The organism is Providencia rustigianii DSM 4541 (genome assembly GCF_000156395.1).
GTDB lineage: Bacteria > Pseudomonadota > Gammaproteobacteria > Enterobacterales > Enterobacteriaceae > Providencia > Providencia rustigianii.
In genome coordinates this window covers 291218-348888 of the sequence record NZ_GG703819.1, presented here as the reverse complement: position 1 = coordinate 348888, position 57671 = coordinate 291218, and the positions used below count along the sequence as shown (strand labels likewise).

The following is a 57671-nucleotide window of genomic DNA, read 5'->3' as shown; positions in this document are numbered from 1 at the left end:
GTATTAAAAATCCAGTGGGTCTATCGGGTGTTCGGATGCAAGCTAAAGTGCATTTAATTACTTGCCATAATGATATGGCGAAGAACATTGTGAAGGCTGTAGAGCGTTGTGGGTTAAAAGTTGATCAGCTTATTTTTGCTGGTCTCGCCGCAAGTTACAGCGTACTTACTGAAGATGAACGTGAATTAGGTGTGTGTGTCGTTGATATCGGTGGCGGCACGATGGATATGGCAGTCTATACTGGTGGTGCATTACGACATACTAAAGTTATCCCTTATGCGGGTAATGTGGTCACGAGTGATATCGCGTATGCCTTTGGTACACCACCAACAGATGCAGAAGCGATTAAAATACGCCATGGTTGTGCGGTCGGCTCTATTGTTAGTAAAGATGAGACGGTTGAAGTGCCAAGTGTAGGGGGGCGTCCGCCAAGAAGTTTGCAACGCCAAACCTTAGCAGAAGTCATTGAGCCGCGGTATACTGAGCTGTTAAATTTAGTAAATGAAGAAATTTTAAATTTACAGGAACAGTTACGCTTACAAGGTGTCAAACACCACTTAGCCGCAGGTATTGTCCTGACTGGTGGTGCGGCTCAAATTGATGGCCTCGTCGAATGTGCTCAAAAAGTGTTCCATACGCAGGTAAGAATTGGTACACCACTTAATATAACAGGATTAACGGATTATGCTCAGGAGCCGTACTACTCCACTGCTGTAGGGCTCCTGCATTACGGTAAAGAAAGCCATCTTGGCGATGATACCGAAACGGAAAAACGTGCTTCAGTTAGCGGGTGGTTTAGTAAGCTAACCAGCTGGTTGAGAAAAGAATTTTAATTTTTATTTAGAAGCATATTATTAGCTTCGATTTAAGCACAAAACGGAGAGACATTATGTTTGAACCAATGGAGCTAACCAATGATGCGGTGATTAAGGTCATCGGCGTTGGCGGCGGCGGCGGAAATGCCGTTGAACACATGGTACGCGAGCGAATTGAAGGCGTTGAATTCTTTGCTGTGAATACAGACGCACAAGCTCTGCGTAAAACCGCAGTAGGACAAACTATCCAAATCGGGACCGGTATTACTAAAGGTCTGGGTGCGGGTGCAAACCCAGAAGTGGGTCGCAATGCTGCTGAAGAAGACCGTGAAGCATTACGCAATGCTCTTGATGGAGCAGACATGGTCTTTATCGCCGCTGGTATGGGCGGTGGTACAGGTACCGGAGCAGCGCCAGTTGTTGCTGAAGTTGCTAAAGAATTAGGTATCCTGACAGTTGCTGTCGTGACTAAGCCATTCAATTTTGAAGGCAAAAAACGCATGGCATTCGCTGAAGCGGGTATCACTGAGTTATCTAAGCATGTTGACTCATTGATTACTATTCCGAATGACAAATTATTAAAAGTTCTTGGTCGAGGTATCTCTTTACTGGATGCTTTTGGTGCGGCAAATGACGTATTAAAAGGTGCAGTTCAGGGTATCGCAGAGCTGATTACTCGCCCAGGTTTAATGAACGTGGACTTTGCTGACGTGCGTACTGTGATGTCAGAAATGGGTTACGCGATGATGGGCTCCGGTGTTGCACGTGGAGAAGATCGAGCTGAAGAAGCGGCAGAAATGGCAATTTCTAGTCCACTTCTGGAAGATATCGACTTGTCTGGCGCGCGTGGTGTGCTGGTTAACATCACGGCTGGTTTTGACCTGCGTCTGGATGAATTCGAAACTGTGGGTAATACCATCCGTGCATTTGCATCTGATAATGCAACGGTCGTAATTGGTACTTCTTTAGACCCAGAAATGCATGAAGAGCTGCGTGTAACAGTTGTTGCTACCGGTATTGGTATGGATAAACGTCCAGAAATCACATTGGTCAGTAATAAAATGTCTCAGCAAGCTTCAATGGAGCAGCGCTATCAGCAAATGCAAAATAGCATGTCTTCATTAAATGAAGAAAAACCAGCTGCAAAAGCAGTTAATGACCAAAATACGCAGACAAACAAAGAACCGGATTATTTAGATATTCCAGCGTTCTTGCGTAAACAGGCTGATTAATTTTTTAATTTAATTGGTTTTTCCGCTTTTTGTGCTAAAATTTTCTACTGACTATCCCTTATGATAGTCAGTAGGACTTATAACATTGCGAGAAAATACGATGATCAAACAACGGACACTAAAACGTATTATTAAAGCGACTGGTGTTGGTTTACATACCGGCAAAAAAGTTACGCTTACTTTACGTCCAGCGCCGGCAAACACCGGGGTCATCTACCGTCGTACTGACCTTAATCCACCGGTTGATTTTCCGGCAGATGCGAAATCAGTTCGCGATACCATGTTATGTACTTGCTTAGTCAATGAAGATAACGTGCGTATTTCTACTGTTGAGCATTTGAATGCTGCATTAGCAGGATTAGGTATCGATAACATTGTTATTGAAGTCAACGCGCCTGAAATCCCTATTATGGATGGCAGTGCTGCACCTTTTGTTTTCTTACTGCTAGATGGCGGTATTGAAGAATTAAATTGTGCGAAGAAATTCTTACGCATTAAAGAAACAGTACGTGTTGAAGATGGTGATAAGTGGGCAGAGATGTCACCTTATAATGGCTTTAGCTTAGATTTCACTATCGACTTCCAACACCCTGCGATTGATACTAGTACTCAGCGTTATGCAATGGATTTCTCTGCGGAATCTTTTGTGAACCAAATCAGTCGTGCGCGTACATTTGGTTTTATGCGTGATATTGAATATCTGCAATCGAAAGGTTTATGCTTAGGCGGTAGTTTTGACTGTGCTATCGTGGTTGATGACTACAAAGTTCTCAACGAAGATGGTTTACGCTTTGAAGATGAATTCGTTCGTCACAAAATGCTTGATGCAATTGGTGACTTATTCATGTGTGGACACAATATTATTGGTGCATTCACTGCATTCAAATCGGGTCACGCACTGAATAACAAACTTCTACAAGCTGTTCTGGCTAAAGAATCTGCTTGGGATTTGGTTACCTATGAAGATGAAGCTGAACTACCTCTGGCATTCAAAGCGCCTTCGGCTGTATTCGCATAATAGTTTCTATTATGCTGCTATTTCTGAATTGTAATACTCAGGTTTAGCCTTTTCTGTTGGTTGCATTAGTACCCTCTCCGGCTAATGCAGCCAGCCGCTCGAATCTCTCCTTTAATCCTTTTGGGCTTCTTTCAGCCAATTTCAATAGTTGTTCTGCTGTCTGTACACTTATCTGTCTTTGATTACGATTTGTCTTAGTTAAAACTGATTGCTTATTCAGTGAGCTATTTTGCTTAGTTTTTCGTATAAGATCGGGATTGATTCTGATGTCGATAGACGATAAAGATGGTAGAATGGAAGTTCTTAATGCGGAAAGAAGATTTAATTTTTCATAATTAAGACGGGTCATCCAACTGGCGTTAGCCACTTCGAGAACCATAATATTATTGCGATAGTTTGCCACACGGCACATAGGCTTTATTTCTGCTGGTAGCAAATTTTTTACAACTTGGTTCAGTTTGAGAATCGCTTTTGCATTCCGCTGAATAGTTTGCAATGTATTGGATGTTTTTGACAACGACTCTTCGAGTACATTAAAAAGCGGTTGTGGATGACTATCTCTCATTGTGAACTCTCATTTTTCGCTATAGCCAAAGGTGTGGGAACATAACTGAGAAGCAATAATACTTCAATATACAGATTATATAAGAGTTTGATGGGTATTTTAAATTTTTGGCGACATTTAGGTAGAAGATACTTTTGGTCCCACCTATTATTAGGTGTTGTGGCTACGGGTGTCGGCTTGCCTACAATTCTAAATGCCTTGTCCCAATCCCAACAAACTCAAATTAACTCTACACCAGTTAATCGCCAAAGCCAGGCTGTAAATGCTTTCGATAACTTGTTTGCCCAACAGAGTTCTCAACGTTCTTCATCTTCATCTTCCTATTCGGTTAACTATTGGCAGCAGCATGCTGTTCGTAATGTTATCCGGCAACTGACTTTTGCATTTTCAACCAATGAAGATGAGGATACCGGTAAAAGAGTGCTGCCAAAAGAGCAGCATTTTGCACCACAGTTAATGATTGATACGTTGTACGCCATGCTGGCACAACGTTCACTTCAACGAGATGTGGCAAGCCTACAGAGTAGCCATCATATCTATCCAACCTTTACGGTCTATCAACCTGCAATTTGGGTTGCTCAGGTTCATGGGATTAGAGCCGGTCCTCTCTGCGCTTAAGCCTATTTAACGATTGTATCTCCATACTTTATGGTGGGATGCTATTGTTTTTTATCACGAATTTATTCTAATAATTAACTGATTTACCTGAGAAAAAATATGTTAACTAAATTATTAACCAAAGTATTTGGTAGCCGTAATGAGCGTACACTGCGTCGTTTACGCAAAGAAGTAGAAAAAATTAACCGTCTAGAGCCTGAGTTTGAAAAACTATCTGACGAAGAACTAAAAGCAAAAACAACAGAATTTCGTGAGCGTATTAAGCAAGGTGAAAGCATTGAAAATATTATTCCTGAAGCATTTGCTACTGTGCGTGAAGCCAGTAAACGTGTATTCGGGATGCGCCATTTCGACGTCCAATTAATTGGTGGTATGGTGCTTAATGAGCGTTGTATCGCAGAGATGCGTACAGGTGAAGGTAAAACATTAACGGCTACATTACCGGCATATGTGAATGCGTTATCTGGTAAGGGCGTTCACGTTGTTACCGTGAACGATTATTTGGCAAAACGTGATGCTGAAAATAACCGTCCACTATTTGAATTCTTAGGCTTAACAGTTGGTATCAATTTATCCGGTATGGCTGCGCCAGCGAAACGTCAAGCATATGCGGCAGATATTACTTATGGTACTAACAACGAATTTGGTTTCGACTATTTACGTGACAACATGGCATTCAGCCCTGAAGAGCGAGTTCAACGCAAATTGCACTATGCGTTAGTGGATGAGGTGGATTCAATTTTAATTGATGAGGCTCGTACACCACTCATTATTTCTGGTCCTGCGGAAGATAGTTCGGATCTGTATACTCAAGTTGATAAATTAATTCCAAAATTAATTCGTCAAGAGAAGGAAGATTCAGATACTTTCCAAGGTGAAGGTCACTTCTCCGTAGATGAAAAATCTCGTCAAGTTACTATCACTGAGCGTGGTTTAGTCTTGGTTGAAGAGTTACTAGTGAATGCCGGTCTTATGGATGAAGGCGAATCTTTGTATTCACCATCGAATATCATGCTTATGCACCATGTCATGGCAGGTTTACGTGCCCATGCATTATTCACCCGTGATGTTGACTACATTGTTAAAGACAATCAAGTCATTATTGTTGATGAGCATACTGGTCGTACAATGGACGGTCGCCGTTGGTCCGATGGTTTACACCAAGCAGTTGAAGCGAAAGAAGGTGTTGAGATCCACAATGAGAACCAAACTCTTGCCTCAATAACATTCCAGAATTATTTCCGCTTATATGAAAAATTAGCTGGTATGACGGGTACTGCGGATACTGAGGCATTTGAATTTAGCTCTATTTATAAGCTTGATACCATTGTTATCCCAACTAACCGTCCAATGGTGCGTAAAGATTTACCTGATTTAGTCTATATGACAGAAGCAGATAAATTTGAAGCCATTATTGAAGATATCCGTGAAAGAACAGCGAAAGGTCAACCGGTGCTGGTTGGTACTATCTCAATTGAAAAATCTGAGATGATTTCTAATGCGCTGAATAAAGCAAAAATTGCTCATAATGTCTTGAATGCTAAATTCCACTCAATGGAAGCAGATATCATTGCTAATGCGGGGCAATCTGGTGCAGTAACTATCGCAACTAACATGGCTGGTCGTGGTACTGATATTGTATTAGGTGGCAGCTGGCAGTCAGAAGTTGCGGCATTAGAAGAGCCAACTCAAGAACAAATTGATGAAATCAAGGCTAATTGGAAAATTCGTCATGATGAAGTTTTAGCTGCGGGCGGTTTACATATTATTGGTACTGAGCGCCATGAATCTCGCCGTATTGATAACCAGTTACGTGGTCGTGCGGGTCGTCAAGGGGATGCGGGTTCTTCACGTTTCTATTTATCCATGGAAGATGCATTAATGCGTATCTTTGCTTCTGATCGTGTCACTGGCATGATGAAAAAGCTGGGTATGAAACCGGGTGAAGCTATTGAGCATCCTTGGGTAACTAAAGCTATCGCAAACGCACAACGTAAAGTTGAAAGTCGTAACTTTGATATTCGTAAACAGTTACTTGAATATGATGATGTTGCAAGTGACCAACGCCGTGCTATTTATTCTCAGCGTAATGAATTGTTGGATGGCGGTGATATCAAAGAAACAGTTGATAGCATTCGTGAAGATGTATTGTCGACGACAATGGATGCTTATATTCCACCTCAATCACTTGAAGAAATGTGGGATATTGATGGTCTACATAAACGCTTAGTGAGTGATTTCGACCTCGATCTACCAATCAAAGAGTGGTTAGATAAAGAGCCTGAGTTACATGAAGAAACTCTGCGTGAACGTATTATGGAAAAAGCGATTGAAATTTATCAACGTAAAGAGGAAATCGTTGGTGAAGAAGCTATGCGTAACTTTGAAAAAGGGGTTATGTTACAAACTCTGGACACATTGTGGAAAGAGCATTTGGCCTCTATGGACTATTTACGCCAAGGTATCCATTTACGTGGTTATGCACAAAAAGATCCAAAACAAGAGTACAAACGTGAATCTTTCAGTATGTTTGCAAGTATGTTGGAAGCGCTGAAGTATGAAGTGATCAGTACCTTGTCTAAAGTGCAAGTTCGCTTACCTGAAGAAGTTGAAGCATTAGAACAACAGCGCCGTGAAGAAGCAGAACGTCTAGCTAAGAAACAGCATTTAAGTCATGCGACTGAAACTGAGTCATTAATGACAGAAGCTGAAGCAAAAATTGCAACTCAAGGGAATAAGATTGGTCGTAATGACCCATGTCCTTGTGGTTCAGGTAAAAAATACAAACAGTGTCATGGACGTTTGAATTAATAGAGATTCATTGATTATTAAATAAAGGCGGGAATTCCCGCCTTTTTAACGAAGAAATTATGGAAAAAAAACATTTACATATTGCAGCGGGAATTATTCGAACTGCTCAGCAACATATTTTTATAACCCAACGTCCTGAAGGTACTCATATGGCAGGCTTTTGGGAGTTTCCTGGTGGGAAGCTAGAACAAGGCGAGCTACCGGAAGATGCTTTGATTCGGGAGTTAGAAGAGGAAGTTGGGATCATAGTAACTGATTGTAGTTTGTTTCATCGAGTTGACCATGAATTTGACGATAGGTTTATTACACTCTATTTCTTTATGGTTTCTGATTGGCGGAATGAACCTTATGGAAGAGAGGGACAAAAATTTCGCTGGATTGATCAGGAAGACTTAATTGCTGATGAATTCCCACCAGCGAATCGAGTTATTGTTGATATGCTGACAAAAGCAGTCTAATTACTCAGGATCAATGTTTAACTTGTGGAAAATAGACACGGAAGACTATTTTCCACGGTTGATAGCCTATTTAACCATTAATGATCAGGTTGCTCACTCCAGTTATCGCTATCGGAAATATCCCCTTGGCTTCCAATTCGTTTCTCTTCAGCGGCCCATTCACCTAAGTCAATTAATTGACAGCGTTTACAACAAAATGGGCGATAAGGGCTATTTTCATTCCAAATCACTACTTTTTGGCAAGTTGGACAATTTACTTCAATCACTTCGCTCATACTTCTATTCCCAAAACTAACAGCAGGCTAGCTGAAAATTAATCACTTCGGGGAGTATACCATTCTCACTATCAATGTGCAGGAAACGTAGTGCAAAACGATTTTTGTGCCCAGAAATTTGTGGATAGAGCAAATCGTCGGGGCTGAGCTTAATACGTAGTAATTCTTTACCTTCCACATTACCTTGGTAAAAACCATTATGAGATTGCCTATCTTCAAAGTGACCATTCTGGCGAATAAGTGAGAGAACAGTCTGTAGTGCTTCATGTAAAGGGTCGATACTTGTTAGCCATATTTTGATTTCATCACTCCGCTCTGTTTGAGGGATATGCAACCATAACTGCAGGGTAGGAAGATCGAAATTACAGCAGCCACCAGGAATGCTAAGACGTTGACGAACCATACTGATAATTTTATCTGTTCTGAGCAAGTGACCGAATCGTGGTGCTAAAGTCAGAATAGATAGCTTATTGGATAAGTCATCGGTTAAGGATGTGAGTAGTTGCTTATCCACATTGGGGGATTCAGCCCAATTCAATAACTTTGTTTTATATTTCTCTAATTCTTTTATTAGGTCAGTACGGACTTCGCCTCTATCTAAAATTTCGATGAGCTCGGAAACTGAGCGAAAAAAGGCAATCCCAGATGCATAGGAAGTAATATTACTCTGCTCATAAATTTGTAATAGCAGGGTTTCAAGGCGTAACCAAGAACGAATTTTTTCATTCATTGGGTATTCATAAGTGACCAAGTTTGTATCTGTTTGTTCGCCCATGTGTATTCCTATTCTTGTCTTTCTGCGAGTGCTAAATATTTTTTATGCAGCTCTATAACTCTATCAGTGATGTTTGTATCATTTGTATGGTTCGAAATAATATCATCAGCATAAGACAATCTTTTTTCTCGACTGACTTGAGCATCTAATATCTTGATAGCTTGCTCTTGACTGATGTTATCTCGCTTTACTGTTCTCTCAATTTGCTCTTCTTTGGTGACATCAACAACTAAAACTCGATTAGCTAAATGAGAGATATTATTTTCGATCAATAAAGGTACAACCCATAAGACATATGGAAATTTAGATTGCTGTAGCTGTTTCTTGGTTTCTTGCTGTATCAATGGATGAAGTAATGCATTCAACCATTTTTTTTCTTTAGGTTGAGAGAAGATGATCTCTCTTAGGCGAGCTCTATTCAGCATACCATCAGAGTTCAAGATATCTTGTCCAAAATGTTGCGTAATGTAGCCTAATGCCGGAGTATTAGGCTCGACAATTTGCCGAGCAATAACATCCGCATCAACAATAGGGACTCCAAGTTTAGAAAACTGGTTGGCAACCGTTGTTTTACCACTACCAATACCACCAGTGAGAGCAACTATATAAGGCATAAATTGATTCATTAACTAATTAGAAATAAAACAGGTTACACCGAAACTTTAAGTTTGTCTGTATACAATTCAATCTGAATTATAGGATTAATATATATATGTGACATCGCGCTATTTTTTATCATCTAAAATTTATAATCTCAATTAAGTAATAACTTAAACACCAGAAATGGCATTTCCTAAGTTAAATATTGGTAAGTACATAGCTAGCATAATTAAGCAGATAAAGCTCGAAATCAGAATAAGTAAGATTGGCTCTATACTTTTTAAGCGTTGCTCGGTAATAGATATATATTGCTCCATGTAATAATTAAATAAATATAATGTAAAATGTTCAAGTTTTCCAGATTCTTCTGCAATTGAAATAAGTTGAATAGCTAAGCTAGGGAATAAACTTGTTTTTTTCATCGACTCTGATAATGACTCACCTTTAATGATGGATTGGTAAATAAACTGGCAATCATTATTGTATCTTTTATTGGTGATAGTCTTAATTGAGCATTTTAAACATTCAGAGAGTGGTAGCCCAGAGCTCAATGTGGAGGATACGGTTAAAAAATATAAATTTAAATTATTCAATCTTATTATGCAATTAATATATGGAATTCTACTTATTATAGCTACTATGCATTCTGATAACTTCATTCTGAAATGGGCTGCTAGCAATCCAACGGTGAAAAATATGATAGATAATAATTCTATTTTTGTACTAATAAAATGAGAGATAGAAATTAAAATAAGAGTGATCGATGGTAATTGATGTTGAAAGCTAGTATAAATTTCTGCAAATTGAGGAATGACGAAAATTAGCATAATGACTAAAACTAGGCTTGAGAAAATAAGTAAAGTTATAGGGTAACGTAATGCTTTTTTGATTATCAAAGCTGTTTCTTTTTTGTGTTCAAGCATACCTTTAATGATGAGGAAACTCTCCTCATATTTTCCAGTATTTTCCGCAAGTAATATTAGGCTAATAATTGTGCTATCAAATATCTTTGGATGTTCACTTAAATTTTTAGTCAGCATTTCTCCATTTTCAAGGTTCCTAATAATTTCCCGAATAATATTTTTCCATAAAGGAAGTTGACAATTAGTTTGTAGAAGATGAAAACATTGAAGTAGACTGATTCCTGACGAACTTAATATGCTTAATTGATGAAAGAAATGGATTCTAAAATCTAAATTAACTTTATCTAAGATGAAAATAGATTTTAATTTTATTATAATTGGTGTTTCTCCTTGTTCCAATAGATATAAAAAAGCTTGTTTTTTATTTTTAGCAATGAGCGTGCTATGGGTATAATGATTATTATTATTTATAGATTGATAATTATAAACGAACATTAGTAATTAGCCTCCGTACCTATTACCGAGTAAAGTTCTTGTAAAGTTGTTTCCCCTGAGTCAATAAGTTCTAATCCGGATTGAAATAAACATTTGAAATTACTTAGAGGTTTATTTGATTTTAGAAATAACTGTTCTAATTGCTGCTGACTAAGATATTCATAAATAGCTGTACGCCCCATAAATCCAGAAAAGCAGCGCTCACATCCTTTTGCTTGCTGTTCATTAACAGAGTGAACGTCATCAATTTGAATTTTTATACTATTTGACTGTTTACAATGAGGACATAATTTTCGTATTAGTCGTTGGGCAATAACCATTTTTAAACAAGCTTGAAGTTGTGTTTTATCAATACCCAGTTGCTCCATTCGAGTAATTGCACTGATAGTGCAATTAGTGTGTAACGTGGATAATACTAGATGACCAGTTTGTGCTGCTCTAGTGGCTATTTGTGCAGTCTCTTCATCTCTGATTTCACCAATCATAATGACATCAGGATCTTGACGTAGAAGTGCTCGTAAAATATAGGCAAAAGTCAGATCATATTTTTCATGAACTTGAGTTTGGTTTATTCCTGAAAGAGGGATCTCTATTGGATCTTCTATCGTTGAAATATTTCTGTAAGACTGATTAAGATATTCTAGGGCGCTGTATAAGGTAACTGTTTTCCCACTTCCGGTAGGACCAGTAACGAGTATTAATCCTTGAGGCCTTTGCAAGTTACTTTTTAGTAATGGTAATAGAGATGAGCACATACCTAAGTTTTCAATAGAATATTTAAGTTGTGTATTAAGTAACCTAAGCACCAACTTTTCTCCGTAGATTGTTGGCATGCTCGATAGCCGGATACTGAAATTTTGTCCTTCAAAAAACCAACTCATTTGGCCATCTTGAGGAACTCTCTTTTCTGCAATATTCATTTTTGCCAGTATTTTTATACGAGCAATTATTTCATTATTAATTTCATGTGGTGGAGATGGTACAACATATAATTTACCATCAACGCGTAAGCGAATTTTAACTGTTAGTTTTGTTGGTTCAATATGAATATCAGATGAGCGCTTACGTACTGCCATTTTTAGCAAGTCCTCTACAAAACCAACCGCTGGAGACGTTGCATTGACAGGCTCATTATTGACTTGATATTCTTTTTCTTCTTCATTAATCTCTATAACTTGGCGATTAAAGTAATGGTCAATTTTTTGTTTTTGCCATATTTCATAGCAGACAGGTACGCTTGCAATAAATCTTAATGTGGAAAGTAAGTTATCACTAGGCTTTTCTAAGGTAGCAATAGAAAGTCTTTTTTCATTGTAATCAATAATAACTATATAATTCTTATCACATAATATTTTTAACTCTTTAAAAATATATTGATTGTCTTTTGCAGAGTTCATATTAATCCCTTAATTAAAAACTGAGTGTTTTTTCACATAATGCTTTTAGATCCGCATCATTATCAGACTTACACTCAGTAGACCATTGAAATTGAGTGTTATTTGTTGAATCTAAAGGAGTTAATGTCCCAGAAAGCTTTGTTAATGTTTTATCCCCTGAAAAATGAATAACACCAGATTTGACGTCAATATTTTTTAAATACTTTCCTTTAATTCCACTAGGAATATTGTTTTTCCCTCCATTACATCCAAGGAAGCTCCCTTGATTAAAACTACATAATTCCACACTATTTTTATAAGATAGGAGCGTTTGTAGCACATCTGTCATTGCTGCTTTTTGCATATAACCTTGATATCCTGGAATTGCGATCGCGCTTAATATTGAAATTATTGCTATCACAATCATTATTTCGATAAGTGAAAATCCTTTTTGATTCATGAATAACGCCTCCTTAGTTAATTGAGGCTCTATAATAATCTACTTATTTAGTAAATTTATTTATTGAAAATTAAGATTACGAGTAGCTTGGTAAGTTTATTTTGTAATTTGTTATCGGTGACATTTTTTTTCGAAGCGGTTCGCAAATTTAGATTAAGAAATTTTTTTGATACTAACTTAGGTATTAAATATTGCTATAAATAAAAGAATGGTGAAGGGATTGGCTAATCAACCATTATGATTATTAGCCAATAAAGTAGGATGGAAATTTAATTTTATAGGGCACTTTTATATTGTTTCCAATCAAAGTAAGGACCTGGGTCAGTTTTACGGCTGGGAGCAATATTACTATGACCTGTAATATTGTGTTTAATTTGTGGGTACTGTGAAATTAACAGCTTAGTTAGTTTAGTTAGTGCTATATATTGATATTCTGTAAAAGCTTCAAAATCAGTACCTTCTAACTCAATGCCGATAGAAAAGTCATTACATTTTTCTCTGCCTTGATAGCTAGATTGACCCGCATGCCACGCACGTTTATTAAAAGGAACATATTGAATAATTTCACCGTTACGGCGAATCAAACAATGGGCTGAAACTTTTAAATGTTGGATCTCTTGAAAGAAGGGGTGTTCATTAGGATCTAAGGTACCCATAAATAGCTGATTAATATATGGGCCACCAAATTGACCTGGTGGAAGACTGATATTGTGAATAACTAAAAGTGATGGATGTTCATCCGTAGGACGCGAATCGCAGTGTGGGGAAGGGATATGAGTCACATTATTTAGCCATCCTTCATGTATTTTCATATCAGTATCCATAGTATGCTCTTTTCTTTTTCTGTAAGTACCCGTAGTTGTTATTGAGAAGATTAGCATAGATGAAATGTTGCGGGGATATATTTTGGAGCTAGTAATGAGTATACGACGTTATGATGAACAAGAACGACGCAAGATATTGATAGAACGATTAATTGTAGATATTCCTTTTATGGTCACGGTTGCTCTAAAGGAAGATTTGGGGCAATTTGTTGACTATAAAAAAGATATTACAGGGCAATTACTGAATGAAAAAACACAGGCTACTGCAAGGATTATCACGCGAGAAGAAGGGATTTTTTGTGGTCAGAAATGGTTAGAGGAAGTTTTCTACCAATTGGGTAATCAAGTTCAAATTGATTGGAAAGTTCAAGATGGGGATAAGGTTTCACCAAACCAAGTACTATGCGAAATGCAAGGACCATCACAAATCTTATTAACGGGTGAAAGAACCGCATTAAATTTTATACAGACACTCTCCTCGGTATCGACGGTGACCGCAAAATATGTCATGCAACTTGAAGGTACAAGAACTAAATTATTAGATACCCGTAAAACTATTCCAGGATTACGAAGTGCATTGAAATATGCTGTTTTAATGGGGGGAGGATATAACCACCGTTTAGGTTTATCTGATGCTTATCTCATTAAAGAAAATCACATTATTTCTGCGGGATCAGTAAAACAAGCAATTTCTTTTGCTCGAGAATCTCACCCTGAAGTACCCATTGAGGTTGAAGTTGAAAATTTAGATGAGTTACTTCAAGCCATTAAAGCTAATGCCGATATTATTATGCTTGATAATTTCACAACAGATATGATGAAAGATGCAGTGGTTCTTGCTGATGGTAAAGCGGCTCTTGAAGTTTCGGGAAATGTCACATTAACAACTATTAGAGAGTACGCAGAAACTGGAGTTGATTTTATTTCAGTCGGGGCACTAACAAAGCACATTCATGCGATGGACCTCTCTATGCGCTTTGTAGAACTAAAGCATTAGCCGCTTAATTTTAAAAAGTATGGCTCAAGGTAGCAGGGGTAATAAGATTATAAATCACATTTTGATATTCCCTGCTTCTTTAAACTGAGTGATGCAGTAGCTTGGCCCATATTTAGTTATGAATTCAATGATGATGGTTTCTACTAGAGTGTTTATTAACTCAATAGTTATTGTAAAAATGACATGCTGAGAATAAGAACATTTTTTCATCAATGAACTTAACAAGCTAGCAACATTAATTAATGTGCTTTTTGTCTAAATATAAGACAACAATAATGAGTGAATTATTATTCAAATAATTAAGATAAAAAATCAAACCATGGTTGGCTGTAACGCTTCAGTTTTTATTTTTGAAGCATAAAAAATTAAATTGATGTTAAAACTGCGTACAGCTTGGTCAGAGTTTGGTTATTAATTAATGCTTTTTTTTAAAATTTTTCGTTAAAACTTGCAGGATTTTATGATTTAGCGCAAGGTCTTTATGGACAGATAGTGAATACTTTGTTACTTTATTAAGCCATAAATAAATTGGTATTACCAATTAACACTGGGTACTAGATAATCAATAATTACTCACTCATTGAAATGGCAGATTATGACTTACGGTAAAATTCGCCAACCAAAGTTATCTGATGTAATAGAGCAACGACTCGAACATCTTATTTTCGAGGGGACTTTACGCCCTGGCGAAAAGCTGCCCCCTGAACGTGAACTAGCAAAACAATTCGATGTCTCAAGACCGTCAGTGCGTGAAGCAATTCAAACATTAGAAGCTAAAGGGCTCTTATCTCGCCGGCAAGGTGGAGGTACATTTGTTCAAAAACAGATGTGGCAAAGTTTTAGTGACCCATTGGCAGAGTTACTTACTGGTAATCCTGAATCTCAATTAGACCTCCTTGAAACTCGTCATGCACTGGAAGGTATTGCAGCTTATTACGCTGCTTTACGCGGTACAGAAGAGGATATAGAGCGTATTCGTCAAAGCTATGAACTTATTAAAACAGCGCAGCAAAGTGGTGATCTTAATGCTGAGTCAGATGCAGTATTACAGTATCAACTGATTGTAACGGAAGCAGCTCATAATGTAGTACTGCTGCATTTGTTGCGTTGTATGGTACCAATGTTAGAACAAAATATTCGTCAAAATTTTGAATTCTTATATACCCGCAAAGAGATGTATAACGCGGTGAGTGAACATAGGGAACAAATTTTCTCGGCTATCGTTGCTAGAGAGCCAGAAAAAGCGCGTGAGGCATCACACCGCCATCTCGCATTTATTGAAGACCTACTGTTGGATATTGGTCGAGAGCAAACTCGTCGTGAGCGTTCTTTACGCCGATTACAGCAACATCCTGATTTAAATTAGTAATGTAGATCCTGACTGCTGCGTCTACATTACTCTGAATGCTCTTCTGAGAGTTAAAGCGGCAACTACATCAGGGCCTATCTTCCAGCTGTTTTTACAGCAAAATAGCTGGAAGATAGGCTCCATATTAAACATATAAAATAGATAACAGATAAGGAATACACCATGTCAGATATGTTAAAAAATGACGTGGATCCGATTGAAACTCGCGACTGGCTACAGGCGATTGAATCGGTCATCCGTGAAGAAGGTGTTGATCGTGCTCAGTTTATTATCGAACAGGTATTAAGCGAAGCGCGTAAAGGCGGTGTTAGCATTGCCGCTGGTGCATCGAGTAGTTCTGATTATATCAACACTATTTCTGTTGAAGATGAACCCGCATACCCAGGTAACATGGATTTAGAACGCCGTATTCGTTCTGCAATTCGTTGGAACGCAGTAATGACTGTTCTGCGTGCCTCTAAAAAAGATTTGGAACTGGGTGGCCACATGGCATCATTCCAGTCCGCAGCAACGCTATATGAAGTTTGCTTTAACCACTTCTTCCGTGCTCACAACAATAATGACGGTGGAGACTTAGTCTTCTTCCAAGGTCATATCTCTCCGGGGATCTACGCACGTGCATTCTTAGAAGGTCGTTTAACTGAAGAGCAGATGAATAATTTCCGTCAAGAAATTGGTGGTAAAGGCCTGTCTTCTTATCCTCACCCTAAATTAATGCCTGATTTCTGGCAATTCCCAACTGTATCTATGGGGTTAGGTCCTCTAAATGCGATTTATCAAGCGAAATTCTTGAAATATCTGGATAACCGTGGTCTGAAAGATACTTCAGCACAGCGCGTATATGCGTTCTTAGGTGATGGTGAGATGGATGAGCCTGAATCTAAAGGTGCAATTACGATTGCTACTCGCGATAAATTAGATAATTTGGTATTCGTGATTAACTGTAACTTGCAGCGTCTGGATGGTCCAGTAACAGGTAACGGTAAAATTGTTAACGAATTAGAAGGTATCTTCAGCGGTGCTGGCTGGCAAGTTATCAAAGTTATGTGGGGCGACCGTTGGGATGAGCTGCTACGTAAAGATACCAGCGGTAAACTGGTTCAATTGATGAACGAAACACTTGATGGTGATTACCAGACATTTAAGTCACGCGATGGTGCTTATGTTCGTGAACACTTCTTCAACCGCTACCCAGAAACTGCCGCATTAGTTAAAGACATGACTGATGATGAAATTTGGGCACTGAACCGCGGTGGTCACGATCCGAAGAAAGTGTATGCAGCATTCAAGAAAGCACAAGAAACCAAAGGCAAACCAACTGTTATTTTAGCTCAAACCATCAAAGGTTATGGTATGGGTGAAACTGCAGAAGGTAAAAACATTGCTCACCAAGTTAAGAAAATGAACATGGATGGCGTACGTCACTTCCGTGATCAATTCAATGTGCCAGTTGCTGATGATCAAATCGAAAAACTGCCATTTATCACGTTCGAAAAAGATTCTGAAGAATACAAATATCTGCATGAGCGTCGTCAAGCATTGGGTGGATATTTACCAGCTCGTCGCGCTAAATTTGAAGAGAAACTGGATATTCCAGCTCTGTCTGATTTCAGCCAACTGCTTGAAGAACAATCAAAAGAAATTTCAACAACGATCGCATTTGTTCGTGTTCTGAATGTGATGTTGAAAAACAATTCGATCAAAGAGCGTTTAGTACCAATTATTGCCGATGAGGCTCGTACCTTTGGTATGGAAGGCCTATTCCGTCAAATTGGTATCTACAGTCCTAAAGGTCAGCAATATACTCCACAAGATCGTGAACAAGTTGCTTACTATAAAGAAGACTCTAAAGGTCAAATTCTACAGGAAGGTATCAACGAGTTAGGTGCTGGTTCTTCATGGTTAGCAGCTGCGACTTCATACAGTACTAACAACCTGCCAATGATCCCATTCTATATCTACTACTCAATGTTTGGTTTCCAACGTATTGGCGACTTAATGTGGGCAGCAGGTGACCAACAAGCTCGCGGCTTCCTGATTGGTGGTACTTCAGGACGTACAACACTGAACGGTGAAGGCTTACAGCACGAAGATGGTCATAGTCATATTCAATCACTGACAATTCCTAACTGTATCTCTTATGATCCAGCTTATGCCTATGAAGTTGCTGTTATCATGCAACACGGTTTAGAGCGTATGTATGGTGAGAAACAAGAGAACGTGTATTACTACATCACAACTCTGAACGAAAACTACCATATGCATGCAATGCCGGAAGGTGTGGAAGATGGTATCCGTAAAGGTATCTATAAACTGGCTTCTGTAGAAGGCAGCAAAGGTAAAGTTCAGTTGTTAGGTTCTGGTTCAATGATGCGTCATGTTCGTGAAGCTGCAGATATTCTTGCTGCCGAATATGGCATCGGTTCTGACGTATATAGCGTAACTTCATTCACTGAATTGGCTCGTGATGGTCAAGATTGTGAGCGTTGGAATATGCTGCATCCATCAGCAACTCCACGTGTACCGTATGTTGCTCAAGTTATGAATGATGCACCAGCTGTTGCATCTACTGACTATATGAAACTGTTCGCTGAGCAAATTCGTACCTACGTTCCTGCAACGGAGTACCGTGTACTAGGTACTGATGGTTTCGGTCGTTCTGACAGCCGTGAAAATCTGCGTCACCACTTCGAAGTGGATACAACCTATGTCATCGTTGCAGCGTTAGGTGAATTGGCTAAACGTGGTGAGATTGATGTTAAAGTCGTTGAAGAAGCGATTAAAAAATACAACATCAACCCAGATAAAGTTAACCCACGTTTGGCATAAGAGGTAATAATCAATGTCTATTGAAATTCAAGTGCCAGATATCGGTGCTGATGAAGTTGAAGTCACCGAAGTGATGGTTAAAGTTGGTGATAAAGTAGAGGCTGAGCAATCGCTGATCACTGTTGAGGGTGATAAAGCTTCTATGGAAGTCCCATCTCCACAAGCGGGTGTGGTTAAAGAAATTAAAATTGCAGTAGGTGACAAAGTCACTACTGGCAAACTAATCATGATTTTTGATTCTGCAGAGGGCGCATCTGTGCCAGCTGTAGAGGCAGCAGCCCCTGCGGTAGCACCAGCAGCACCAACTGCGGCAGCACTGAAAGAAGTCGCTGTACCTGATATTGGTGGTGATGAAGTTGAAGTTACTGAAATCATGGTTAAAGTTGGTGATGCAATCACGGCTGAACAATCTCTGATTACCGTTGAAGGCGATAAAGCGTCAATGGAAGTACCTGCACCATTTGCTGGTACGGTTAAAGAGATCAAGATTGCGACTGGCGATAAAGTCAAAACTGGCTCGTTGATCATGGTATTTGAAGTTGCTGGCGCTGCACCTGCGGCAGCGGTTTCCGCACCAGCACCTGCAGCGGCACCAACAGCATCTGCAATCAAAGATGTTAATGTACCTGATATCGGTGGCGATGAAGTTGAAGTCACTGAAGTGATGGTAAAAGTTGGCGATACCGTAACGGCTGAACAATCTTTAATCACTGTTGAAGGCGATAAGGCTTCAATGGAGGTACCAGCACCATTCGCAGGTACAGTTAAAGAAATCAAGATTGCGACTGGCGATAAAGTCAAAACTGGCTCATTAATCATGACCTTTGAGGTAGCGGGTGCAGCACCTGCACCTACGGCGCCTCCTGCTTCTGCACCAGTTGCAGCTCCAGCAGCAGCGCAGGTAGCCTCTGCCCCAGCTAAAGCCGCTGATAGCAAAAATGAATTTGTTGAGAACGATGCATATATTCATGCAACACCAGTTATTCGCCGTTTAGCGCGTGAATTTGGCGTTAACTTGGCGAAAGTTAAAGGTACAGGTCGTAAAGGTCGTATCTTACGTGAAGACGTTCAAGCTTACGTTAAAGATGCTATCAAGCGTGCTGAAGCTCCAGCAGCAGCGGGTGGCGGTTTACCGGGTATGTTGCCATGGCCGAAAATTGATTACAGCAAATTTGGTGAAGTTGAAGAAGTTGAACTGGGTCGTATCCAGAAGATTTCTGGCGCTAACCTGAGCCGTAACTGGGTCATGATCCCTCACGTAACGCTGATGGAAGAAGTGGATACTACTGAAGTTGAAGAGTTCCGTAAGCAGCAGAACAAAGAAGCTGAGAAGAAAAAACTGGATGTGAAAATCACTCCACTGGTCTTCGTGATGAAAGCGGTTGCTCGTGCTCTGGAAGAAATGCCACGCTTCAACAGCTCTATTTCAGAAGATGCACAGCGTCTGTTCCTGAAAAAATATATCAACATCGGTATCGCTGTAGATACACCAAATGGCTTAGTGGTTCCTGTTTTCAAAGACGTGAACAAAAAAGGTATTATGGAGTTATCTCGTGAGCTGGGTGAAGTGTCTAAGAAAGCGCGTGCAGGTAAACTGACTGCGGCTGATATGCAAGGCGGTTGCTTCACTATCTCTAGCTTAGGTGGTATCGGAACTACCGGTTTTGCACCAATTGTGAATGCGCCAGAAGTGGCAATTATGGGTCTGTCTCGCTCTTCTATCAAACCAGTTTGGAATGGTAGTGAGTTTGTTCCACGCCTGATCCTGCCAATGTCTCTGTCATTTGACCACCGTGTGATTGATGGCGCTGATGGTGCGCGTTTCATCACGTTAGTTGGACAACTGATGAGCGATATTCGCCGTCTGGTAATGTAACTAATAAGACCGGTCAATTGACCGGTCTGTTTTATTTAGGCTGGGGCGGAGTTTTTCGCTGTTGCAACGAAAGGTTGGGAGTTACATCACGTATTCAGCCTTTTCAGGATGTTAACAATTCTGTAAACTGCTTGCGGTGTGTACTTTACCAGTGGAAAATTCGTTTATTCGGCGGCCCCGCTGGACAAAACAAAAAGAGGTCATGATGAGTACTGAAATTAAAGCCCAAGTCGTTGTGCTTGGTGCAGGCCCTGCAGGGTATTCTGCGGCTTTCCGTTGCGCTGACTTAGGTTTAGAGACTGTTTTGGTAGAGCGTTATTCAACTCTAGGTGGAGTTTGTTTAAACGTAGGTTGTATCCCTTCTAAAGCATTATTACACGTTGCTAAAGTTATCGAAGAAGCTAAAGCATTAGCTGAGCACGGTATCGTGTTTGGTGAGCCAAAAACGGATATCTCCAAAGTTCGCCTGTGGAAAGAAAAAGTTATCACCCAACTGACAGGTGGTTTAGCTGGTATGGCTAAAGGCCGTAAAGTTAATGTTGTTAACGGTCTAGGTAAATTCACTGGCGCTAACACTCTGGTTGTTGAAGGTGAAAACGGCAGCACCACTATCAATTTTGATAATGCGATCATTGCAGCGGGTTCACGTCCAATTGAATTACCATTTATTCCTCATGAAGATCCACGTGTTTGGGATTCAACTGATGCATTAGAACTGAAAGAAGTTCCTGAGCGTCTGCTGGTTATGGGTGGCGGTATCATCGGACTAGAGATGGGTACTGTTTACCATGCACTAGGTTCTCAAATTGATGTGGTTGAAATGTTTGACCAAGTTATCCCTGCGGCAGATAAAGATGTGGTTAAAGTATTCACAAAACAAATCAGCAAAAAATTCAACTTACTGTTAGAAACTAAAGTTACCGCTGTTGAAGCAAAAGAAGACGGTATCTATGTTTCTATGGAAGGTAAAAAAGCGCCAGCAGAGCCACAACGTTACGACGCTGTGTTAGTTGCAATTGGTCGCGTACCTAACGGTAAGAACTTAGACGCAGGTAAAGCAGGCGTTGAAGTTGATGATCGTGGTTTCATCCATGTTGATAAACAAATGCGTACTAACGTACCGCACATCTTTGCTATCGGTGACATCGTTGGTCAACCAATGCTGGCTCACAAAGGTGTTCACGAAGGCCACGTTGCAGCAGAAGTTATCTCTGGTCTGAAACACTACTTCGATCCAAAAGTGATTCCATCAATCGCTTATACTGAACCAGAAGTTGCATGGGTTGGTTTAACTGAGAAAGAAGCGAAAGAGAAAAACATCAGCTACGAAACAGCAACATTCCCATGGGCTGCATCAGGTCGTGCAATTGCATCTGACTGCTCTGAAGGTATGACTAAGCTGATTTTCGATAAGCAATCTAACCGTATTATCGGTGGTGCAGTTGTTGGTGTTAACGGTGGCGAATTACTTGGCGAAATCGGCCTAGCGATCGAAATGGGTTGTGATGCTGAAGATTTAGCATTGACTATCCATGCTCACCCAACACTGTACGAATCAATTGGTATGGCGGCAGAGATCTACGAAGGTAGCATCACTGACTTACCAAACGCAAAAGCGAAAAAGAAAAAGTAATTTTCTTTTTTAGCGAAAAGTAAGCGAATCGAAGACCAAAGCAGAAATGTTTTGGTCTTTTTTATTTTAATTAATAAACAGTATTAACTTATTTTCTTAATTATATAAATATTATAATTGCTATAATTTTAGTATTTACACTTGGTTGACTATAAAAAATTTTAAATTTAACTTCTTTGCTGTTTTTTAAATAACAACAAGGATGTTAATTATGCTCTATATAGATACAATGACTGTTTATGCTAATCCAGCCCCTTTTAATTTTACTGATATAACGAATGATGATTTTTTTAATGGTGATTATGCTTTTAATAATAATAGTATAAATGATCAATATGACCATTTGAAGACTATCACAAGGCTTATAGAAAATGATAATTATAGGCCGGAGATATCTAGAGATAGAGATGTAAATCGAGAAAATATAGTATCAGAAGATACAGTAAATACACCATTGCCATCACCACAAGAACTATCTCTTCAGGAAAAATTAATATTAAATCATCAGGAGATTTCAAATAAAATAAGCGAGCTAAAAGAAGAAAAAAGTAATTTAGAGAAAAGCTATGAATGGAAATTTATGACTGACCCGGAGAGATACCCATGTAATTATCAATGGGTTTTTAAAGCGTCAGATCTTAATATCACTACAAATGTTAGATTTAGTTCAATACAAGATAGAGATCGCTTACTTTCAGATAATTTTGATGATAGACCTATAGATATACCAAAATTAAATTTTTTTGATCCTAAACCTTTTTATAATGCCATTGAGAGAAATGCAGAATTATCAGCAAGAAATTATCTGCTAGCAACTCAGGAAAGACATACTAGACTAACAAAAGAAATTCAGTCTAATGAAAGTGAATTAAGAAACATTAAAATTAGCTTTACTGAAAGCAGTCTATTAACAATTCCAACACCGGTAATCCCTGTACACAATGGAAGCTCCGTATCTGATGAAAAAATAAGAATAGATTCCAATTTTGCTCAAGCAATTGAAAATAAGCTTAATGCGGCTGGCGATAAACTAGCAGAAACATTTGAATGTACCTTTGGATTTGCTTGTGCATCGGATTTGGATAAGGGAGCTAAAAATCCCAATCTTGGAAAAGATCTTTCAAATTCAGATAAAGTTGAATTAGGTGGCACTGGTTCAGGCACACCGGATGGCTGGGGGCCTGAGGATGAAGCTCATTCAAGAGTTCAAAATTATGCCCACGAAAAAATAAATTTAAATCGTAATGTAATGCCTATAGAAGAAGGAATTGGTATATTAAGAGATGCAGCTAGAGGTAATAAAGGAAATTTTAACTTAGGACAGGCAACATCTGAAAATGCCAACATTCTTGGAGAAGCATGGGTAGGTAATGGATTCAGAGTTTCTAGGGATGGTACTTCTTGGGTTAGCTCAGATGGACTTAGAATTTATCGCCCACCTTCATTTAAGCCTAATAGTCAGTATTCAACTACGGGTATTCAAGCAAATTTTGAGCAAAAATTAACACCAACGGGTAGGCCTATTAGTAATGGACACTTGGATATCATAAAATGAACATAAAACTGAAATCACTTAGATCTCTTGAATTAGAAGATAGCCTAGTTTGTTATTGGCCAGACAATCCTAAAAACTTTGGTAGTTGGGTTCGTACGATGATTGGGCCCGAAAATCATGAAGGTGCTGAATCATTTGATTGGTTTATATGCACTCCAAATTGGCTTCAACAAGAGTTAATCAAGAATAATGTATTATTTGGAAAAGGGATGATTATCGTTGCAGAATATGACTATGATCAAATATTAACTCAGCTAGAACAAAAAATTAGGTTATGTGATGATTCTGATTGGTCAAAAGCATCACTAAAATTAAGTCGCTTTAGCTTTTGGGAATATGAGGATTATCAAGGATAGAATACTTCAGATATTAGAATGTGAGAGATATATTCTAACTTTATTATAGAGTTCTATATTCTTAATAGATGATTTTTCATGAATATAAACCTCAATGTACTTGAAGAGATAATCAATACAATCTTCGATGAAATGAAAAAGCATGGAATAGAGAGCATTAAGCTGGATTCTGATTTTTATTGGAATGTACCATCTGAATCTCTTTATAACATTTATAATGATCCACAGCAGCTAGATATAGGGCAGCTAGAAGATGACTATAAGATGCTATGCGAGGCTAAAGAAAAAGATATTTTAGTCCGCTACAATTTAAAAAATATCTCAGCGATTCTTCGCTACTTAGCTGAAAATGAACCTAACTAATTAACATTAGTTATGACTCAGAGCCTAGATCTTCGTAGGCTCTTTTTTATTACTTCCCTTCAATAATCTGGTTGAACTAAAAAGACCAATTAACCCCATAAAATCCTTTAAGAAAATTTAAACCAATCGCAATGATTTGCCTTATCAATTAGTAAGATAAATAAAAATGAGTTATTAAATATAATTTGTGATAAGGGATGGAAAAAAACACTAATTAGGGTGCTTTAAGTCGTAAAATGGATTATAAAAAGTAGGGTTTTATGAGTTTTTTATGATGGATTATGATATTTCAAGCTTAAAAATCACCCGAAATTGATGTTAACGGGTAAAGTTAGTAGATGAATGTTGCTTTATTGTGAATGAATTAACATTACGTTTAAATTCTGCTATGCTGATCGCCCGAAGCTGGACATAATTTTATCGCCATTGAGATTATGTGAGCAAATTCCTCTGACCTGGCACCGGATGATAATTTTGTCAGAATGGTGCAGACAGCCGGGTATATAAATAACAAAGAAGCGAGGAGAACGTCGTGCTAGAAGAATACCGTAAGCACGTAGCCGAGCGTGCCGCTCAAGGGATTGTCCCTAAGCCATTAGATGCGTCACAGGTAGCTGCACTGGTAGAGTTACTGAAAAACCCACCCAAAGGTGAAGAAGATTTCTTGTTAGACCTGCTCACCAACCGAGTTCCCCCAGGTGTTGATGAAGCCGCGTACGTTAAAGCTGGATTTTTAGCCGCAATTGCAAAAGGTGAAACATCCTCCCCTCTTATCTCCCCTGAAAAAGCAATCGAACTGCTAGGCACCATGCAGGGTGGATACAATATTCACGCACTGATCGATGCGCTGGATGACGCTAAATTAGCGCCTATCGCAGTCAAAGCACTTTCCCACACCTTATTGATGTTCGATAACTTCTATGATGTAGAAGAAAAAGCTAAAGCTGGAAATACCTATGCGAAACAGGTTATCGAATCATGGGCTAATGCAGAGTGGTTTAAAGAACGTCCAGCATTAGCTGAAAAAATGACAGTAACCGTCTTTAAAGTGACGGGTGAAACCAACACCGATGACTTATCACCAGCTCCAGATGCGTGGTCTCGTCCAGATATTCCTCTGCATGCTTTAGCGATGCTGAAAAACGCGCGTGAGGGTATCGTCCCTGATGAGGCTGGCAATGTAGGTCCGATTAAGCAAATTGAAGAGCTGGCTAAAAAAGGTTTCCCACTAGCCTATGTTGGTGATGTTGTCGGTACTGGCTCTTCACGTAAATCAGCAACTAACTCCGTACTGTGGTTTATGGGTGACGATATTCCATTCGTGCCAAATAAACGCGGTGGCGGTGTGGTGCTTGGTGGAAAAATTGCACCAATCTTCTTTAACACTATGGAAGATGCGGGAGCATTACCAATTGAAGTTGATGTTTCTAAGTTGAATATGGGTGATGTCATTGATATCTATCCGTATAAAGGCGAAGTTCGTAACCACGAAACTAACGAATTACTAGAATCATTTGAGTTAAAAACTGATGTATTAATTGATGAAGTCCGTGCTGGTGGTCGTATCCCTCTGATTATCGGTCGTGGGTTAACAACCAAAGCGCGTGAATCATTAGGTTTGGGCGCAACAGATATTTTCCGTCAAGCTAAACCGGTTGCACAAAGCAATCGTGGCTACTCATTAGCACAAAAAATGGTAGGTCGTGCTTGTGGTCGTCAGGGAATTCGTCCTGGTGAATATTGCGAGCCAAAAATGACTTCAGTCGGTTCTCAAGATACAACCGGTCCAATGACGCGTGATGAATTGAAGGACTTAGCATGCTTAGGGTTCTCTGCGGATCTTGTCATGCAGTCATTCTGTCACACTGCCGCGTATCCAAAACCTGTTGATGTGACCACGCACCATACTTTACCTGATTTCATTATGAATCGTGGTGGGGTTTCTCTGCGTCCCGGTGACGGTATTATCCACTCATGGTTAAACCGTATGTTGTTGCCAGATACGGTCGGTACTGGTGGAGACTCTCATACTCGTTTCCCTATTGGTATATCTTTCCCTGCGGGTTCTGGCCTAGTAGCCTTTGCTGCCGCAACAGGGGTGATGCCACTGGATATGCCTGAATCTGTATTGGTTCGCTTTAAAGGTCAAATGCAACCGGGTATCACATTACGTGACCTCGTTCATGCGATCCCTCTGTATGCCATCAAAGATGGTTTGCTGACGGTTGAGAAAAAAGGTAAGAAAAACATTTTCTCTGGTCGTATTCTGGAAATTGAAGGTTTACCTGAGCTGAAAGTTGAACAAGCTTTTGAACTTGCGGATGCTTCAGCGGAGCGCTCTGCGGCTGGTTGTACGATCAAGCTGGATAAAGACCCAATCATTGAATATCTACAATCTAACATCGTTCTGTTGAAATGGATGATCGCGGAAGGTTACGGTGACCGTCGTACGCTGGAACGTCGTATTAAAGGCATGGAAAATTGGTTAGCGAATCCGGAGCTACTGGAAGGTGACGCTGATGCAGAATATGCCGCTGTGATTGAAATCGACCTGAGTGAGATCAAAGAGCCAATTCTGTGTGCACCTAATGACCCTGATGATGCTCGCTTACTGTCTGATGTTCAAAATGAAAAAATCGATGAAGTCTTTATCGGTTCTTGCATGACTAACATTGGTCACTTCCGTGCTGCAGGTAAATTATTAGATACGCATAAAGGTCAATTACCGACGCGTTTATGGGTTGCGCCACCAACGAAAATGGATGCAGCACAGTTAACTGAAGAAGGTTATTACAGTGTATTTGGTAAGAGTGGAGCACGCATTGAAGTTCCAGGTTGCTCTTTGTGTATGGGGAACCAAGCACGAGTAGCCGACGGTGCGACAGTAGTTTCTACTTCAACCCGTAACTTCCCTAACCGTTTAGGAACAGGTGCTAACGTATATCTGGCTTCAGCGGAGTTGGCAGCGGTTGCATCTTTGTTAGGTCGTTTACCAACACCTGCAGAATACCAACAGTTTATGAATAAAGTCGATGAAACGGCAGAAGATACCTACCGTTATCTGAATTTTGACCGACTGGATCAATACACTGAGAAAGCCGATGGTGTGATTTTTCAAACCACAGTTTAATTAGTCAGTAAAACTACTCAAAGGCTCCCCTTGTGGAGCCTTTTGCTTTTTTGAGGCAATAAAACCACTCTCCTATATTCCTTATCTCGCGTTATACTGAAATAAAGACGCAAAGTGTGAGGTATTGCATATGGACTATCAATTTTTGAAAGACATTACAGGAAGTATTACAGCCAAATTTTCAATGGATCATGAAGCTATTGGCTATTGGTTAAATGAGGAAATTAAAAATGACCTCAGTTTATTGGATACCATCGCAGAAAATTATGAATTGATAAAAGGCACGGAAAATCAGTGGGAATTTATTGGGCACGAGTACACTTTGATTTTAGACGACGAAGAAGTGATGATCCGTGCTAACCAACTGGTTTTTGAAACCGAGGGACTTGAAGAGGGTATGAGCTACTATGACAATGAAAGCATTGCATTTTGTGGCGTTGATGACTTCTTCGGAATGTTAGATGACTATCGAGAATTTGTTATTGAAAATCGGTGAAATTACATTTCAGTATCAATTTATTTTATATTTTTACATTTTATAGCTATTATTTTGAATGTATTGCTCAATGAGTTAATAAGAGTTCTTTGGATGAAGAATCTAATTGAAAGAGCCTGATTAGGCTAAATTTTAAATTAAAAAGGATAAGTATATGAATACTGATGATGTTACAGGTGCCTTGAATGATGCCACAAGTTGGTTTGTTGCTAATCAAGATCTGTTAATCCAGTATATCGTCAATATCGTTTCTGCAGTCGTGATTCTGATTGTAGGTATGATGATAGCGAAGTGGGTTAGTCGCGGATTAAATCGTGTAATGACCTTAAGAGGAATTGACGCAACAGTTAGCGAATTCTTGTCTGCTATTGCACGTTACACGATTATTGCTTTCACCTTGATTGCTGTTCTGGGCAAAATTGGCGTACAAACAGCGTCTGTCATTGCCGTCATGGGTGCTGCCGGTTTAGCCGTTGGTTTAGCATTACAAAACTCATTAGGTAACTTTGCAGCTGGCGTTTTACTCGTAGTCTTTAGACCGCTAAAAGCGGGTGAGTTTGTTAAAATTGGTGCGATTGACGGTACAGTACAAAGTGTACAAATTTTCTCAACAACACTAAAAACGGCGGATGACCGTATTGTCGTTATCCCAAACGGTAAAATTATTGGTGACAGTATCATCAACGTCACTCGTGAACCGAATCGCCGTCAAGATATCATTGTTGGTGTAGCTTATGATTCTGATATTGATACAGTTAAAAAAATATTAGGTGACATTGTTGCAGCAGACAAACGAATTATGCACGATTTAGGTGTGACCATTCGTTTAAATGAAATGGCGCCATCTTCATTAAACTACCTTGTTCGTTTTTGGACTGTTAACGGTGATACTTGGCCTGTTTATTGGGATTTAATGGAAAACTTTAAACGTGCGTTAGACAAGCATAATATTGGTATTCCATTCCCTCAAATGGATGTACATTTACATCAAGCCAATACGACCGTAAAAAGTATTTCAGCTGAATAAACTATCATGGTTTAAATAGAAAATGGCGCTAATTTAAATAGCGCCATTTTTTTATCTGTATTTATCCCCGTTCAGACAGTCATTCTTATCAGTATTGCTTATGGTCTATTAGATTTAATCATTTTCGCTAATAATTTTTTATCGATATTATTCCTTAAAATTAAATGAATAATTATTTTGGAAAATTGCATGTTTACGATTTATATTCAGGGGGCTCTGTTAGGGGCTGCAATGATATTGCCATTAGGTCCACAAAATGCATTTGTGTTGCAGCAAGGTAGCCGTAAGCAATTTCATCTAATGAGTGCATTATTATGCGCATTAAGTGACACGATTTTAATCATCGCAGGTGTCTTTGGGGGAAGTGCATTATTAAGTCAGTCTGAATTATTAATGACATTGATTACTTGGGCTGGAGTTGTATTTTTAGTTTGGTACGGTTACGGCGCATTTCGTACCGCAATAACTCCCGATGATTCCGTGTTACAGCTAGAGGGTAGAGTGATCACTCGATGGAAAGTGATTGCGACGTTATTTGCTGTAACCTGGCTAAATCCCCATGTCTACTTAGATACGTTTGTTGTATTGGGTAGTGTTGGTGGTCAGCTTGAAAGCCAATTACGTCCATGGTTTACAGCTGGAGCGTTGACGGCATCATTTATTTGGTTTTTCCTATTGGCAATGTTAGCAGCTTGGTTTTCTCCTATACTGAATAAGCCTCGTTCCCAGCGGATTATTAATCTCTTCGTTGGATGCGTAATGTGGTTTATTGCATTCCAATTAGCAAAACATGGGTTGGGATATTAATTAGCACTATTCTGAGTCGAAGTTTAAGTTGAGTGTGATAATGTAAAACCTATTCAAAGGAAGTTTATGATGAACTTTCTTTATATTGTAGAGAAAAATACCATTGGGAGGTTCTGTGAAATTAAAATCTATCGTTGTTGCTGCCCTATTAGCGGGTCTTGCGGTTCCTACCTTGTCTCTGGCGAATGCGGTACCTGAAGGACCACATATCTCGACATCCGGCAATGCAGCAATTAAAGTGGCTCCAGATATGGCGACATTAAATATTAATGTTGAAGTCACAAATAAAGATGCGGCGGCAGCTAAGGCTGAAGCAGACAAACGAGTCGCACAATACTATGAATTTTTAAAGAAAAATGGTATTGAAAAGCAGGATATTAATGCAGCAAATGTGCGTATTCAACCTCGTTATGATTACGGTAAAATGTCAAAACCAACATTGACTGGTTATACTGCAGTGCGTTCTGTTGAGGTCAAGGTTACTAAGCTGGAGCAACTTAATACATTATTGGATGGAGCATTATCTGCGGGATTAAATGAGATTAATTCTGTGCAGTTTGGGGTTAATAATCCACAAAAATATCGTGATGAAGTTCGAAGCCAAGCGATGAATAATGCTAAGCAGCAAGCTGAAGCGTTAGCTAAAGGCTTTAATACTCAATTAGGCCCAATTTATAGTATCAATTATAATGCGCCATCAGCGGTACCTTATCCTATGGCTTTAAGAAGTTCTGCAGGAAGTATGAAAGCGGCTGCTCAAGATCTCAATGTTGATGAGACCTATGAGCAACAAAGCATTGATTTTAACGATCAAGTTGACGTGGTATTTGAAATTAAGCGTTAATCTTCCGCGAGAATTTCATTATCTTGCTTTAACATCTGGCGCCCAGTTTTGAGTAGGGCGTCAGTGACTTTTTTCATTGTCCGACTTTCTGGTGCAAAACGATGCCAGTATAGCATACGTCGCTGGCATAGCCCTGGCGTTAAATCTACTAATTCACCGTGTTCTAATTCATTTGCAATTTGCAGGTGCGGGATCATACAGCACGTTGAGCCTTGCTTTGCCAATTGAACAAAAGCTTCTGATGAGTTAACGATATGGCAAGGGACACTTCCCGGTGATAGCCCAAAATTTTGTTGGAGAAACGCTTGGTGCATATCATCTAAATGGTCAAATGCAACTGCTGGAGCTTTGAGTAATGATGAGCGAGTAACGCCATCAGGAAAATATTTAGCAGCGAAGTCAGGGGAGGCGACGAAAATATAATCTAACGCCCCCAGCTTATCAACAAGGCAGCCGGGTAAAGCTTGGGGTTGAATACTGATAGCGCCAACCACTTCTCCGCGTCTTAAGCGTTCTTGGGTTCGAGTTTCATCTTCCACTTGGATATTCAAGCGAATAGGGGTGCTCCCTAATACAGGATTCAATGCAGGTAAAAACCATGTCGCTAAACTATCGGCGTTGACCGCTAAGGAAAGAAGCAGTGGTGTCGAGCCACCATTTTCATCACCAAGCCATTGTTCTTCGAGTAATTCAACTTGATGAAGCAAGGCGAGCAGTTTTTGCCCCTGTTCGGTTGGGTGTGGAGGAACAGTGCGCACAAGTAATGGTTGCCCAAAAAGATTCTCTAATTGCTTGATTCTTTGAGAAACTGCAGATTGGGTAATACATAATTTTTGTGCTGCTCGTTCAAACCCGCGTTCACGAATGACGGCATCCAGTGCTTGCAAGGCGCGATAATCAGGGCGCTTCATCAAAAACTCTCCTTCTTGTTATTCTGTCGGTCACTATGCCATATTTTTGCGGATAACACTGCAAATATTCCTATAGGTTACTTTTTCATAAGAAGTAGAGCACAAACCCCGATAACAATACTGCAACTTGCCAGATGTCCGGTATATACTATTCACCATCCCCATTTAATGACGACTCAATATATCAGCATAAGGCATTAGCATGACTCAGGATGAATTAAAGAAAGCAGTTGGTTGGGCAGCACTCGAATATGTTAAACCTGGCACCATTGTCGGTGTTGGCACGGGCTCAACAGCCTCCCACTTTATTGATGCACTAGCCACAATGAAAGGGCAAATAGAAGGAGCTGTTTCTAGCTCAGAAGCTTCAACTCAAAAACTCAAATCTTTGGGTATTCCTGTTTTTGATTGCAATAACGTTGATTCTTTAGACGTTTATGTTGATGGTGCAGATGAAGTTGATAACAACATGAATATGATCAAAGGCGGTGGTGCAGCATTAACACGCGAAAAAATTGTTTCTGCAATTGCAAAAACGTTTGTCTGTATTGTTGACCAATCTAAGCTAGTGGATGTTTTAGGTAAATTTCCTTTACCCGTTGAAGTCATTCCTATGGCGCGTAGTTATGTTGCTCGTGAATTGGTTAAACTGGGCGGTCAACCTGTTTACCGTGAGAATGTAATTACTGATAATGGTAATGTGATTTTAGATGTTCATAATTTAAAAATTCTAGACCCTGTTGCGTTAGAAAACAAAATTAATGGCATTGCTGGAGTGGTGACGGTTGGTCTGTTTGCAAATCGTGGAGCGGATGTTGTCTTAATGGGCACGGCCGAAGGCGTAAAAACCATTAAGTTATAATTTTCATCTCACTTAAGGATAAGCCAGTCAGCGATAGAGCGGCTGGCTTATTTTTTATATAGATGTGGATGTTACTAGCGATATTTATAAATATTCACGATTTTTAAATTATTTTATTTTTTTTTATTTGTTATTATTTTGGTGATATATCTCACACAAATGTCCATTGCATGGGCAAAATCCTTATTTTGTGTTACCGCGTCAGATTTTCCACCACATAACTTCTTTTTCTTTACACTTTTTAGCATGACTAAAGCAATCGATTGTATTGCTACTGTGCTGGATTTTGCTATGTTGGTATTCTCACTTTATTTCAAGCTGCATGTGAGGAGTCCCGTAAGGTGCCTCTACTTAATCATTTACGTGCATCTTGAATTATTTTGAGTTAATACTGAAATTAATCTGTCATAAATTTAAGTGCGATAGGGTAAGGTAAATGGTCAAGGTATCTTTGCAGAAAGACAAAATAAAATTTTTACTGCTTGAAGGTGTTCACCAAAGTGCTGTGGATAACCTAAAAGCGGCGGGTTACACCAATATCGAATATCACAAAAGCGCGTTATCAGACGAAGAATTAAAAGAAGCAATTAAAGACGCTCGTTTTGTTGGTATCCGTTCTCGTACTCATTTGACGGAAGAGATTTTTGCTTGCGCTGAAAAACTGGTTGCAGTGGGTTGCTTCTGTATCGGAACCAACCAAGTTGACCTAGAGGCTGCGGCAAAACGCGGTATTCCTGTTTTTAATGCGCCATTCTCCAATACCCGTTCCGTGGCGGAAATGGTGCTCGGTCAATTATTACTGTTGTTACGCAGAATTCCTGAAGCGAATATGCAGGCTCACCGTGGTATCTGGGAAAAACAAGCCAAAGGTTGTTTTGAAGCTCGTGGTAAACGTTTAGGAATAGTTGGTTACGGGCATATCGGTACTCAGTTAGGTATTTTAGCTGAAGGTATCGGGATGGATGTTTACTTCTATGATATTGAAAACAAATTACCACTAGGTAATGCGACTCAGGTTCGTTCTTTACCTGAATTGCTGAAAATGAGTGATGTGGTTAGTTTGCATGTACCTGAAACGTTCAGTACCAAGAACATGATCGCTAAAGAGCAATTTGATCAAATCAAGCAAGGGGCAATATTCATTAATGCTTCTCGTGGTACGGTTGTAGATATTTCTGCATTGAGTGCAGCATTAGAAAGTAAGAAACTTTCTGGTGCGGCTGTAGATGTATTCCCAACGGAGCCTGCGGCTAATAATGATCCAAATGACCCATTTATTTCTGAACTGATTAAATTCGATAACGTCATTCTGACGCCGCATATTGGTGGCTCAACTGAAGAAGCGCAAGAGAATATTGGTTTAGAAGTTGCAAGCAAACTAGCGAAGTATTCAGATAACGGCTCAACATTATCTGCGGTTAACTTCCCAGAGGTTTCTCTGCCAGTACATACGGATGATAATAACCGTTTACTGCATATTCATGAAAACCGTCCAGGAATGATGAATAGCATCAACCAAGTGTTTACTGATAACAATATTAACGTCGTTGGACAATATCTGCGTACGTCAGGTAATGTCGGTTATGTTGTGATTGATGTTATGACTCAATCTCCAGGGCAAGCGGATGAAGTCTTGCTGAAATTAAAATCTCTACCAGGCACAATTCGTGCGCGTTTACTGTTTTAATCTAATTTAATTAATTCAGTCTATATGGTGCTGGTCATGTTAAGGTTTAGCCTTAAATCGACCAGTGCCATATTTTTTTTGGGGTAATAATTTCCGGTAATGGAATATCCCAATGAGCGGTTGGTAGATTATCAACTTGCTGGCAATCGTGAGCGAGTCCTATAGGGAAAAATCCCGTTTTCTGCCAGTTGGCTAGCGTCCTATCATAAAACCCGCCCCCCATTCCTAAACGCTGACCTTGGGTATCAAAAGCCACTAGCGGCACCATCATAATATCTAATTTTTCAATGGGGAGAACATCCAGCACATTTAGCGGTGGCTCTTCAATATTGAACTTATTTTTAACTAACACTGTTTCTGGGGTGTAGCGTAAAAACAATAAATGGTGAGGACTGAAAGGGTGAATGACAGGAAGATAAACTTGTTTTCCATTTTGCCATAGCGTGTGAATTAATGGGCGAGTATCAATTTCCCCATCAAATGAAAGGAACAGAGCGATAGTGTTGGCTTGAGAAATTTTAGGATGGTTCAAGATATGTTGGATAATTTTCTGTGCTGCATCACTTTGTATTTCGGCGCTAAGTTTACGCCTAGCTTCACGAATTGATTTACGAATTTGTTGGCGCTGAGATTGGAGAGTATCAGTCATAATCAGTCCCTTTGATGAAAGGCAAAAAGTCTGAAAATCAGTATATCGTAACTGACGATAATGAATAGGTTGGCAGGTGTTTTATTCGATAACACAGAGAAATACAAAGAATAAAAAAGGGAGGTCTCCAAGATGCCGTTGTAGGCTGTAACCCTTGAACCCTTGGTTCAAGGTGAACGCGATTTCGCAACCTTTAGGCTTCCTGACGAATCAGGCATGCTCACCAGCGCAATAACCACATTCTGTTTGGTATGAAATATCGGCTCAGGGGACTGACCCACTGACTAGCATCTCAGAGAAATTTGTTTTGAGTACTTGCGTTACCCAGTGATTTCATTCTACAAAATTAGATTAGAAATGCAACCTAATTTTTTGTTTTCTTTTTTCACTAGTGATTGATTAATAAGCGTATTTACTCTAGGGGCAATACTCGCCTCTCAGTGATCTTCACCTGATCATGCAACGCTTGCTCAATTGTCTGTTGCAAGACTTTTATCTTCTCTTCCATATTATAAGCATAATCGCGAGTTTTTGTCTTTTCTTGTGCTAATTCGTGACAGACATTCAATGCCACAATAAAAATCAGCTGCTCAGTATTCGTTACACCGCTTCTATCTTTCAGATTTTGTAAACGATTTTCTAACTCTTTAGCTGACTCTAGCAGTGCTTCTTTTTGCTCAATTGGGCAATTTACTCGCATAGAGCGCCCAAAAATCTGAATATCAACGGGTTGTGCTGACATGATTCCTCCATACTAAATCAATTTCGCCAATAAAATACGGGCAATTTGGCGTAAATGTTGTTAATTTGCGCATAGCTTATACTGAGATAGGCAGTGGCGTTATATTATTAGTGTAGAATAAAAATAAACTAATAATAACTCAGACAAAAAAAGCAGGCTGGTCTAGCGGCTATCCTTGGTGGTAGCATATCACGAATCACAAGCTAACATGACGAATTCAGATGTCTATACAAAAATCTTTACCAAATTATGACTCGTTGGACAAACTACTCCAACAGCACTCAATCGCACTCACTGCCGCAGAAATCCACGGTCTAATTACGGGATTAATTTGTGGTGGAAGCCGTGAAAATGGCTGGCAAACGCTAGTTCATGACCTGGCTAATGATGGTTTAGCGTTTCCTCAAACTGTAGCTCAGCCATTACGAGAGCTGTTTGATTCTACATTTGAAGCACTTGATGACAGTGAATTTGCTTTTAATATGCTATTCCCTCATGAAGACGCTTCCGTGTTTGATCATGCAGACGCTCTTGCAGGTTGGGTTAATCACTTTCTGTTAGGTATTGGAGTGTCTCACTCAAAACTCATGGAGCAAAAAGAAATTGCGGAGGTTATCACTGATTTACGCAATATTGGCATGCTGGGTTATGATGAAGAAGAAGACCAAGAAGAGCTAGAGCAAGCATTAGAAGAGGTTGTTGAATACGTTAGAGTTGCAGTTCAGCTCTGTTACATTGCTCTGGTCGAGCCAAATAAAGTGCCAACAGTAGTTGAGAACAAGAAACCTATTCTCCACTAATCCATAAATATCGCATCATTGTTTTTGACCGTAGCGTTCTCTTATTTAATAGAGAGCAATATGGTCAAGGCTTTGATTCATCCAATTTGACGCGATTGCTATTTGATTATTTTGTTTAACATCAAGTAGGCAACCAATCTAATCACTCAGATAATAAGGCAATAACGGTATGAATAAGCAGGAATTTATTTCTCGTCGTAATGCATTATTGGCAAAAATGGCGCCCGCAAGTGCAGCCATAATTTTTTCAGCACCAGAAGCTCAGCGCAATGCAGATTGTGAATATCCCTATCGTCAGCACAGTGACTTCCTGTATTTGACTGGATTTAGTGAGCCAGAAGCAGTTTTGGTGTTGATTAAGAGTGATGAAAAACATAGCCATACTGTTCTTTTTAACCGTGTCCGTGATTTAACCGCAGAAATTTGGTTTGGTCGACGTTTAGGGCAAGAAGCAGCTCCTGAAAAACTGGGTATTGATAAAGCGCTGCCTTTTGATGAGGTTGGCGATCAGCTATACCAGCTATTGAATGGTTTAGACGTGGTCTACCATGCACAAGGAGAGTTTGCTTATGCTGATAAATTGGTTTTTTCCGCATTAGAGACTTTGCGACGAGGTAGTCGCCGTAATCTAAAAGCACCACAAACTTTGATTGATTGGCGTCCAATAGTGCACGAAATGCGCCTATTTAAGTCAGATGAAGAAGTAAAATTGATGCGCAAAGCCGGTGAAATATCTGCTTTGGCTCATATCCGAGCGATGAAAACTTGCCATCCAGGTATGTACGAATATCAGCTTTGTGGTGAAATTGAGTATGAATTTACTCGTCATGGTGCGCGCTTCCCATCTTATAACACCATTGTGGGAAGTGGGGAAAACGCCTGTATTTTACACTATACCGAAAATGAGTGTGAGATGAGAGATGGAGAGTTGGTGCTAATTGATGCCGGAGCTGAATTAGAAGGTTATGCTGGCGATATCACGCGGACTTTCCCTGTCAACGGTAAGTTTAGCCAAGAGCAGCGCGAAATTTATGACATTGTTCTGGCCGCCTTAAATAAGGCGTTGGAACTATACCGTCCGGGAATCAGCATCCATGAGGTAACACGTCAAATCATCCGTATTAAAACCGAAGGTTTAGTGGAACTTGGTATTTTGCAGGGCGACGTCGATCAGTTGATCGAAAACAAAGCTTATCAGCCATTTTTTATGCATGGTTTAAGCCATTGGCTAGGTTTAGATGTCCATGATGTCGGTTTTTATGGTGTTGAAAGAGACCGCATCCTTGAGCCGGGCATGGTATTAACGGTTGAGCCTGGATTATATATTGCACCTGATGCTGATGTACCTCCTCAATATCGAGGGATTGGGGTACGGATCGAGGATGATATTTTGATCACTGAAAATGGCAATGAAAATCTGACAGACTTAGTGGTTAAAGATCCTGATGAAATTGAAGCCCTAATGGCTCAAGCGAAAAATGCTTAAATGAAGCAGTAAGAGTAACAATAGAAGGTAATAAACAACCTATGAATGTGATTATTGTTGGTGGTGGAATGGCGGGGGCGACGTTAGCTCTGGCGATTTCGTCGCTAAGCCAAGGCAAGGTATCGGTATCATTGATTGAAGCCTCATTACCGGAAGGAAAGCATCCAGGTTTTGATGCGAGGGCGATTGCTCTCGCTCATGGGACATGCCAGTATCTATCGTCGATAGGTATTTGGCCTGCTTTTGCTGACTGCGTTACGCCAATTAATCACGTTCATGTTTCGGATAGAGGCCATGCGGGGTTTGTCAATATTCAAGCGAAAGACTATCACATTGCTGAATTAGGTAATGTGATTGAACTGCATGAGGCTGGAACTCGATTATTTTCTTTATTACGTAAAGCGCCAGGCGTGACCGTACATTGCCCTGCTAAAGTTGAACAGGTTGAACGCTCACTCGAGAGTGTCACTGTCACCTTAGATAATGGAAATAAACTTACTGGTGAGCTGCTGGTTGCTGCGGATGGGAGTCGTTCTGCGATTGGGCAAGCTTGTAAGATGCAATGGCAACAAGAGGATTATGGTCAAGTCGCTATTATTGCAAACGTTAAAACTGCGATCGATCCTCAAGGGCGCGCATTTGAGCGCTTCACTGAATTTGGTCCCTTAGCATTACTACCAATGTCTGAAGGTCGTAGCTCGTTGGTATGGTGCCATCATCAAGAACATGCGGATGTCATTAATGCTTGGGACGATAAAACCTTTATTCATAAGCTACAACAAGCGTTTGGTTGGCGATTAGGTGAAATAACCCAAGCCGGCAAACGAAACTGTTATCCTCTTATTCTCAGAAAAGCCCTGAATCCCGTGAGTCATCGAGTGGTGTTAGTCGGTAATGCGGCACAAACACTGCACCCTATCGCTGGACAAGGTTTTAACCTTGGGATCCGCGATGTGGTAGAACTTGCAGAGCTGGTGGTTAAGGCGCATGAAAATCAACAGGATATTGGTTGTTATTCACTATTAAGTCAGTACCAACAAATTCGTGCTCAAGATCGCGACAAAACAGTCACGATGACGGATGGTTTGGTTCGTCTATTCGCCAATCGCTGCTTACCGTTGACGGTAGGGCGTAATCTTGGCTTGATGGCGATGGAAATGTTACCGCCAGTACGTGATCTTTTAGCCCGTCAGACACTTGGCTGGGTTGCACACAAATAACCACGAAACAAAGAGGAATAAAAATATGCAATCGTTTGATGTGGTTATCGCTGGTGGCGGCATGGTTGGACTTGCTCTAGCTTGCGGTTTAGAAGGCAGTGGCTTGCGTATTGCTATCATAGAAAACCATCCACCTAAACATAGATTTTCAGACTCAGACCCTTATTCATTGCGGGTATCGGCAATCAATGCTGCCAGTGAGAAGTTATTAACCCATTTAGGGGTTTGGCCCACTATTCAAGGGATGAGAGCTGCACCTTATTCTGGGATGGAAGTGTGGGATAACCATAGTTTTGGACGTATTTCATTTTCAGCTCAGCAGCAGAATGTATCGCATTTAGGGCACATCGTTGAAAACAATATTGTACGTGATGCCTTATGGCATAAAGCATCCCAGCTTCGGGATGTCACATTATTAGCGCCATCAACCATTAAAAAAGTCGTCTGGGGAGAGAATGATGTATTTATCACTCTAGAGGATGACAATATGCTCACTGCGCGTTTAATTGTTGGTGCGGATGGAGCAAATTCTTGGTTGCGTAGCCATGCGGATATTCCATTAACTTTTTGGGATTATGAACATACTGCATTAGTCGCAACAATAAGAACTGAACGTCCACATGAAGGTGTGGCTCGTCAGGCATTTAATGGGGAAGGCATACTCGCGTTTTTACCACTAGCTGACCCTCATTTATGCTCAATTGTTTGGTCTCAACCTAATTTAGCCGCAGCGCGTCGCCAAGATTTAGAGAAGCTCGATTTTGAAAAAGAATTGACCGTAGCTTTTGATGCTAATTTGGGAATGTGTCAATTAGAGAGTGAGCGCCTAACAATCCCATTAACTGGGCGCTATGCCCGCCAATTTGCAGCCCAGCGCTTGGCATTACTTGGTGATGCGGCTCATACCATCCATCCTCTTGCTGGACAAGGGGTAAACCTAGGCTTTATGGATGTGGCAATGTTGATTGGTGAAATTAAGCGATTGCATCGTGAAGGGAAGGATTTTGGTCAATATTTCTATTTACGTGATTATGAACGTAGCCGAAAACATAGCGCAGCATTGATGTTGGCAGGTATGCAAGGTTTCCGTGAGTTATTCGAGGGCAATAACCCCGCTAAGAAGTTATTGCGAGATATTGGGTTGGTTCTGGCGGATAGCCTACCGGGTATAAAACCGCAGTTATTGAACCATGCCATGGGGTTATCTGATATGCCGAAATGGTTGCAAAAATTACCGGCTGATAACCTACTATAGATTTTTCTCATCAACGATTAAAACCTGAAAGCACATATTAACTTTCAGGTTTTTTTTATTTCAATTGTCATCATTATTTGATGATATCTCATCTTCATATCTATTTTTCACTGATTATTCCACTTGAAAAAAACTAATTATACGCATTTTTCGGATTACTTTTTCTAATTCGGCGCTCTGTATATTCCTGAAGATTTTTTTAATATGAAAAATTTATTGATGACAATGTAACCAGTTATTGGCTGAATATATGTGGATTGAGTGATCGTTCTCAATTATTTAACAAAAATAGCTGGATAATTGGTGGCGCAATCAGTAATACAGAAGGGAAGTCACCCTATTTTTTTTTATAGCATTCTATTTTGAGTGCCACTGGTTTTGAATCAAATCGACTGGTTTGCGTCTTGTGGAATAGTTATCAGATATTTGATGTTGCCGCTTAATTCACAACGCAATCACCCTATCAAACAAATAATGTAAAGAGGGTATTCATGGTAAAGCAAACGACGCTATATGATGAGCATATAGCCTGTGGCGCAAAGATGGTGGATTTCCATGGCTGGATGATGCCATTGCACTATGGTTCGCAAATCAACGAACATAATATTGTCCGAACCGATGCAGGGATGTTTGATGTCTCTCATATGACAATTGTTGATTTACATGGCGAAGGCTGCCGTGATTTCCTCCGCTATCTCCTCGCAAATGATATTGCAAAGTTAACCATCAAAGGCAGAGCACTTTATACAGGAATGCTGAATGCGTCCGGTGGCGTAATTGATGACTTGATTGTTTACTATCTCGATGATGATTTCTACCGTTTAGTGGTCAATTCAGCGACTCGTGAAAAAGACTTAGAATGGATTGAAGAGCACGCAAAAGGTTATGCTGTTGAAATTACCGTTCGTGATGATTTGGCATTATTAGCCGTTCAAGGGCCACATGCCCAACAAAAAGTCCATTCTCTACTGACCGATGCACAGTGTGCTGCGATTCAAGATATGAAGCCATTTTATGGTGTACAAACGGGTGACCTGTTTGTGGCAACTACGGGGTATACCGGTGAGAAAGGCTATGAAATCGCGATGCCAAAGGAACAGGTGGTTGAATTTTGGCGTAAGCTGTTAAACGCAGGCGTTCATCCAGCCGGATTAGGTGCTCGTGATACGCTGCGTCTTGAGGCAGGAATGAATCTTTATGGGCAGGATATGGATGAGAGTATTTCGCCATTAGCTGCCAACATGGGCTGGACGATTGCTTGGGAACCTCAAGATAGACAGTTTATTGGTCGTGAAGCGCTGGAAAAACTGCGGGAGCAAGGAACCGAAAAATTAGTCGGTATTGTGATGCGTGAAAAAGGTATTTTGCGTGCAGAACAAGTCATTCGTTTTACTGACGAATTAGGCAAGTTACAGCAAGGTGTCATTACCAGCGGAACATTTTCGCCGACTTTAGGTTTTAGTATCGCGTTAGCACGTGTGCCAAACGATATTCAAAGTAGTGCAATTGTTGAGATTCGCCATCGGGAAATGCCGGTTGAAGTAGTTAAACCGGGCTTCGTTCGCGAAGGTAAACCTTTAGTTTAGTTTTACAATACAACGATATTCTTAAAAACAAATTCTCAGAATGAAAAGAGAGGCAAAAGATGAGTAATGCTCCTAAAGAATTAAGATATACCCGTGAACATGAGTGGCTGCGTGATGAAGGTAATGGTGAATATACCGTGGGTATTACAGAACATGCCCAAGAAACATTAGGTGACATGGTATTTGTTGATCTGCCGACTGTGGGTGATGTGGTGAATGCTGGGGACGATTGCGCTGTTGTTGAATCGGTCAAAGCGGCTTCAGATATCTATGCGCCAATCAGTGGTGAAATTGTTGCTGTAAACAATGCATTAAGTGATTCTCCTGAGCTGGTGAATGAATCTCCATATCAAGAAGGTTGGATTTTCCGTATTAAGATGACGGATGATGCGCAACTGGCAGATTTGATAGATGCTCAAGGTTACCTTTCAATGATTGCTGCTGAAGAATAAAAATTTCTATTAATTTTACACAGTAGCAATACCGATTACGTCAGCTAGCCCTAGCCGCAGTGTGATTTTAGCCCCTAGGGATTAGCTGATTGTTGTCTAGCTACCCTGCAAATTATAGAGACAAGACTGAGGATTAGTTTCGATTAATCCACCAATCTCGCAGTTTATTAATAGGTTTTATCATCGCTAGAGTCTTATAACCTACGCTATGCATAGCAAACAGGATGGGAACACAGATATGTCGATGTCACTGAGTCAATTAGAGAACCGTTCAGAATTTATATCGCGTCACATTGGGTCTTCAGAACAACAAATAAAAACCATGTTAGGCACTGTTGGCGCGACCTCCCTCGATAACTTAATGGATAAAATTGTCCCTAAAGCCATCTTATTGCCCGAGCCACCACGAGTTGGTGGTGGGGCAACAGAACAAGAAGCGCTTGCTGAATTAAAGGGCATAGCCTCATTGAACAAGCGCTATAAAAGCTATATTGGAATGGGTTACGCTCCAGTGATACTTCCTCCGGTAATCCTCCGAAACTTATTAGAAAATCCAGGATGGTACACTGCATATACACCATACCAGCCAGAAGTTTCCCAAGGTCGTCTCGAGTCCCTCCTTAATTTTCAGCAACTTACGATTGATTTAACAGGCTTAGATTTAGCCTCTGCATCGTTGCTTGATGAAGCGACTGCCGCTGCCGAAGCGATGGCGATGGCAAAACGTATTAGTAAATTGAAAAATGCTGAGCGATTTTTCGTTGCGGATGATGTACACCCTCAAACCTTAGATGTGGTTCGTACCCGTGCTGGTACATTTGGTTTTGAAATTATTGTCGATAGCGCAGATAAAGTGCTGGAACATGAAGGGGTATTCGGTGCATTGCTACAGCAGGTTGGCACAACAGGAAATATCCACGACTATAGTGCATTATTTTCGAAGCTAAAAGAGAAGCAGATTGTCAGTTGTGTTGCTGCGGATATGATGGCATTGGTACTGCTGACTGCGCCAGCAAAACAAGGAGCCGATATTGTTTTCGGTTCAGCACAACGTTTTGGTGTACCTATGGGCTACGGTGGGCCTCATGCTGCATTCTTTGCCTGTAAGGATGAGTTCAAACGGGCAATGCCGGGACGGATTATCGGGGTTTCCCGTGATGCTGCGGGGCATACAGCACTGCGTATGGCGATGCAAACCCGTGAACAACATATTCGTCGTGAAAAAGCGAACTCTAACATTTGTACCTCACAAGTTTTACTTGCCAATATTGCTGCAATGTATGCGGTTTACCATGGTCCTGAAGGATTAAAAATTATTGCTGGGCGTATTCATCGTTTCAGTTCTATTTTTGCTAAAGCATTAATTGAAGCGGGTGTTTCTCTGCGCCACAAAACGTGGTTCGATACGCTAACAATCGAAGTCGCAGATAAAGCCGCAGTATTAACTCGTGCAGAGAAAGCAAATCTAAACCTGCGCACTGATATCCATGGGGCGGTTGGTGTGACTTTCAGTGAAGTAACTACCCGACAAGATTTGAACCAACTGTTTTGGGTGATTACAGGCAATGAGCAAAAACTTGATTTCGAAAAATTAGACAAGCAAGTTTCTGAAGGTACCAGTTCTATTCCTGCGGCCATGTTACGCGACGATGTTATTTTATCTCATCCAAACTTCCATCGTTATCATAGCGAAACGGAAATGATGCGCTACATGCATAGCCTTGAGCGTAAAGATTTAGCGTTGAATCAAGCGATGATCCCACTGGGTTCTTGTACCATGAAATTGAATGCCTCTGCGGAGATGATCCCGATTACATGGCCTGAATTTGGCGAGCTTCATCCATTCTGTCCACCAGATCAAGCTCAGGGTTATCATCAAATGATTGAGCAGCTTTCTCATTGGTTGGTGCAATTGACAGGCTATGACGCGGTTTGTATGCAACCAAACTCTGGGGCACAAGGAGAGTATGCGGGGCTTTTAGCGATTCGCCGTTACCATGAAAGCCGTAATGAAGGTGATCGTAATATTTGCTTGATCCCAGCCTCAGCTCACGGAACTAACCCAGCTTCTGCTCATATGGCTGGAATGGAGGTGGTGGTTGTACGCTGTGATGATGAAGGTAATATTGACCTTGTTGATTTACGAGAAAAAGCACAAGAACACAGCGCTGTACTATCTTGCGTGATGGTGACATATCCTTCCACTCACGGAGTTTATGAAGAGAGCATTCGTGAAGTTTGTGAGATCATTCATCAATATGGTGGACAGGTTTATTTAGATGGTGCGAACATGAACGCGCAGGTGGGGCTCACTACTCCGGGCTTTATTGGCGCGGATGTATCCCACCTGAACTTACACAAAACATTTTGTATTCCTCATGGTGGTGGTGGGCCTGGTATGGGACCTATCGGTGTGAAAAAACATTTAGCACCGTTTGTTCCGGGTCACTCTGTAGTCACTCAAGAAATGTTAACGGAGCAAGGTGCCGTTTCTGCTGCACCATTTGGTAGTGCATCGATTCTGCCAATTAGCTGGATGTACATCCGCATGATGGGCTCTCATGGGTTAAGAAAAGCTAGCCAAGTTGCTATTTTAAACGCTAACTATATTGCGAAGCGCTTATCAAGCCGCTACGACATTCTGTATACAGGGCAAGAGGGTTATGTAGCACATGAATGCATCGTTGATTTACGCCCGATTAAGAAAGACACGGGAATTAGTGAATTAGATATTGCGAAGCGTTTAATTGACTATGGTTTCCATGCGCCAACTATGTCATTCCCAGTAGCCGGTACGTTGATGATTGAGCCAACAGAATCAGAAAGTATCGTTGAAATTGATCGTTTTATCGATGCAATGCTAGCGATCCGCGATGAAATTGATTTGGTGGTTCAAGGTCAATGGCCACTAGAAGATAACCCGTTGGTAAATGCGCCTCATGTACAAACTGAGCTGGCGGAAGAGTGGAGCCATACTTATAGCCGTGAGCTAGCTGTGTTCCCATCTCATGCAACTAAGGTTAATAAATACTGGCCAGCAGTGAAGCGTCTTGATGATGTCTATGGCGACCGCCACTTACATTGTTCTTGTGTACCCATTGAAGATTATATGTAATTAATATTCTTATCTTTTAATATGAAAACGCCAGACTGATATCTGGCGTTTTTTTTGAAGTAAAAATTACAACAGCCATCCTTTCTGATGGGCTTGTTCCAACTGAGATTTTAACTGTAGCCAAAATTCAGGAAGAATTTGCTGGATGTAATCGCATTTACTGAATACTTGTTCAAGGCGAATATGGTTTTCAACCCAGCTTTGTCCCTGATTGTGTAAATTCAATAGCATTGGCATCGCTCTATCGATGGCATTAGCATACTTAGATTCCAATGTTTCAACTGCATCATACTCATTCCAAAGAGCTAAAAATTCAGCGTTTTGTGGGCTTGGCAGTAGGTTGAAAATACGATTTGCAGCTTTGACCTCTTCATCGTGAATGGCTTCACGGGCAGCATTATCGAATACCAGTACATCGCCAGCATCAATCTCGACAATGTCATGGATCAGCGCAAGTTTAATGGCTCGCTCTACATTAACACCGGGCACATAGGGTGCAAAAGTCATCGCGGCAACAGCAAATTGCCAGCTATGTTCCGCCGTATTTTCATGACGCTCACGGTTTAATAGTTTATTTTTACGATAAATACTTTTCAGTTTATCGAGTTCCATTAAAAATTGGATGACTTCGGTAAAAGCCCCAAAATTCAAAACCTCTAGTGGCTTAGTACCTGATGCAGATGACATAAAAACCTCAATTATTTTTCTTCTAATGAATATGGGAGTGGGGCAATGGTGAGTTTACTTTGCTCATCACCAAGAATACGGAAAACGCTATCTGCTTCCATATCATTATTCATAATAATTTGGATACTGAGCTCGCCATTACCTAAACGCACTGCCGCAAGTACGGTACCTGTACGACGCCAGTTTTCACCTAGCTGCCATTCAACGCCTTCACCTATAACAGGAAGTGTTGAACCTGTTCCTATTAGCCAATACATAGCTCGCTTATTGGCTCCGCGGAATTTAGCTCGAGCCACCATTTCTTGGCCGGTATAGCAACCTTTTTGAAAGCTAATACCGTGTGGAAGTGCTTGTAAGTTAGCTGCTTGAGGAAGGTGTTGCCCGCTATTTTCTTGATCAATAACGGCAAAACCAGCTGCAATTTCTAATGCTAACCATTGAGAATCGGCTACGTGAATAGCTTTTAAAGTATCTGAAATTTTTAGCGCAGTAGCATCATTTGTGATGAGTAGGAAGCGTTCGGCGGGTAAAGCAAAGTGCAGGATGGTCGTTTCACCATCAACAACTACTTGGTTTTGGTCATCGGGTAAGGAATTAAATACGGCTTCTAAAGCCTGTCTTGCTCCTTGCCCTGCTACACCTAGCAATTTAAGCTCTGGTTTTTTTTCAAAGGTAACTTTTGAAAAAACAGCGTATTTTTTTAGCTCAGCCAGCTGGATGTCACTGACACTGCGTCTTTCTATATAAGAGTAGCCATTTAAATGATGGAATAAACGTAGGTCACTCCACATTTTTCCCTTTGGGTCACAGTGGGCTGTTAGGGTATGAGCATGGCTGAGTGTGCTGATATCTGCGGTGACTTGCCCTTGCAGATATTTCTCGGCGTCGGCACCGTGAAGATGAATAAGTTCCCAGTTTTCCAGTGAAATCAAAACAAGTGGTAGGAACTGAGAAGCAAGAGGAAACTGTTGTGTATTATCTACTTCGGTCGTCATGATTTCACCCGTTGTTCTTTATCTGATAATGGTGCTTAATGGTAGAATAGCTAGATAACAATGCAAGCAGTTATTGTGAATTTTTCTTTATACTTCAATCAGTAGCTGCCTGTCTTTAGGTGAGAGTCTAGCAATCTAAGTAAACGCAAGAAACTCACTCTGTTATTATTCAACATTAGGGCACAAATAGTTTGTAGAAAAACGGTATTTTACAACCTAAAATGCTAACTATGTAGAGTATGACATGTTTTATTGACTGATAATCTGATAGAGTATGTAAAATAATCAATCTTATCAGTTAACTGCATCAAAAGGTCGTAGTGAAATGGATAATGGACATAGTCAAATCGATATAAAAAATAAAGCACGGATTCATTGGGCTTGTAGGCGTGGCATGCGTGAGTTAGATATATCTATCATGCCGTTTTTTGAATATGAATATGACCAACTGACCGATGAAGATAAATATACTTTTGTGCGTCTGCTTGAATGTCCAGATCCAGACTTATTTAATTGGTTAATGAATCATGGGCGTCCGGATGACGAAAAGTTGTTTAATATGATTAAGCTGATTCAGGAAAAAAATAAAAATCGTGGTCCTGTGGAAATCTAATCTCGCCATCTCATGGAAAACTCAGCTTTTTTCGACCTGTTTTCATGGGGTAACAGGCATTCTATTGCTTGTTGCACCATGGCAGCCTGGTAATTCAATGATTTGGTTGCCATTATTAGTTGTACTTGTAGCCAGTTGGGCTAAAAGTCAAAAAAATATCAGTAAAGTGAAAGGTGTCGCTGTACTGGTCAATGGTAATAAATTTCAATGGAAGAAAAATGAGTGGGAAATTGTAAAAACGCCATGGTGTAGCCGGTTCGGTATTTTACTGACGTTGAATGCACTACAGGGTAAACCCCGAAAATTGCGTTTATGGATTGCGAAAGATGCGCTTTCAGAAGAAAATTGGCGTAACCTGAACCAATTATTACTGCAATATCCTGATATTTAATATTGCAGTGATTCAGTTTTAAATTATTAAAGGGCAGCTTCTATTTCTTGGAGAATCTGCTCGCACCAAATAGCGACTCTTTCATCGGTTTGCTCAAATTGGTTTACATCATCTAGTGCTAAACCGACAAACATTTTGCCATCTTCAGTTAATGGTTTTGGGCTTTCAAACTCATAACCATCAGTGGGCCAAAAACCAATAAATTGTGCTCCTGTCGGTTTGAGCTGATAGTAAAGCATGCCTAAAGCATCTAAAAACCATTCGCTATAGTCAACTTGATCACCCATGCCATACATAGCAACAATTTTGTTTGAAAGATTCAGTTTGGGAAGCGCTTCCCAAATAGCGAGCCAATCTTCTTGAATCTCACCGAAATCCCACGTAGGTATTCCCAAAATTAAAACATCATATTGTTCCATTAATTCGGGGGGGGTATCGTTAACGTTATGGAGGGTGACAAAATCATCACCAAGAATGTCACGGATTTTTTCTGCAACCATTTCGGTATAGCAGGTACTTGAACCGTAAAAAAGACCTATTTTCATATATTATTACTATATCCAGCTATGGTTTTCATCACGAGGAAAGTATTGTAACAGATGGGGCTACAATCAGGCATAATAGATTGTTGTGATAATAGAAATGAGGGGTAGGATCTGGAGTGGAAACTAAACAACTAAATCCGTTAATCGAACAGTTTCTTGATACAATTTGGCTGGAGCAAGATCTTGCTGAAAATACGTTAGCATCTTACCGTAATGACCTGCAATCTTTAGATCGTTGGTTAGATGCGCAACAGTTGCATCTGGAAAATGTTCAATCAATTGATTTACAATCCTTTTTAGCTGAACGAATTGATAGCGGCTATAAAGCGGCTAGCTCTGCACGTTTATTAAGTGCAATGCGTAGGCTATTTCAGTACCTATATCGTGAAAAAATTCGGCTTGATGACCCATCTGCTGTCATCGCCGCACCGAAAATCCCTCAGCGTTTACCGAAAGATTTGAGTGAAAAACAGGTAGAAGATTTATTGAATGCGCCAGCAACAGAAGATTCTCTTGAGCTGCGAGATAAAGCGATGCTTGAAGTATTATATGCTTGTGGTTTACGCGTTTCTGAATTGATCGGACTGACATTTTCGGATATCAGCTTACGTCAGGGTGTTATTCGAGTGGTGGGTAAAGGAGATAAAGAACGTTTGATTCCGTTAGGGGAAGAAGCGATCTATTGGGTCGAAAAATATCTAGAGTATGGTCGCCCCGACCTATTAAATGGCAAGGCCAGTGATGTTCTATTTCCCAGTAAACGTGGTACAAAAATGACCCGGCAAACATTTTGGCATCGTATAAAATATTATGCCGTTTTAGCCAATATTGATGGAGAATCGTTATCTCCTCACGTACTAAGACACGCATTTGCTACTCATTTATTGAATCATGGCGCGGACTTACGCGTAGTTCAGATGTTATTAGGTCATAGTGACCTTTCAACAACCCAAATTTACACGCATGTCGCTACTGAGCGGCTACGTACTTTACATGAGCAACATCATCCTAGGGGGTGATGTTAAAGGACAAATATGAAACGTAAATTACTCTTATTGGCTGCTTGTATTGCCTCTTTCACGGTGTCTGTATATGGAGCAACGGAAGAAAAACTGATCAAAGAGACATTGGCAAAATATGACATGCAGGTTGAGTCAATCAAGCCATCACCCATTGTTGGCTTAAATACCGTAGAAACAGATACCGGGGTTATTTATATCACTGACGATGGTAAATACCTGCTGCAAGGTCCTATCTATGATATGAGCGGTAAAGTACCACTGAATATTAGCAACCAACCACTTTTGAAGAAAATGGAAGCGCTAAAAAATGAAATGATTATATTCAAAGCGCCAAATGAGAAATATGTGGTTACTGTATTTACAGATATCAGCTGTGGTTATTGTAAGAAACTGCATGAAACAGTGGGTGAACTAAATAGCAAGGGAGTTACCGTTCGTTACCTTGCGTTCCCTCGCCAAGGTTTAAAAAGTGATACAGCAAAACAAATGGCATCAATTTGGTGTAATGGTTTACCTCAAGATGCGCTGAGTAAAGCATTTAAAGGGGATGAAGTCGCTATTATTGATAGCTGTAAAATTGATTTAGGGAACCATTTAAAATTGGGACAATTGTTTAAAGTGACAGGGACTCCAGCTATCGTGCTATCAAATGGGCAGGTGCTTCCCGGCTTTGTAAAACCTGATGATTTACTTCAATTACTCGAACAGAAATAGCCAATTATTGTGAATGTAGAAACTTTTTTACGTCAAAGAGAATTAACGGGTAATACTGGGGCCTTGTCTGATATCCCCGAACTATTACAACGTATTTATGCCTCCAGAGGGATCACGGATAGAACTCAATTGGAGCGTAAAGCCTCTCATCTTTTGAATTATCAATCTCTATCTGGGATTGATAATTCGCTAGACATACTCTATCGCGCATTAACCGAACATCAAAAAATCACCATTGTTGGGGATTTTGATGCGGATGGAGCTACGAGCACAGCACTGGCGATGCGTGCTTTAAAGGCAATGGGATATGCTAATTTAAACTATATTGTGCCAAATCGTTTTGAAAATGGGTATGGGTTGACGCCTCTGGTTGTAGACGAAGCCTATAAACAGGGAACCGACCTGATCATCACGGTGGATAACGGTATTTCATCCCATGAAGGAGTAGAAACTGCCCATCAATATGGTATGAAAGTGATTATTACGGATCACCATCTGCCGGGTGAAACCTTACCGAATGCGGATGCGATTATTAATCCCAATTTGCATGAATGCCAATTCCCCTCTAAATCGCTGGCTGGAGTGGGTGTTACTTTTTATTTGATGTCAGCGCTTAGAGCACATCTTCGTCAAGTAAAATGGTTTGAACAACAAGGAATAAGTGAACCTAATTTAGCAGAATATCTCGATTTAGTTGCTTTGGGGACTGTCGCCGATGTTGTTCCCCTTGATATGAATAATCGGATTTTAGTTCACCAAGGATTAAACCGTGTGAGAGCGGGGCGTTGCTGTGCGGGGATTAAAGCTCTGATTGAAGTTTCAAAACGAGATTCTTCACGATTGGTGGCAAATGACTTTGGTTTTGCACTAGGGCCCCGGCTCAATGCCGCAGGGCGGCTTGATGATATGTCTGTTAGCATTGAGCTGTTGCTGACTGATGATATGGCATATGCCCGTGAATTGGCGAATGAACTCGATGGCTTAAACCAAACTCGCCGCGATATAGAAGCGGGTATGCAGCAAGAAGCGTTAGTATTATTTAACAAAATTAATTATAGCGATAGCCAACTACCGAATGGCTTAGCGCTATATCATCCTGAATGGCACCAAGGTGTTGTTGGAATATTAGCTTCCCGCATAAAAGAGCAATTTCACCGGCCTGTTATCGCTTTTGCGCCCGCTGGCGATGGCATACTAAAAGGCTCTGGACGCTCAGTACAAGGTGTTCACATGCGTGATGCCCTCGAGCGGTTAAATACTTTACAGCCAGGGTTAATGCAAAAATTTGGGGGACATGCCATGGCTGCGGGGCTAAGTTTGGAAGAGCGTAAATTCGAAACGTTCAAATACCATTTTGAAAGTTTAATGGGTGAACTCATTCAGCCAGAGCAACTATCTGGTGTTATTTGGAGTGACGGCGAATTGCTGCGCAACCAATTTTCATTGGAAACAGCAGAGCTACTACGAGAAAGCGGACCATGGGGACAAGCGTTCCCAGAGCCTATATTTGATGGGCATTTCCAACTATTGCAGCAAAAAATAGTAGGCGAAAAACATTTAAAATTAATGTTAGAACCCGTCAATGGCGGGCCAATGTTAGATGGAATAATGTTTAATATTGATGTTCGCCGCTGGCCAGATAATAGTGTTAAAAAAGCAAAAATTGCCTTTAAGCTGGATGTGAATGAATTTAGAGGTCAAAAAAATGTCCAGCTAATGATTGAACATATTTGGCCGGAATAAAATGACAGCAGATTTCATGCAGAAATAGGGTAGCAACGCCCTATAAAACTGATAGGAATTCCGTTATACTAAACGGTTTGTGAAAGAAAATATTTATCTTTATTGATCAACTATAAGATAGCGAAAATGACGTTTGAAATAAACCCAGTAAAAAATAAGATTCAGGACCTGTCTGAACGGACAATGGTTCTGAGGGGGTATCTTTGACTATGATGCCAAGAAAGAACGCTTAGAAGAAGTTAACGCAGAACTTGAGCAGCCGGATGTCTGGAATGAACCAGAACGCGCTCAGGCACTAGGCAAAGAACGCTCCTCACTTGAGGCCATCGTGGATACGATTGACCAATTAGAGCAAGGTATTGAGGATGTTGAAGGGTTACTAGAGTTAGCGATAGAAGCTGATGACGAAGAAACGTTCAATGAAACGGATGCTGAATTAGAGCAGCTACAAGGTAAGTTAGAGCAACTTGAATTCCGTCGAATGTTCTCTGGTGAGTACGATAGTGCTAACTGTTATATTGACTTACAAGCTGGTTCTGGTGGTACTGAAGCGCAAGATTGGGCAAGTATGCTAATGCGTATGTACCTACGTTGGGCTGAGTCAAAAGGCTTCAAAACAGAAATTATTGAAGAGTCAGATGGTGATGTTGCAGGCTTAAAATCAGCCACAATAAAAATTATCGGTGACTATGCTTACGGATGGTTAAGAACAGAAACGGGAGTTCACCGTTTAGTCCGTAAAAGTCCATTTGACTCAGGCGGTCGTCGTCATACCTCCTTTAGTTCAGCGTTTATTTATCCTGAAGTTGATGATGATATTGATATCGAGATTAACCCTGCTGATTTACGTATCGATGTATACCGCGCCTCTGGTGCTGGTGGTCAGCACGTTAACAAAACTGAGTCAGCGGTACGTATTACCCATATACCGACAAATATTGTGACTCAGTGTCAAAACGACCGTTCGCAACATAAAAACAAAGATCAAGCCATGCGCCAGTTAAAAGCAAAGCTTTATGAACTGGAAATACAGAAAAAAAATGCAGATAAGCAAGCGATGGAAGAGAATAAATCGGACATTGGCTGGGGAAGTCAAATCCGTTCTTACGTCCTTGATGATGCAAGAATCAAAGATTTACGTACTGGTGTGGAAACGCGTAATACGCAAGCCGTACTGGATGGTGATTTGGATAAATTCATTGAAGCTAGTTTAAAAGCTGGCCTGTGAGGAAAAAATGTCTCAGGAACAACAGGGTGTGGAACAAGCTCCCGATTTGAATAACGAACTAAAAGTCCGTAAAGAAAAACTTGCTGCATTACGTGAAAAGGGTATCGCATTCCCTAATGATTTTCGTCGTGAAAATATTTCTGACAAGCTGCATGCTGAATTTGATGAAAAAACAGCAGAAGAGTTGGAAGACTTAAATATCGACGTTACCATCGCTGGCCGAATGATGACTCGCCGTATTATGGGGAAAGCCTCATTTGCAACATTACAAGATGTTGGCGGACGTATTCAGATTTATGTTTCTCGTGATGATCTGCCAGAAGGTGTGTATAACGAGCAGTTCAAAAAATGGGATTTAGGTGACATTTTAGGCGCTAAAGGTCGTTTGTTTAAAACTAAAACTGGCGAATTGACGGTTCACTGTCATGAAGTTCGTTTGCTGACCAAGGCTCTACGCCCATTACCAGACAAATTCCACGGGTTGTCCGATCAAGAAACGCGTTATCGTCAACGTTACTTAGATTTGATCGCGAATGATGAATCTCGTAACACATTTATCATCCGTTCTAAGATCTTAGCAGAAGTGCGCAACTTCATGGTAAGCCAAGGGTTTATGGAAGTTGAAACACCAATGATGCAAGTGATCCCTGGGGGGGCTTCTGCGCGTCCATTCGTGACACATCATAATGCGTTAGATATCGATATGTATCTGCGTATTGCTCCTGAGCTGTATCTGAAAAGATTAGTTGTGGGTGGCTTTGAACGTGTATTCGAAATTAACCGTAACTTCCGCAATGAAGGTCTATCTCCACGCCATAATCCAGAATTTACTATGATGGAACTGTATATGGCGTATGCGGATTATCGTGACTTAATTAAACTGACTGAAGATTTATTCCGTACTTTGACTCAGGAAGTGTTAGGCAATACGGTTGTTAAGTATGGCGAACAAGAGTTCGATTTTGGTAAACCATTTGCCAAATTAACTATGAAAGAAGCTATCTGTAAGTATCGTCCTGAAACGAATGTAGCAGACTTAGATGATATGGATAAAGCGGTAGCAATTGCTCAGTCTATTGGTATTAAGATTGAAAAGAGCTGGGGACTGGGTCGTATTCAGTGCGAAATTTTTGAAGAGGTAGCGGAAAGCCACTTAATTCAACCAACGTTTATCACTGAATACCCAGCTGAAGTTTCTCCGCTTGCACGTCGTAACGATGATAATCCATTCATCACAGACCGTTTTGAGTTCTTTATTGGTGGACGTGAAATTGGTAATGGCTTCTCTGAGTTAAACGATGCTGAAGACCAAGCTGAACGTTTCGCTGAGCAAGTTCGTCAAAAAGATGAAGGTGACGATGAAGCAATGTTCTATGATGAAGACTATGTTACCGCTTTAGAACATGGCCTACCACCAACAGCAGGCTTAGGTATTGGTATTGACCGTATGGTTATGCTGTTTACTAATAGCCATACTATTCGTGATGTGATTTTATTCCCTGCATTACGTCCTAGCAAAGCATAACAGTTTTCTATCGACACTCAGTATATTACTGAGTGTCGAATTATTTTTATAACTAAGTATTTTTATTTATAAAAATAGTTGCACTGAAATAGCTTGCTCATAAATACGAGCACTTATAAAAATCGAATAAAAGCGGATGGGTATCTCATTTTAGTTTAATACGATGTTATTTTATTAGTCTTGTAGCTCCTCCAAATAAACAGATATTTAATGATCAGATAACAAACTAAAATAAAAAATGAAAGTTTTTAGTGAGAGTATGTTATTGGTCTGTTGTTATTCTAGATTGGTAGTACACTCGAGAAGATTTACTTAATTAATGCGTAATAAATTTAGAAAATTCTGGTGAATTATCTCTTATTTAGGGTAATTGTTGGTATTAGTGTGTTGGAATAACTAAATTCTGGCGATTAAATTATTTTGATGCAAAATAACAAAACACTAAATTTATGCGGCGACTCTATTTCTCTATTGTGACTTATAGAAAATAGCTGATTTTTAGCTTACACTAGGTTTCTGGGACATCATAATAATAGCGAAGAAAAGTACTGTTAAGGTAACTATATGTTTTTAAATAAATTTAATGTTGCATCTTTACTTTTGGTAAGTACAGCATTTCTTGCAGGCTGCACGGCTAACCAAAGCTCAACGAATACTGCATCAATGAATAGTGAAAGTAAGCAAGCGGCAGTGAAAACTGAGCCTGTAGCGCAAGAAAAATCCGATAATTCTTATCCTGAATCCCAAAACATTTTAAATAATGCATTGGAGCGTTCTCCTAATGGTTTAGGGAAGCAAGGATCAGAAAATCTGAATGTGTGTATTAGAGAATTAAGTTCACTAAAAGCATTATCCCCTGAAGATTACAATCGCTTAGTGGGTTCATTCAAAGAAGTGAGTGATATTAACCAACTGTATAAGCAAATTGAAGCAACCGCTAGCCCAGATACTATTGAGCTATTACAGATGGCGATAGAATCTAAAACAAAAGTACTTTGCGCAAAAGTGCGTTATAGCGCTGTACTATCAACTGAATCTACTTTGCAGAAAATTAATGGATTATGAGACTTAACCTAAGGCTGTGTGTCTCTCTGGCACTGTTTTCGACATTTTATTCTCAAGTTTCCCATGCGGAACGTTTTAATAATGTCATTGATGATTTCGATTCTTACCTTCAATCAGAAAATGAAGGAAAAAAAACAAAGTCACTACCAGCAGAAGTGCCACTGAATATTAGTACACAGGCTCAAGGTTATGATGTTTTGGCTACGCTTTCCCCTGTTCCTGTAGCTAAGGAGAAAGAAAAGCGCCAAACCTCAACGGTTAAACAGCAAAAAATTAAAGAGAAAAAGAACGATAAACGTCCATTGAACACAGTGGTGGTATCTGAATCTCTAAAGATAAAAAGCGAAGAACAAATTAAGCCTTCAGAGACAGAAATAAGTACTGTCTCTGAAGTTTATCCATTAGCGACAAACACTCAATCTTATCAACCAATAATACTCTCATCCTATCCTAGCATATTCCAAAATAACCAATGGAATCCTAAATATTTGGCAAAAGATTTTGCTAAATACCAAGTTGTTCTTGATCCACTTGGTTTATATTCCACGAAATTTACTAAACAAGCAGGGATAGATAATTCTGCTTATCTTGCGCAATTGGCGAGTCTAATTGAGCAGCAGCAATTAAAGAATCTTTATAGGTTTGGTATTGCCCAAGGTATTGGTGAATTAATCTCGTACAATAATTTGTTAACGGATGGGCAGCTAGTTTCTCAACTGATACATCATAATAAGAGTGTTGCAGAATTAAATTACATTATTACCGAAAAGCAGTTTGCAATTGATAAATTAAATGAAGAGCTTGTTGCAAATAGACAGCAAATTGAACAATTGCAGGGTGTAGTTAAATCAGTTGATAACAAACTAATTGTCGATGAGTTAAATAAAGAATTAGTTAAAGTTAGAAAAGAAATTGCCGAAAAGCAAAATAATCTAACGGAACTTAGCGTAGAGAACAAACAGTCAAAGGAAACTATTCAACAGCTCGAAAAACAGCTGAGCGATGGTGTGGCCGAGTTTGCTAATGCAAAACAGCAATTAATAGAAAAAGATAAGTACGTCATTGATGCTAATCAGCGAATTGAACAGCTAACGACAGAAATTACTAAATTACAGTCTGACGCTCAACAGCAACTACAGCTTTCGGGTAAGACTGATGAGCAATTGAAGTTACTTAATGCAAACCTGCTAAAACAAGAAGAATTGTTAAAGCAGAAAGAAGAAGATTTCAAGTTAGCACAAACTCAAAAAAATGATGTTCAATTGGCGTTAAAACAGCAAGAAGATGTAGTGAAATCGCTTGAACAAAAAAACCAGCAGCTCACAGAACAAATACAACAAAAAAATAGTGTAGAAACCGATTTAACCGCGGCTCAGAAGCAATTGGCAGACGCGAAGGCACAATTACAGGCACAACAAACGCAAGCCGAGCAAAAATTGGCGTCATTGGGTGAATCCAGCGACAAACAAGTGAATACGCTGACCGTGCAGAATCAGCAACTGACAGCGCAATTGGCGGAAAAGGTGAAGCAGCATGAGGCGGCGCAAACGACACTGACGAAGCAAAATGCCGAATTAGCGCAGCAGCAAACGCAGCTAGCCCAGCAAAAAAGTGGGCTGGAAACCGATTTAACCGCGGCTCAGAAGCAATTGGCGGACGCGAAAGTACAATTACAAGCACAACAAACGCAAGCCGAGCAAAAATTGGTGTCATTGGGTGAATCCAGCGACAAACAAGTGAATACGCTGACCGCGCAGAATCAGCAACTCACAGCGCAATTGGCGGAAAAAGTGAAGCAGCATGAGGCGGCGCAAACGACGCTGGCGAAGCAAAATGCGGAATTAGCGCAGCAGCAAACGCAGCTAGCCCAGCAAAAAAGTGGACTGGAAACCGATTTAACCGCGGCTCAGA

Annotated in this window: 51 protein-coding genes and 1 other RNA gene (1 of these 52 cut by a window edge); 37 read left to right on the top strand and 15 right to left on the bottom strand. The window is 40.2% G+C overall.

Annotated features, from left to right (window positions below):
* The 3 genes from ftsA to lpxC form a co-directional block, all read left to right on the top strand.
* Nucleotides 1-833, top strand: partial view of a cell division protein FtsA gene (ftsA, locus tag PROVRUST_RS11535; protein WP_006815000.1) — the 3' portion only. 424 nt of this gene lie to the left of the window's left edge; 833 of the gene's 1257 nt are visible here — the last part of the coding sequence; its start codon lies beyond the left edge, outside the window; the stop codon is at nt 831-833.
* Between the two features lie 56 nt (nt 834-889).
* Nucleotides 890-2047, top strand: a complete 1158-nt coding sequence (ftsZ, locus tag PROVRUST_RS11530) for a cell division protein FtsZ (RefSeq protein ID WP_006814999.1) — start codon at nt 890-892, stop codon at nt 2045-2047.
* A 100-nt stretch (nt 2048-2147) separates the two neighbouring features.
* On the top strand, nt 2148-3065 hold the full coding sequence (lpxC, locus tag PROVRUST_RS11525; RefSeq protein ID WP_006814998.1) for a UDP-3-O-acyl-N-acetylglucosamine deacetylase: 918 nt from the start codon (nt 2148-2150) through the stop codon (nt 3063-3065).
* A gap of 43 nt (nt 3066-3108) precedes the next feature.
* Here lpxC and PROVRUST_RS11520 read toward each other — a convergent pair whose 3' ends face one another.
* Nucleotides 3109-3630 (bottom strand): DUF721 domain-containing protein, encoded by a 522-nt coding sequence (locus tag PROVRUST_RS11520; protein WP_006814997.1) that lies wholly within the window; start codon nt 3628-3630, stop codon nt 3109-3111.
* Between the two features lie 90 nt (nt 3631-3720).
* On the opposite strand from PROVRUST_RS11520, the gene secM reads away from it, so the two are divergent.
* From secM to mutT, 3 genes are all read left to right on the top strand, one after another.
* Nucleotides 3721-4248 carry a secA translation cis-regulator SecM gene (gene secM / locus PROVRUST_RS11515; RefSeq protein ID WP_006814996.1) on the top strand — a complete coding sequence of 176 codons (528 nt, stop codon included), beginning with the start codon at nt 3721-3723 and terminating at the stop codon, nt 4246-4248.
* A gap of 99 nt (nt 4249-4347) precedes the next feature.
* Nucleotides 4348-7059: a preprotein translocase subunit SecA gene (gene secA, locus PROVRUST_RS11510; protein ID WP_006814994.1), complete on the top strand. Its 2712-nt coding sequence runs from the start codon at nt 4348-4350 to the stop codon at nt 7057-7059.
* A 59-nt stretch (nt 7060-7118) separates the two neighbouring features.
* Nucleotides 7119-7517 (top strand): 8-oxo-dGTP diphosphatase MutT, encoded by a 399-nt coding sequence (mutT, locus tag PROVRUST_RS11505; RefSeq protein WP_006814993.1) that lies wholly within the window; start codon nt 7119-7121, stop codon nt 7515-7517.
* A 77-nt stretch (nt 7518-7594) separates the two neighbouring features.
* On the opposite strand, the gene yacG is transcribed toward mutT, so the two are convergent.
* The 7 genes from yacG to ampD all read right to left on the bottom strand — a co-directional run bounded on the left by yacG (nt 7595) and on the right by ampD (nt 13173).
* A complete protein-coding gene (yacG, locus tag PROVRUST_RS11500) occupies nt 7595-7792 on the bottom strand; it encodes a DNA gyrase inhibitor YacG (protein WP_006814992.1) in 198 nt (65 codons plus the stop codon).
* 16 nt (nt 7793-7808) lie between these two features.
* Nucleotides 7809-8567, bottom strand: coding sequence for a cell division protein ZapD (gene zapD / locus PROVRUST_RS11495; RefSeq protein ID WP_006814991.1), 759 nt, complete (start codon nt 8565-8567; stop codon nt 7809-7811).
* Between the two features lie 8 nt (nt 8568-8575).
* Nucleotides 8576-9181 carry a dephospho-CoA kinase gene (coaE, locus tag PROVRUST_RS11490; RefSeq protein ID WP_039855132.1) on the bottom strand — a complete coding sequence of 202 codons (606 nt, stop codon included), beginning with the start codon at nt 9179-9181 and terminating at the stop codon, nt 8576-8578.
* A gap of 156 nt (nt 9182-9337) precedes the next feature.
* Nucleotides 9338-10525: a type II secretion system F family protein gene (locus PROVRUST_RS11485; protein ID WP_006814989.1), complete on the bottom strand. Its 1188-nt coding sequence runs from the start codon at nt 10523-10525 to the stop codon at nt 9338-9340.
* Entirely contained in the window at nt 10525-11922 is a 1398-nt protein-coding gene (locus tag PROVRUST_RS11480; RefSeq protein ID WP_006814988.1) for an ATPase, T2SS/T4P/T4SS family, read from the bottom strand. Before PROVRUST_RS11480 ends, PROVRUST_RS11485 begins: the two co-directional genes overlap by 1 nt.
* Nucleotides 11923-11935: 13 nt before the next feature.
* Nucleotides 11936-12361, bottom strand: a complete 426-nt coding sequence (gene ppdD / locus PROVRUST_RS11475; RefSeq protein ID WP_006814987.1) for a prepilin peptidase-dependent pilin — start codon at nt 12359-12361, stop codon at nt 11936-11938.
* 275 nt (nt 12362-12636) lie between these two features.
* Nucleotides 12637-13173: a 1,6-anhydro-N-acetylmuramyl-L-alanine amidase AmpD gene (gene ampD, locus PROVRUST_RS11470; protein ID WP_272519364.1), complete on the bottom strand. Its 537-nt coding sequence runs from the start codon at nt 13171-13173 to the stop codon at nt 12637-12639.
* 106 nt (nt 13174-13279) lie between these two features.
* Here ampD and nadC point away from each other — a divergent pair, with 106 nt between their 5' ends.
* The 13 genes from nadC (at nt 13280) to PROVRUST_RS11405 (ending at nt 30467) form a co-directional block, all read left to right on the top strand.
* Entirely contained in the window at nt 13280-14182 is a 903-nt protein-coding gene (nadC, locus tag PROVRUST_RS11465; protein WP_039855130.1) for a carboxylating nicotinate-nucleotide diphosphorylase, read from the top strand.
* A 595-nt stretch (nt 14183-14777) separates the two neighbouring features.
* Nucleotides 14778-15548, top strand: coding sequence for a pyruvate dehydrogenase complex transcriptional repressor PdhR (gene pdhR, locus PROVRUST_RS11460; RefSeq protein WP_006814983.1), 771 nt, complete (start codon nt 14778-14780; stop codon nt 15546-15548).
* A 165-nt stretch (nt 15549-15713) separates the two neighbouring features.
* Nucleotides 15714-18380 carry a pyruvate dehydrogenase (acetyl-transferring), homodimeric type gene (aceE, locus tag PROVRUST_RS11455; protein ID WP_006814982.1) on the top strand — a complete coding sequence of 889 codons (2667 nt, stop codon included), beginning with the start codon at nt 15714-15716 and terminating at the stop codon, nt 18378-18380.
* Between the two features lie 13 nt (nt 18381-18393).
* The gene (gene aceF, locus PROVRUST_RS11450) at nt 18394-20256 is read left to right on the top strand and encodes a pyruvate dehydrogenase complex dihydrolipoyllysine-residue acetyltransferase (protein WP_006814981.1); all 1863 of its coding nucleotides are present in this window, start codon (nt 18394-18396) and stop codon (nt 20254-20256) included.
* A 205-nt stretch (nt 20257-20461) separates the two neighbouring features.
* The gene (lpdA, locus tag PROVRUST_RS11445; RefSeq protein ID WP_039855129.1) at nt 20462-21889 is read left to right on the top strand and encodes a dihydrolipoyl dehydrogenase; all 1428 of its coding nucleotides are present in this window, start codon (nt 20462-20464) and stop codon (nt 21887-21889) included.
* A 211-nt stretch (nt 21890-22100) separates the two neighbouring features.
* A complete protein-coding gene (locus PROVRUST_RS11440) occupies nt 22101-23444 on the top strand; it encodes an adhesin (RefSeq protein ID WP_181875024.1) in 1344 nt (447 codons plus the stop codon).
* The gene (locus PROVRUST_RS11435; protein WP_006814978.1) at nt 23441-23800 is read left to right on the top strand and encodes an immunity 8 family protein; all 360 of its coding nucleotides are present in this window, start codon (nt 23441-23443) and stop codon (nt 23798-23800) included. Before PROVRUST_RS11440 ends, PROVRUST_RS11435 begins: the two co-directional genes overlap by 4 nt.
* Before the next feature lie 78 nt (nt 23801-23878).
* Entirely contained in the window at nt 23879-24163 is a 285-nt protein-coding gene (locus PROVRUST_RS11430) for a hypothetical protein (RefSeq protein WP_006814977.1), read from the top strand.
* 532 nt (nt 24164-24695) lie between these two features.
* A complete protein-coding gene (acnB, locus tag PROVRUST_RS11425; RefSeq protein ID WP_006814976.1) occupies nt 24696-27293 on the top strand; it encodes a bifunctional aconitate hydratase 2/2-methylisocitrate dehydratase in 2598 nt (865 codons plus the stop codon).
* A gap of 130 nt (nt 27294-27423) precedes the next feature.
* On the top strand, nt 27424-27789 hold the full coding sequence (locus tag PROVRUST_RS11420) for a YacL family protein (RefSeq protein WP_006814975.1): 366 nt from the start codon (nt 27424-27426) through the stop codon (nt 27787-27789).
* Between the two features lie 154 nt (nt 27790-27943).
* Nucleotides 27944-28816, top strand: a complete 873-nt coding sequence (gene mscS / locus PROVRUST_RS11415; protein WP_006814974.1) for a small-conductance mechanosensitive channel MscS — start codon at nt 27944-27946, stop codon at nt 28814-28816.
* Between the two features lie 189 nt (nt 28817-29005).
* A complete protein-coding gene (gene argO / locus PROVRUST_RS11410) occupies nt 29006-29623 on the top strand; it encodes an arginine exporter ArgO (RefSeq protein ID WP_006814973.1) in 618 nt (205 codons plus the stop codon).
* A gap of 115 nt (nt 29624-29738) precedes the next feature.
* Nucleotides 29739-30467: an oxidative stress defense protein gene (locus PROVRUST_RS11405; RefSeq protein ID WP_006814972.1), complete on the top strand. Its 729-nt coding sequence runs from the start codon at nt 29739-29741 to the stop codon at nt 30465-30467.
* Here the strand turns inward: PROVRUST_RS11405 and PROVRUST_RS11400 are convergent.
* Nucleotides 30464-31378 carry a LysR family transcriptional regulator ArgP gene (locus PROVRUST_RS11400; protein ID WP_006814971.1) on the bottom strand — a complete coding sequence of 305 codons (915 nt, stop codon included), beginning with the start codon at nt 31376-31378 and terminating at the stop codon, nt 30464-30466. The genes PROVRUST_RS11405 and PROVRUST_RS11400 overlap by 4 nt on opposite strands.
* Nucleotides 31379-31580: 202 nt before the next feature.
* Between PROVRUST_RS11400 and rpiA the strand changes: the two genes are divergently transcribed.
* Both rpiA and serA read left to right on the top strand, forming a co-directional pair.
* A complete protein-coding gene (rpiA, locus tag PROVRUST_RS11395) occupies nt 31581-32240 on the top strand; it encodes a ribose-5-phosphate isomerase RpiA (RefSeq protein WP_006814970.1) in 660 nt (219 codons plus the stop codon).
* A gap of 436 nt (nt 32241-32676) precedes the next feature.
* Nucleotides 32677-33927 (top strand): phosphoglycerate dehydrogenase, encoded by a 1251-nt coding sequence (gene serA / locus PROVRUST_RS11390; protein WP_006814968.1) that lies wholly within the window; start codon nt 32677-32679, stop codon nt 33925-33927.
* Nucleotides 33928-33979: 52 nt separating this feature from the next.
* Here the strand turns inward: serA and PROVRUST_RS11385 are convergent, their stop codons facing one another.
* From PROVRUST_RS11385 to zapA, 3 genes are all read right to left on the bottom strand, one after another.
* Nucleotides 33980-34576 carry a 5-formyltetrahydrofolate cyclo-ligase gene (locus PROVRUST_RS11385; protein WP_006814967.1) on the bottom strand — a complete coding sequence of 199 codons (597 nt, stop codon included), beginning with the start codon at nt 34574-34576 and terminating at the stop codon, nt 33980-33982.
* 120 nt (nt 34577-34696) lie between these two features.
* A non-coding RNA gene (gene ssrS, locus PROVRUST_RS19340) (6S RNA) lies at nt 34697-34878 on the bottom strand.
* Nucleotides 34879-34988: 110 nt separating this feature from the next.
* Nucleotides 34989-35318 (bottom strand): cell division protein ZapA, encoded by a 330-nt coding sequence (gene zapA, locus PROVRUST_RS11380; protein WP_006814966.1) that lies wholly within the window; start codon nt 35316-35318, stop codon nt 34989-34991.
* A 221-nt stretch (nt 35319-35539) separates the two neighbouring features.
* Here zapA and PROVRUST_RS11375 point away from each other — a divergent pair, with 221 nt between their 5' ends.
* The 7 genes from PROVRUST_RS11375 to gcvP all read left to right on the top strand — a co-directional run bounded on the left by PROVRUST_RS11375 (nt 35540) and on the right by gcvP (nt 45232).
* Nucleotides 35540-36118 carry a YecA/YgfB family protein gene (locus PROVRUST_RS11375; protein WP_006814965.1) on the top strand — a complete coding sequence of 193 codons (579 nt, stop codon included), beginning with the start codon at nt 35540-35542 and terminating at the stop codon, nt 36116-36118.
* A gap of 169 nt (nt 36119-36287) precedes the next feature.
* Nucleotides 36288-37604 (top strand): Xaa-Pro aminopeptidase, encoded by a 1317-nt coding sequence (gene pepP / locus PROVRUST_RS11370; RefSeq protein ID WP_006814964.1) that lies wholly within the window; start codon nt 36288-36290, stop codon nt 37602-37604.
* Nucleotides 37605-37645: 41 nt separating this feature from the next.
* On the top strand, nt 37646-38824 hold the full coding sequence (ubiH, locus tag PROVRUST_RS11365) for a 2-octaprenyl-6-methoxyphenyl hydroxylase (RefSeq protein ID WP_006814963.1): 1179 nt from the start codon (nt 37646-37648) through the stop codon (nt 38822-38824).
* 25 nt (nt 38825-38849) lie between these two features.
* Nucleotides 38850-40079, top strand: a complete 1230-nt coding sequence (gene ubiI, locus PROVRUST_RS11360) for an FAD-dependent 2-octaprenylphenol hydroxylase (protein WP_006814962.1) — start codon at nt 38850-38852, stop codon at nt 40077-40079.
* Nucleotides 40080-40570: 491 nt separating this feature from the next.
* Nucleotides 40571-41665, top strand: coding sequence for a glycine cleavage system aminomethyltransferase GcvT (gcvT, locus tag PROVRUST_RS11355; protein WP_006814961.1), 1095 nt, complete (start codon nt 40571-40573; stop codon nt 41663-41665).
* A gap of 59 nt (nt 41666-41724) precedes the next feature.
* Entirely contained in the window at nt 41725-42117 is a 393-nt protein-coding gene (gene gcvH / locus PROVRUST_RS11350) for a glycine cleavage system protein GcvH (protein ID WP_006814960.1), read from the top strand.
* Between the two features lie 238 nt (nt 42118-42355).
* On the top strand, nt 42356-45232 hold the full coding sequence (gcvP, locus tag PROVRUST_RS11345; protein WP_039855125.1) for an aminomethyl-transferring glycine dehydrogenase: 2877 nt from the start codon (nt 42356-42358) through the stop codon (nt 45230-45232).
* A gap of 66 nt (nt 45233-45298) precedes the next feature.
* Here gcvP and PROVRUST_RS11340 read toward each other — a convergent pair whose 3' ends face one another.
* Together PROVRUST_RS11340 and ygfZ are read right to left on the bottom strand one after the other, a co-directional pair.
* Nucleotides 45299-45919, bottom strand: a complete 621-nt coding sequence (locus tag PROVRUST_RS11340; protein ID WP_006814958.1) for an HD domain-containing protein — start codon at nt 45917-45919, stop codon at nt 45299-45301.
* Between the two features lie 11 nt (nt 45920-45930).
* Nucleotides 45931-46914, bottom strand: coding sequence for a tRNA-modifying protein YgfZ (gene ygfZ, locus PROVRUST_RS11335; protein ID WP_006814957.1), 984 nt, complete (start codon nt 46912-46914; stop codon nt 45931-45933).
* A 346-nt stretch (nt 46915-47260) separates the two neighbouring features.
* Here ygfZ and sdhE point away from each other — a divergent pair, with 346 nt between their 5' ends.
* Complete coding sequence (gene sdhE / locus PROVRUST_RS11330; protein ID WP_039855432.1) at nt 47261-47527, top strand: FAD assembly factor SdhE; 267 nt, start codon at nt 47261-47263, stop codon at nt 47525-47527.
* On the top strand, nt 47508-47918 hold the full coding sequence (locus tag PROVRUST_RS11325; RefSeq protein ID WP_006814955.1) for a protein YgfX: 411 nt from the start codon (nt 47508-47510) through the stop codon (nt 47916-47918). The genes sdhE and PROVRUST_RS11325 overlap by 20 nt, the downstream gene beginning before the upstream one ends.
* A gap of 26 nt (nt 47919-47944) precedes the next feature.
* Here the strand turns inward: PROVRUST_RS11325 and fldB are convergent, their stop codons facing one another.
* Nucleotides 47945-48463, bottom strand: a complete 519-nt coding sequence (fldB, locus tag PROVRUST_RS11320; RefSeq protein ID WP_006814954.1) for a flavodoxin FldB — start codon at nt 48461-48463, stop codon at nt 47945-47947.
* A 116-nt stretch (nt 48464-48579) separates the two neighbouring features.
* Between fldB and xerD the strand changes: the two genes are divergently transcribed.
* From xerD to PROVRUST_RS11285, 7 genes are all read left to right on the top strand, one after another.
* Nucleotides 48580-49482, top strand: a complete 903-nt coding sequence (gene xerD / locus PROVRUST_RS11315) for a site-specific tyrosine recombinase XerD (RefSeq protein ID WP_006814953.1) — start codon at nt 48580-48582, stop codon at nt 49480-49482.
* Nucleotides 49483-49497: 15 nt separating this feature from the next.
* Nucleotides 49498-50199 carry a bifunctional protein-disulfide isomerase/oxidoreductase DsbC gene (dsbC, locus tag PROVRUST_RS11310; protein ID WP_006814952.1) on the top strand — a complete coding sequence of 234 codons (702 nt, stop codon included), beginning with the start codon at nt 49498-49500 and terminating at the stop codon, nt 50197-50199.
* Nucleotides 50200-50208: 9 nt separating this feature from the next.
* A complete protein-coding gene (recJ, locus tag PROVRUST_RS11305; protein WP_006814951.1) occupies nt 50209-51942 on the top strand; it encodes a single-stranded-DNA-specific exonuclease RecJ in 1734 nt (577 codons plus the stop codon).
* Nucleotides 51943-52068: 126 nt separating this feature from the next.
* Nucleotides 52069-53170, top strand: a protein-coding gene (gene prfB, locus PROVRUST_RS11300) for a peptide chain release factor 2 (protein WP_119246378.1) whose coding sequence is annotated in 2 segments (ribosomal slippage) — nt 52069-52146 and nt 52148-53170 — 1101 coding nt in all. Because the reading frame shifts where the segments join, the coding sequence is not laid out codon by codon here.
* A gap of 7 nt (nt 53171-53177) precedes the next feature.
* Nucleotides 53178-54695 (top strand): lysine--tRNA ligase, encoded by a 1518-nt coding sequence (gene lysS / locus PROVRUST_RS11295; RefSeq protein ID WP_006814949.1) that lies wholly within the window; start codon nt 53178-53180, stop codon nt 54693-54695.
* Nucleotides 54696-55259: 564 nt separating this feature from the next.
* Complete coding sequence (locus PROVRUST_RS11290; protein ID WP_006814948.1) at nt 55260-55760, top strand: hypothetical protein; 501 nt, start codon at nt 55260-55262, stop codon at nt 55758-55760.
* On the top strand, nt 55757-57671 hold a 1915-nt coding region (locus PROVRUST_RS11285; RefSeq protein ID WP_006814947.1), incomplete at its 3' end, for a coiled-coil domain-containing protein. The genes PROVRUST_RS11290 and PROVRUST_RS11285, both read left to right, overlap by 4 nt.

What these genes read in the sequence shown, in the direction of transcription:
- ftsZ (WP_006814999.1), top strand. Translation starts at nt 890, where the DNA reads ATGTTTGAACCAATGGAGCTAACCAATGATGCGGTGATTAAGGTCATC.
- lpxC (WP_006814998.1), top strand. Translation starts at nt 2,148, where the DNA reads ATGATCAAACAACGGACACTAAAACGTATTATTAAAGCGACTGGTGTT.
- PROVRUST_RS11520 (WP_006814997.1), bottom strand. Translation starts at nt 3,630, where the DNA reads ATGAGAGATAGTCATCCACAACCGCTTTTTAATGTACTCGAAGAGTCG.
- secM (WP_006814996.1), top strand. Translation starts at nt 3,721, where the DNA reads ATGGGTATTTTAAATTTTTGGCGACATTTAGGTAGAAGATACTTTTGG.
- secA (WP_006814994.1), top strand. Translation starts at nt 4,348, where the DNA reads ATGTTAACTAAATTATTAACCAAAGTATTTGGTAGCCGTAATGAGCGT.
- mutT (WP_006814993.1), top strand. Translation starts at nt 7,119, where the DNA reads ATGGAAAAAAAACATTTACATATTGCAGCGGGAATTATTCGAACTGCT.
- yacG (WP_006814992.1), bottom strand. Translation starts at nt 7,792, where the DNA reads ATGAGCGAAGTGATTGAAGTAAATTGTCCAACTTGCCAAAAAGTAGTG.
- zapD (WP_006814991.1), bottom strand. Translation starts at nt 8,567, where the DNA reads ATGGGCGAACAAACAGATACAAACTTGGTCACTTATGAATACCCAATG.
- coaE (WP_039855132.1), bottom strand. Translation starts at nt 9,181, where the DNA reads ATGCCTTATATAGTTGCTCTCACTGGTGGTATTGGTAGTGGTAAAACA.
- PROVRUST_RS11485 (WP_006814989.1), bottom strand. Translation starts at nt 10,525, where the DNA reads ATGTTCGTTTATAATTATCAATCTATAAATAATAATAATCATTATACC.
- PROVRUST_RS11480 (WP_006814988.1), bottom strand. Translation starts at nt 11,922, where the DNA reads ATGAACTCTGCAAAAGACAATCAATATATTTTTAAAGAGTTAAAAATA.
- ppdD (WP_006814987.1), bottom strand. Translation starts at nt 12,361, where the DNA reads ATGAATCAAAAAGGATTTTCACTTATCGAAATAATGATTGTGATAGCA.
- ampD (WP_272519364.1), bottom strand. Translation starts at nt 13,173, where the DNA reads ATGAAAATACATGAAGGATGGCTAAATAATGTGACTCATATCCCTTCC.
- nadC (WP_039855130.1), top strand. Translation starts at nt 13,280, where the DNA reads ATGAGTATACGACGTTATGATGAACAAGAACGACGCAAGATATTGATA.
- pdhR (WP_006814983.1), top strand. Translation starts at nt 14,778, where the DNA reads ATGACTTACGGTAAAATTCGCCAACCAAAGTTATCTGATGTAATAGAG.
- aceE (WP_006814982.1), top strand. Translation starts at nt 15,714, where the DNA reads ATGTCAGATATGTTAAAAAATGACGTGGATCCGATTGAAACTCGCGAC.
- aceF (WP_006814981.1), top strand. Translation starts at nt 18,394, where the DNA reads ATGTCTATTGAAATTCAAGTGCCAGATATCGGTGCTGATGAAGTTGAA.
- lpdA (WP_039855129.1), top strand. Translation starts at nt 20,462, where the DNA reads ATGAGTACTGAAATTAAAGCCCAAGTCGTTGTGCTTGGTGCAGGCCCT.
- PROVRUST_RS11440 (WP_181875024.1), top strand. Translation starts at nt 22,101, where the DNA reads ATGCTCTATATAGATACAATGACTGTTTATGCTAATCCAGCCCCTTTT.
- PROVRUST_RS11435 (WP_006814978.1), top strand. Translation starts at nt 23,441, where the DNA reads ATGAACATAAAACTGAAATCACTTAGATCTCTTGAATTAGAAGATAGC.
- PROVRUST_RS11430 (WP_006814977.1), top strand. Translation starts at nt 23,879, where the DNA reads ATGAATATAAACCTCAATGTACTTGAAGAGATAATCAATACAATCTTC.
- PROVRUST_RS11420 (WP_006814975.1), top strand. Translation starts at nt 27,424, where the DNA reads ATGGACTATCAATTTTTGAAAGACATTACAGGAAGTATTACAGCCAAA.
- mscS (WP_006814974.1), top strand. Translation starts at nt 27,944, where the DNA reads ATGAATACTGATGATGTTACAGGTGCCTTGAATGATGCCACAAGTTGG.
- argO (WP_006814973.1), top strand. Translation starts at nt 29,006, where the DNA reads ATGTTTACGATTTATATTCAGGGGGCTCTGTTAGGGGCTGCAATGATA.
- PROVRUST_RS11400 (WP_006814971.1), bottom strand. Translation starts at nt 31,378, where the DNA reads ATGAAGCGCCCTGATTATCGCGCCTTGCAAGCACTGGATGCCGTCATT.
- rpiA (WP_006814970.1), top strand. Translation starts at nt 31,581, where the DNA reads ATGACTCAGGATGAATTAAAGAAAGCAGTTGGTTGGGCAGCACTCGAA.
- serA (WP_006814968.1), top strand. Translation starts at nt 32,677, where the DNA reads ATGGTCAAGGTATCTTTGCAGAAAGACAAAATAAAATTTTTACTGCTT.
- PROVRUST_RS11385 (WP_006814967.1), bottom strand. Translation starts at nt 34,576, where the DNA reads ATGACTGATACTCTCCAATCTCAGCGCCAACAAATTCGTAAATCAATT.
- zapA (WP_006814966.1), bottom strand. Translation starts at nt 35,318, where the DNA reads ATGTCAGCACAACCCGTTGATATTCAGATTTTTGGGCGCTCTATGCGA.
- PROVRUST_RS11375 (WP_006814965.1), top strand. Translation starts at nt 35,540, where the DNA reads ATGTCTATACAAAAATCTTTACCAAATTATGACTCGTTGGACAAACTA.
- pepP (WP_006814964.1), top strand. Translation starts at nt 36,288, where the DNA reads ATGAATAAGCAGGAATTTATTTCTCGTCGTAATGCATTATTGGCAAAA.
- ubiH (WP_006814963.1), top strand. Translation starts at nt 37,646, where the DNA reads ATGAATGTGATTATTGTTGGTGGTGGAATGGCGGGGGCGACGTTAGCT.
- ubiI (WP_006814962.1), top strand. Translation starts at nt 38,850, where the DNA reads ATGCAATCGTTTGATGTGGTTATCGCTGGTGGCGGCATGGTTGGACTT.
- gcvT (WP_006814961.1), top strand. Translation starts at nt 40,571, where the DNA reads ATGGTAAAGCAAACGACGCTATATGATGAGCATATAGCCTGTGGCGCA.
- gcvH (WP_006814960.1), top strand. Translation starts at nt 41,725, where the DNA reads ATGAGTAATGCTCCTAAAGAATTAAGATATACCCGTGAACATGAGTGG.
- gcvP (WP_039855125.1), top strand. Translation starts at nt 42,356, where the DNA reads ATGTCGATGTCACTGAGTCAATTAGAGAACCGTTCAGAATTTATATCG.
- PROVRUST_RS11340 (WP_006814958.1), bottom strand. Translation starts at nt 45,919, where the DNA reads ATGTCATCTGCATCAGGTACTAAGCCACTAGAGGTTTTGAATTTTGGG.
- ygfZ (WP_006814957.1), bottom strand. Translation starts at nt 46,914, where the DNA reads ATGACGACCGAAGTAGATAATACACAACAGTTTCCTCTTGCTTCTCAG.
- fldB (WP_006814954.1), bottom strand. Translation starts at nt 48,463, where the DNA reads ATGAAAATAGGTCTTTTTTACGGTTCAAGTACCTGCTATACCGAAATG.
- dsbC (WP_006814952.1), top strand. Translation starts at nt 49,498, where the DNA reads ATGAAACGTAAATTACTCTTATTGGCTGCTTGTATTGCCTCTTTCACG.
- lysS (WP_006814949.1), top strand. Translation starts at nt 53,178, where the DNA reads ATGTCTCAGGAACAACAGGGTGTGGAACAAGCTCCCGATTTGAATAAC.
- PROVRUST_RS11290 (WP_006814948.1), top strand. Translation starts at nt 55,260, where the DNA reads ATGTTTTTAAATAAATTTAATGTTGCATCTTTACTTTTGGTAAGTACA.